The 57671-nt window shown below is 70.9% G+C and carries 41 protein-coding genes, 2 tRNA genes and 3 pseudogenes (2 of these 46 cut by a window edge); 25 read left to right on the top strand and 21 right to left on the bottom strand.

Annotation, left to right across the window (positions count from 1 at the left end):
- Together nirB and ACTWP8_RS02055 are read right to left on the bottom strand one after the other, a co-directional pair.
- Positions 1 to 1706: the 5' portion of a nitrite reductase large subunit NirB gene (gene nirB, locus ACTWP8_RS02060; protein WP_443320391.1), read on the bottom strand. It extends 892 nt beyond the left edge of the window; 1706 of the gene's 2598 nt are visible here — the first part of the coding sequence; the start codon lies at positions 1704 to 1706; the stop codon falls past the left edge of the window.
- Positions 1707 to 1708: 2 nt separating this feature from the next.
- On the bottom strand, positions 1709 to 3061 hold the full coding sequence (locus ACTWP8_RS02055; protein WP_443320390.1) for an NAD(P)/FAD-dependent oxidoreductase: 1353 nt from the start codon (positions 3059 to 3061) through the stop codon (positions 1709 to 1711).
- A 470-nt stretch (positions 3062 to 3531) separates the two neighbouring features.
- Between ACTWP8_RS02055 and ACTWP8_RS02050 the strand changes: the two genes are divergently transcribed.
- Positions 3532 to 4524, top strand: coding sequence for a TauD/TfdA family dioxygenase (locus tag ACTWP8_RS02050; protein WP_443320389.1), 993 nt, complete (start codon positions 3532 to 3534; stop codon positions 4522 to 4524).
- Between the two features lie 70 nt (positions 4525 to 4594).
- Positions 4595 to 5374, top strand: coding sequence for a sulfite exporter TauE/SafE family protein (locus tag ACTWP8_RS02045; protein ID WP_443320388.1), 780 nt, complete (start codon positions 4595 to 4597; stop codon positions 5372 to 5374).
- Positions 5375 to 5505: 131 nt separating this feature from the next.
- Here the strand turns inward: ACTWP8_RS02045 and ACTWP8_RS02040 are convergent, their stop codons facing one another.
- Positions 5506 to 5988 (bottom strand): spore-associated protein A, encoded by a 483-nt coding sequence (locus tag ACTWP8_RS02040; protein WP_443320387.1) that lies wholly within the window; start codon positions 5986 to 5988, stop codon positions 5506 to 5508.
- 293 nt (positions 5989 to 6281) lie between these two features.
- Between ACTWP8_RS02040 and cutA the strand changes: the two genes are divergently transcribed.
- From cutA to ACTWP8_RS02025, 3 genes are all read left to right on the top strand, one after another.
- Positions 6282 to 6596: a divalent-cation tolerance protein CutA gene (gene cutA / locus ACTWP8_RS02035; protein WP_443320453.1), complete on the top strand. Its 315-nt coding sequence runs from the start codon at positions 6282 to 6284 to the stop codon at positions 6594 to 6596.
- A 290-nt stretch (positions 6597 to 6886) separates the two neighbouring features.
- Complete coding sequence (locus tag ACTWP8_RS02030; protein ID WP_443320386.1) at positions 6887 to 8170, top strand: streptophobe family protein; 1284 nt, start codon at positions 6887 to 6889, stop codon at positions 8168 to 8170.
- A 176-nt stretch (positions 8171 to 8346) separates the two neighbouring features.
- On the top strand, positions 8347 to 8769 hold the full coding sequence (locus tag ACTWP8_RS02025; protein ID WP_443320385.1) for a gamma-glutamylcyclotransferase family protein: 423 nt from the start codon (positions 8347 to 8349) through the stop codon (positions 8767 to 8769).
- A 77-nt stretch (positions 8770 to 8846) separates the two neighbouring features.
- Here the strand turns inward: ACTWP8_RS02025 and ACTWP8_RS02020 are convergent, their stop codons facing one another.
- Positions 8847 to 11162, bottom strand: coding sequence for a molybdopterin oxidoreductase family protein (locus ACTWP8_RS02020; protein ID WP_443320384.1), 2316 nt, complete (start codon positions 11160 to 11162; stop codon positions 8847 to 8849).
- A gap of 204 nt (positions 11163 to 11366) precedes the next feature.
- Positions 11367 to 12086 (bottom strand): SanA/YdcF family protein, encoded by a 720-nt coding sequence (locus tag ACTWP8_RS02015; RefSeq protein WP_443320452.1) that lies wholly within the window; start codon positions 12084 to 12086, stop codon positions 11367 to 11369.
- Between the two features lie 343 nt (positions 12087 to 12429).
- Here ACTWP8_RS02015 and ACTWP8_RS02010 point away from each other — a divergent pair, with 343 nt between their 5' ends.
- The 6 genes from ACTWP8_RS02010 (at position 12430) to ACTWP8_RS01985 (ending at position 20997) form a co-directional block, all read left to right on the top strand.
- A complete protein-coding gene (locus ACTWP8_RS02010) occupies positions 12430 to 13401 on the top strand; it encodes a sirohydrochlorin chelatase (RefSeq protein WP_443320383.1) in 972 nt (323 codons plus the stop codon).
- A 254-nt stretch (positions 13402 to 13655) separates the two neighbouring features.
- Positions 13656 to 15020: a deoxyguanosinetriphosphate triphosphohydrolase gene (locus ACTWP8_RS02005; RefSeq protein WP_443320382.1), complete on the top strand. Its 1365-nt coding sequence runs from the start codon at positions 13656 to 13658 to the stop codon at positions 15018 to 15020.
- Between the two features lie 240 nt (positions 15021 to 15260).
- On the top strand, positions 15261 to 16535 hold the full coding sequence (locus ACTWP8_RS02000) for an NAD(P)/FAD-dependent oxidoreductase (RefSeq protein WP_443320381.1): 1275 nt from the start codon (positions 15261 to 15263) through the stop codon (positions 16533 to 16535).
- The gene (locus ACTWP8_RS01995; RefSeq protein WP_443318685.1) at positions 16535 to 17533 is read left to right on the top strand and encodes a threo-3-hydroxy-L-aspartate ammonia-lyase; all 999 of its coding nucleotides are present in this window, start codon (positions 16535 to 16537) and stop codon (positions 17531 to 17533) included. The genes ACTWP8_RS02000 and ACTWP8_RS01995 overlap by 1 nt, the downstream gene beginning before the upstream one ends.
- 77 nt (positions 17534 to 17610) lie before the next feature.
- Positions 17611 to 19551, top strand: coding sequence for a DNA primase (gene dnaG, locus ACTWP8_RS01990; protein ID WP_443320380.1), 1941 nt, complete (start codon positions 17611 to 17613; stop codon positions 19549 to 19551).
- Positions 19552 to 19749: 198 nt separating this feature from the next.
- Positions 19750 to 20997 (top strand): RNA polymerase sigma factor, encoded by a 1248-nt coding sequence (locus ACTWP8_RS01985; RefSeq protein ID WP_443320379.1) that lies wholly within the window; start codon positions 19750 to 19752, stop codon positions 20995 to 20997.
- A 175-nt stretch (positions 20998 to 21172) separates the two neighbouring features.
- Here the strand turns inward: ACTWP8_RS01985 and ACTWP8_RS01980 are convergent, their stop codons facing one another.
- The 4 genes from ACTWP8_RS01980 to ACTWP8_RS01965 all read right to left on the bottom strand — a co-directional run bounded on the left by ACTWP8_RS01980 (position 21173) and on the right by ACTWP8_RS01965 (position 27075).
- Positions 21173 to 23101 carry an ABC transporter ATP-binding protein gene (locus tag ACTWP8_RS01980; RefSeq protein WP_443320378.1) on the bottom strand — a complete coding sequence of 643 codons (1929 nt, stop codon included), beginning with the start codon at positions 23099 to 23101 and terminating at the stop codon, positions 21173 to 21175.
- Entirely contained in the window at positions 23098 to 24831 is a 1734-nt protein-coding gene (locus ACTWP8_RS01975) for an ABC transporter ATP-binding protein (protein ID WP_443320377.1), read from the bottom strand. Before ACTWP8_RS01975 ends, ACTWP8_RS01980 begins: the two co-directional genes overlap by 4 nt.
- Positions 24832 to 25037: 206 nt before the next feature.
- A complete protein-coding gene (locus ACTWP8_RS01970; protein WP_443320376.1) occupies positions 25038 to 26537 on the bottom strand; it encodes an FGGY family carbohydrate kinase in 1500 nt (499 codons plus the stop codon).
- 238 nt (positions 26538 to 26775) lie between these two features.
- Positions 26776 to 27075: a YtxH domain-containing protein gene (locus ACTWP8_RS01965; RefSeq protein WP_443318691.1), complete on the bottom strand. Its 300-nt coding sequence runs from the start codon at positions 27073 to 27075 to the stop codon at positions 26776 to 26778.
- Between the two features lie 159 nt (positions 27076 to 27234).
- On the opposite strand from ACTWP8_RS01965, the gene ACTWP8_RS01960 reads away from it, so the two are divergent.
- Positions 27235 to 27307, top strand: a tRNA-Asn gene (locus ACTWP8_RS01960).
- A gap of 179 nt (positions 27308 to 27486) precedes the next feature.
- Positions 27487 to 27560: transfer RNA gene (locus ACTWP8_RS01955), tRNA-Ile, on the top strand.
- An 89-nt stretch (positions 27561 to 27649) separates the two neighbouring features.
- Here ACTWP8_RS01955 and ACTWP8_RS01950 read toward each other — a convergent pair.
- The 4 genes from ACTWP8_RS01950 to ACTWP8_RS01935 form a co-directional block, all read right to left on the bottom strand.
- A complete protein-coding gene (locus tag ACTWP8_RS01950; protein WP_443320375.1) occupies positions 27650 to 27889 on the bottom strand; it encodes a hypothetical protein in 240 nt (79 codons plus the stop codon).
- Between the two features lie 493 nt (positions 27890 to 28382).
- On the bottom strand, positions 28383 to 29426 hold the full coding sequence (locus ACTWP8_RS01945; RefSeq protein ID WP_443320374.1) for a TolB family protein: 1044 nt from the start codon (positions 29424 to 29426) through the stop codon (positions 28383 to 28385).
- Complete coding sequence (locus tag ACTWP8_RS01940) at positions 29423 to 30703, bottom strand: MFS transporter (protein ID WP_443320373.1); 1281 nt, start codon at positions 30701 to 30703, stop codon at positions 29423 to 29425. Before ACTWP8_RS01940 ends, ACTWP8_RS01945 begins: the two co-directional genes overlap by 4 nt.
- A 94-nt stretch (positions 30704 to 30797) precedes the next feature.
- Entirely contained in the window at positions 30798 to 32123 is a 1326-nt protein-coding gene (locus ACTWP8_RS01935) for a CBM96 family carbohydrate-binding protein (RefSeq protein WP_443320372.1), read from the bottom strand.
- Positions 32124 to 33272: 1149 nt separating this feature from the next.
- Here ACTWP8_RS01935 and ACTWP8_RS01930 point away from each other — a divergent pair.
- From ACTWP8_RS01930 to ACTWP8_RS01905, 6 genes and pseudogenes are all read left to right on the top strand, one after another.
- Positions 33273 to 33554, top strand: a complete 282-nt coding sequence (locus ACTWP8_RS01930) for a hypothetical protein (RefSeq protein WP_443320371.1) — start codon at positions 33273 to 33275, stop codon at positions 33552 to 33554.
- Between the two features lie 185 nt (positions 33555 to 33739).
- Complete coding sequence (locus tag ACTWP8_RS01925) at positions 33740 to 34426, top strand: HupE/UreJ family protein (protein WP_443320370.1); 687 nt, start codon at positions 33740 to 33742, stop codon at positions 34424 to 34426.
- A gap of 732 nt (positions 34427 to 35158) precedes the next feature.
- On the top strand, positions 35159 to 37468 hold the full coding sequence (locus ACTWP8_RS01920; protein WP_443320369.1) for a SulP family inorganic anion transporter: 2310 nt from the start codon (positions 35159 to 35161) through the stop codon (positions 37466 to 37468).
- The gene (locus ACTWP8_RS01915) at positions 37465 to 37935 is read left to right on the top strand and encodes a hypothetical protein (RefSeq protein WP_443320368.1); all 471 of its coding nucleotides are present in this window, start codon (positions 37465 to 37467) and stop codon (positions 37933 to 37935) included. The genes ACTWP8_RS01920 and ACTWP8_RS01915 overlap by 4 nt, the downstream gene beginning before the upstream one ends.
- Positions 37910 to 39367 (top strand): annotated as a pseudogene (locus ACTWP8_RS01910) (sensor histidine kinase); the annotation flags it as partial. The gene ACTWP8_RS01915 and the pseudogene ACTWP8_RS01910, both read left to right, overlap by 26 nt.
- Before the next feature lie 23 nt (positions 39368 to 39390).
- Entirely contained in the window at positions 39391 to 40074 is a 684-nt protein-coding gene (locus tag ACTWP8_RS01905; RefSeq protein WP_443320367.1) for a response regulator transcription factor, read from the top strand.
- 515 nt (positions 40075 to 40589) lie between these two features.
- Here ACTWP8_RS01905 and ACTWP8_RS01900 read toward each other — a convergent pair.
- From ACTWP8_RS01900 to ACTWP8_RS01890, 3 genes are all read right to left on the bottom strand, one after another.
- Positions 40590 to 41900 carry a phytase gene (locus tag ACTWP8_RS01900; protein ID WP_443320366.1) on the bottom strand — a complete coding sequence of 437 codons (1311 nt, stop codon included), beginning with the start codon at positions 41898 to 41900 and terminating at the stop codon, positions 40590 to 40592.
- 758 nt (positions 41901 to 42658) lie between these two features.
- Positions 42659 to 43321 carry an HNH endonuclease family protein gene (locus ACTWP8_RS01895; protein ID WP_443320365.1) on the bottom strand — a complete coding sequence of 221 codons (663 nt, stop codon included), beginning with the start codon at positions 43319 to 43321 and terminating at the stop codon, positions 42659 to 42661.
- Between the two features lie 308 nt (positions 43322 to 43629).
- Entirely contained in the window at positions 43630 to 44757 is a 1128-nt protein-coding gene (locus tag ACTWP8_RS01890; RefSeq protein WP_443320364.1) for an alkaline phosphatase PhoX, read from the bottom strand.
- Positions 44758 to 45802: 1045 nt separating this feature from the next.
- Between ACTWP8_RS01890 and ACTWP8_RS01885 the strand changes: the two genes are divergently transcribed.
- On the top strand, positions 45803 to 46600 hold the full coding sequence (locus tag ACTWP8_RS01885) for a VOC family protein (protein WP_443320363.1): 798 nt from the start codon (positions 45803 to 45805) through the stop codon (positions 46598 to 46600).
- Positions 46601 to 48046: 1446 nt separating this feature from the next.
- On the opposite strand, the pseudogene ACTWP8_RS01880 reads toward ACTWP8_RS01885, so the two are convergent.
- Positions 48047 to 48294: pseudogene (locus ACTWP8_RS01880) on the bottom strand (IS5/IS1182 family transposase); the annotation flags it as partial.
- A 129-nt stretch (positions 48295 to 48423) separates the two neighbouring features.
- Between ACTWP8_RS01880 and ACTWP8_RS01875 the strand changes: the two are divergent.
- The gene (locus tag ACTWP8_RS01875) at positions 48424 to 49890 is read left to right on the top strand and encodes an amino acid permease (RefSeq protein WP_443320362.1); all 1467 of its coding nucleotides are present in this window, start codon (positions 48424 to 48426) and stop codon (positions 49888 to 49890) included.
- A complete protein-coding gene (gene dapE / locus ACTWP8_RS01870; protein WP_443320361.1) occupies positions 49887 to 50948 on the top strand; it encodes a succinyl-diaminopimelate desuccinylase in 1062 nt (353 codons plus the stop codon). The genes ACTWP8_RS01875 and dapE overlap by 4 nt, the downstream gene beginning before the upstream one ends.
- A 99-nt stretch (positions 50949 to 51047) precedes the next feature.
- Here the strand turns inward: dapE and ACTWP8_RS01865 are convergent, their stop codons facing one another.
- On the bottom strand, positions 51048 to 52703 hold the full coding sequence (locus tag ACTWP8_RS01865) for a PucR family transcriptional regulator (protein ID WP_443320360.1): 1656 nt from the start codon (positions 52701 to 52703) through the stop codon (positions 51048 to 51050).
- A 127-nt stretch (positions 52704 to 52830) separates the two neighbouring features.
- Here ACTWP8_RS01865 and ACTWP8_RS01860 point away from each other — a divergent pair, with 127 nt between their 5' ends.
- Together ACTWP8_RS01860 and menC are read left to right on the top strand one after the other, a co-directional pair.
- Positions 52831 to 53871, top strand: a complete 1041-nt coding sequence (locus ACTWP8_RS01860; protein WP_443320359.1) for a chorismate synthase — start codon at positions 52831 to 52833, stop codon at positions 53869 to 53871.
- The gene (gene menC / locus ACTWP8_RS01855) at positions 53868 to 54983 is read left to right on the top strand and encodes an o-succinylbenzoate synthase (RefSeq protein WP_443320358.1); all 1116 of its coding nucleotides are present in this window, start codon (positions 53868 to 53870) and stop codon (positions 54981 to 54983) included. Before ACTWP8_RS01860 ends, menC begins: the two co-directional genes overlap by 4 nt.
- Positions 54984 to 55308: 325 nt before the next feature.
- Here the strand turns inward: menC and ACTWP8_RS01850 are convergent, their stop codons facing one another.
- Positions 55309 to 56262 (bottom strand): IS481 family transposase, encoded by a 954-nt coding sequence (locus ACTWP8_RS01850; protein WP_443320357.1) that lies wholly within the window; start codon positions 56260 to 56262, stop codon positions 55309 to 55311.
- 120 nt (positions 56263 to 56382) lie between these two features.
- A complete protein-coding gene (locus ACTWP8_RS01845) occupies positions 56383 to 56946 on the bottom strand; it encodes a dihydrofolate reductase family protein (protein WP_443316375.1) in 564 nt (187 codons plus the stop codon).
- 147 nt (positions 56947 to 57093) lie between these two features.
- On the opposite strand from ACTWP8_RS01845, the pseudogene ACTWP8_RS01840 reads away from it, so the two are divergent.
- Positions 57094 to 57453, top strand: a pseudogene (locus ACTWP8_RS01840) (HAD-IC family P-type ATPase); the annotation flags it as partial.
- An 89-nt stretch (positions 57454 to 57542) separates the two neighbouring features.
- Here ACTWP8_RS01840 and ACTWP8_RS01835 read toward each other — a convergent pair.
- A protein-coding gene (locus ACTWP8_RS01835; RefSeq protein WP_443320355.1) for a class I SAM-dependent methyltransferase crosses the window boundary here: on the bottom strand, positions 57543 to 57671 show its end. Its footprint extends 516 nt past the window's final position; the window shows 129 of its 645 coding nt (coding positions 517-645); its start codon lies beyond the right edge, outside the window — the gene reads right to left on this strand; it ends in the stop codon at positions 57543 to 57545.

Genomic DNA, 57671 nt, shown 5'->3' with positions numbered 1-57671 from the left:
GCGAGGAAGTGGTCGTTGGTGTCCTGCAGGGAGGCCTGCTCGCCGTCCAGGACATAGCCGCTGGCGCCCAGCGTCGGCGCGAGCGAGGCGATGATCGAGGCGACGGCCGGCTTGCAGATCTCGCAGCCGTCGCCGCCGCGGGCGCTCTCCCGCCCGTGCTCGTCGAGCACGCGCGCGTACGTTGTGAGCTGGCGCACCCGCACGATCTCGTACAGCTCGGCCCGGGTGTGCGCGAAGCAGCCGCACAGGCCCTTGTCGACGCTGACGCCGCTCGCCTCCAGCTCGTCGTTGACGAGAGTGGTGAGGACCTTGACACAACTGCCGCAGCCGGTGCCCGCCTTGGTGCACTTCTTGACCTCGGGAACGGTCGTGCACTGGTGGTCGGTGACGGCGCCGCGGATGGCGCCCTTGGTGACGTTGTGGCAGTTGCAGATCACCGCCTCGTCGGGCAGCGCGGAGGGGCCGAGCGCGGCGGGCGCGCCCACCCCGGCGGGCATCACCAGCTGCTCGGGCTGGATCGGCGGCACCGAGCCGGTGAGCGGGCGCAGCATCCCGTACGCCTCGGCGTCCCCGACCAGCACCCCGCCCAGCAGGGTGCCGTCGGCGCCGACGACCAGCTTCTTGTAGATGCCGGAGCGCGAGTCTGAGTAGACGACGTCGAGGCAGCCGTCGGCCGCGCCGTGCGCGTCGCCGAAGGACGCGACGTCCACGCCCAGCAGCTTCAGCTTGGTGGAGGTGTCGGCGCCGGTGAAGGCGCCGGTCTTGCCCGCGATGGCGTCGGCGGCCGTCTCCGCCATCTCGTAGCCGGGCGCCACCAGGCCGTACACCCGCCCGTCGGCGGCCAGCGCGCACTCGCCGATCGCGTAGACGGCGGGGTCGGAGGTGGTGCACCGCTCGTCGACCTTGATGCCGCCGCGCTCGCCCACCTCCAGGCCGCTGTCGCGGCCGAGCTGGTCGCGGGGCCGCACGCCGGCCGAGAAGACGACGAGGTCGGTCGAGAGCGTCGAACCGTCGGACAGGGCCATGCCCGCGACCGCCCCGCCGTCGTCCGTGGTGATCTCCTTCGAGCCGACGCCCGTGTGCACGGTCAGGCCCATGTCCTCGATGGTGCGGCGCAGCGCGGCGCCGCCGCCCTCGTCCACCTGCACGGGCATCAGCCGCGGCGCGAACTCCACGATGTGCGTCTCGAGGCCGAGCCCCTTGAGCGCGCCCGCCGCCTCCAGGCCCAGCAGCCCGCCGCCGACGACCGCGCCGGTCGTCGCGTTCTTGGCGTACTCCTCGATGGCGAGCAGGTCCTCGATCGTCCGGTAGACGAAGCAGCCGGTCGCGTCCTTGCCGGGGACGGGCGGCACGAAGGGGTACGAGCCGGTGGCCAGGACCAGCGTGTCGTACGCGATGACCAGACCCGCGCGCGAGGTGACCGTGCGCGCCTCGCGGTCGATGGACTCCGCCGGGTCGCCGAGGTGCAGCTCGATGCCGTGCCGCTCCATGAAGTCCGGCTCGACGAGCGAGAGGCCGTCAGGGGTCGTCCCGGAGAAGTACGAGGTCAGCTGCACCCGGTCGTACGCGGGCCGCGGCTCCTCGCACAGCACGACCACGCGCGCACGCTCGGTGACGCCGCGGTCGGCGAGGGCCTCCAGGAAGCGCTGGCCGACCATCCCGTGGCCGACGAGAACGATCGTGGGGGGAACAGACGCGGTCGGCATGGTCAGGAGCCTCCATCGTTGGTGAGCAGGTGGAGCAGTGGAGCGGAGGGCAGCGGCTCGTCGCCCTCCCAGGTACGGGCGAGCGCGCCAACGGTGCCGAGATCGCCGAGCAGAATTCCCCCGACGAGGCGGTCACCGCGGACGACGACCTTGCGGTAGGCACCGCGGGTCGCGTCGGAGAGGTGAACCACGTCGTCTCCGGGGGCGGGCTCGACCTCGCCGAAGGCGGCGAGGTCGAGAGGGCCGGGTGCCGCGGTGAGCGTCAGGCGCGTCAGCGCGCGGGTCCCGGTGTAGCGCGACGCCGCGGCGGTGGCGGAGTCGGCGGAGCCGGAGTCCGCGGCGGCGGATGCGCCACCGTCCTCCGGGCGATGAGCGGCGCCCGCGAGGACGCGGGCCAGTATGTCGGCCTGCTCCTGCGCCGGGCCCGCCAGGCCGTACACGATGCCGTCGTGCTCCGCGCAGTCGCCGATCGCGTGGATGCGCGGATCCGAGGTGCGCAGCTCGTCGTCCACGACGATGCCGCGCGCGACCTCGAGCCCCGCCGCCTGGGCGAGGCCGACCCGGGGGCGCACCCCGCAGGCGATGACGACGAGCTCGGCGTCCAGCCGGAAGCCGTCGGCGAGCTCCACCGCGCTGACGCGCCGGATGTCCTGCCCGGTGGTTGCGAGGCGACGGACCCGGCACTCGGTGTGGACCTCGACGCCCAGCTCCTCGACGTGCCGCCGCAGCAGCCCCGCCGCGCCCGCGTCGAGCTGGCGCTCCATGAGGTGCTCGCCCTGCTGGGCGAGGACGACCTGCGAGCCCCGGCGGGCCAGCGCCCGGGCCGCGGACACGCCCAGCAGCCCGCCGCCGATCACCACCGCCCGCGTCCCCGGGCGTACGGCCCTGGCGAGCGCGAGGCAGTCGTCCATGGTCCGGAAGGCGTGCACGCCCAGCGGGAGGTCGCCGCCGTCCGGCTCGAACAGGCCGCGAAGCGGCGGCAGCACCGGGTTGGAGCCGGTGGCCAGCACCAGCGAGTCGTACGGGACGTACTGCCCGTCGTCGCACTGCACCTGGCGCGCCGCGCGGTCCAGCCGTACGGCCCGCACACCGTGCAGCCAGCGGGCCGCAGACGGGGGCGAGGGCAGCTCGATCACATCGGGCGCGTACTGGCCGGCGAGGACCTCCGCGAGCAGCACCCGGTTGTAGGGCGTGTGCGGCTCCTCGCCGATGACGGTGACCGTGACGTCGGTGTCCGGTGCCCCGCCCTGGGCGGCAGCCAGCTGCTGCACCAGCCGGGCAGCGGCCATCCCGCCGCCGACCACCACGATGCGGTGGCCGGTCCGGCGGGTGGGGGCAGTTTTCGCGGGTGCCATGTCCCGAAGCGTGCGTGGCGCACATTACCTGCCCGCATCACGACTGTTTCCCGCGCGCAACGCTGCCCTCAGCGAAGGGGGCGGGGCGATGTGAGCGTCCGGCCGCGGCGCGCGCGAGCCCTGCCGGGGCTGGGCGAGAGGCCTGCGCGGGGCGCGATTCCCCGCTGCTGCGGCGGTTGCCTTAACCCATGGTGAGTCGGCCCTTAACGGCGGTGTAAAGATCGCCGATCAGCCCCTGACCTGGGTCTTCTCGCTCCTGTGGGCGTCTACGGTGAGCCGCGTCACCACGTGCCGACCCCCTTCCCCCAGGATCTGCCTCCCTATGGCCAGACACCGTAAGCCCAGCAGCGGCGCCCTGACCGCCCCCATCCTCCCCCGGCGCTCAGGCCGCGCCCTGACCATGGGTCAGAAGCTCAAATGTCCCTCAAGTCCGGCGGGATGCGCGCCGCGCGGGGCCTAGGGTCATGATCATGTCTGTCCTTCCCCCCACGTGTCCGGTCCGCCTCCCCGGCGCCGCGCGGGACGCCGCCGCGGCCGCCCTGCGCACGGTGGCGGAAACGGAACTCGGCCAGGCCGACCCCGACACCGGTGTGCGGCCCTATCTGGAGCACGGTGCGAAGCAGTTACGCAACCACCTGCCCGCCGAGTTACTCGAAGCCCTGGCAGGGTGGTACCACTCCGCGACCCCCTGGCTGACTCTCTCGAACCTCCCGGAATCCCCGCATCCCGTACCCACACCGCAGGACGGCTTCAGCGACGAGACCCTGCTGCGCATACCCAATCTGGTGCACTTCGGACTCCTGCGCCTGCTGGGCCTGACCCCGGTCGCCTACGTGTGGGAGAACGCGGGCCGCCTGATCCGGAACGTGGCCCCGCGCGCGGGCGCTTCCCGTACGCACACCTCCTGGGGCTACGCCCGGCACCTCGGCTGGCACACCGACGACTCGGTGCTGGACCACCGGACGGGCGCCGCCCCCTCGATGGCGATCCCGCACGTCCTCTCCTTCTACGGCATGCGCAACACCGAGCGGGTCCCGACCGAACTGCTGCCCGTCGACACCCTCGTCGCCGAGCTTCCCGAGCGGGTCGCGGGGGAGCTGCGCCGGCCCCAGTTCGCGGTCACGGCCCCCGAGTCGTATGCAGGAGGAGCGGACGGTGGCGAGCCGCCGACGCGTACGGACGTCCCGATGCTCTGGACGCTCTCCGACGGAAGGGCCGCCCTGCGCTACGGGCCGGGCCGCATCACCGGTCAGACGCCGTGGGCGCGGGCGGCGCTGCGGTCGTTCGAGGAGTGCCTCGCAGGGCTCGACGGGGTCCCGGTGACGGTGGAGGCGGGTGGGTTCCACGTTTTCGACAACCGCAGGGTGATGCACCGGCGGGCCTCCTTCGAGCCGGCCCCACCGGGCAAATCCCGGTGGCTGCGCCGCTGCTACGCGATGCGGCGCCCCGCCGCCGCGCGCTGACCCCGCCCTCTCCTTCCGCGCCCTCCCTCCTGCCCCTCTGCCTCTCTTTGCGAAAGCGACTGTCCCTGCCGTGCCCGACATACCGCTGACAACGTTATTGCTGCTCTGCCTGGCGGCGGCCGCGGCGGGCTGGGTCGACGCGGTGGTGGGCGGCGGCGGTCTGCTCCAACTCCCCGCGCTGCTGGTCGGCCTGCCGCACCTGCCGCCCGCGTACGTACTGGGCACGAACAAGGCGGTGGCGATCGTCGGCACATCGGCCGCCGCCGTCACGTACACGCGCAAGGCGCCCGTGGACGTACGGACGGCCGTACGGATCGGGCTCGCCGCTGTCGGGGGCTCGCTCGCGGGGGCGTTCTTCGCGGCGGGCATCGACAGCGCGGTGCTCCGGCCGCTCATCATGGTCGTCCTGCTCGGGGTCCTGGCCTTCGTCCTCCTCCGCCCGTCCTTCGGCACGGCCCCCGCGCCGGGACCGGCCACTCGGCAGCGGGTGCTCACCGCGATCCTCGTCGCGGGCATCGGTATCGGCTTCTACGACGGCCTGCTCGGCCCCGGCACGGGCACCTTCCTGGTCATCGCGCTGGCGGCCATCCTCCACATGGACCTGGTCACGGCCTCGGCGACCACGAAGGTCGTCAACGTCTGCACGAACCTCGGCGCCTTGGCGATGTTCACCGTCCAGGGCACAGTCCTGTGGCGGCTGTCCGCGCTGCTCGCGGTCTTCAACCTGGCGGGGGGCATGGCGGGGGCGCGGATGGCGCTCAAGAAGGGGAGCGGATTCGTCCGGGGAGTGCTGGTGGTGGTCGTGGTGAGCCTGGTCTGCAAGCTGGCCTACGACCAGTGGCTGGCGTGAGGGCCGGCCGCCGCGCTGTGAACAGCGGTCAGAGATGAACAGCGGTCAGCCGTGAACAGCGGTCAGGGAGCGGGAGTCCTCATCGCCACGACGAGGGCTCCCGCCTCCCGCTCCCGCTGCTCAGCCGGGGATCAGCGGCTGTCGGAGAACTTCGCAGACTTGCCCGCGTACTGCGCCTTGGCGGCCAGTGAGCCGCAGTTGGAGCCGGTGTTGAAGGTCTCCCAACCGCCGATGACCCCGCCCCACTCGACGCAAAGACCGCGCGCGTACTTGTATACCGGCCCCGCGTACGACCGGTACTCGCCCTCGTCGATCGCGGGCTCGTAGGCGGGATCGTCGAGGACGTTGAGGTAGGCGACCATGTAGGTCGGGCTGCCCGTGGTGTTGCGGATGGTGACAACGCAGTTCTTGCCGGTCGTCGCGTTGTAGGTCAGATAGACCGTGCCAACGCTTCCGACAGGGGCCGAGTTCACGACGTTGTAGCCCGAGCCACAGACTCCGTTGTACGCGGCCGTGGCCGTGGCCGTTGCGGCGGGCGCCGTGGCCAGCAGGCCCGCACCGGCAGTGGCGGCAGCGGTTAACGCCGCCGCCAGAACACGCTTGGAACGCTTCATGTGCATCCTCGATCCGTTGGTCAATCGGCTCTGGATGGTGGTGTTGCTGAATCCACCCCATGAGACTTTCGGGAGGGCTTGGTAGTTGTACGCGAGATGGCGCCAATTGCCCTTTTTTTGGATCAATCTGGTGTCTCGGCCGAGCGGCATGCGGGCGCGCGGCCGCGACCCGCAGGCGCACCTCCGGCGCGTGAACTGGGCGCTGCGGCCCCGGCCCCTACAGTTCTCAGCGACGCAGTCCTGGCGCGAACCGGATCCAAGGAGCAAGCGTGGCGGCCGAATTCCTGACCGTGATGACCACTACCGACAGCGCAGAGAAGGCCGAGGCCCTCGCGCGTGGGGCCGTCCACGCGCGCGTGGCGGCGTGTGCGCAGATCACCGCGCCCATCACGTCCGTGTACCGGTGGGAAGGCGCCATCGAGACCGCGCAGGAGTGGCAGGTGCTGTTCAAGACGAGCGCGGAGCGGTACCGGGAGCTCGAGGCGTTTATCGAGGGCACGCACGCGTACGAAACGCCCGAGATCATCGCGACGCCGATCGTCGCCGGGAGCGCCGACTACCTCACCTGGGTGACCGCGGAAACCGCCCCGGAGGCAAACGGGCATTAGGCCCGCCCGGCGCTCGTAGGGCCGCTGACCCTTGGGCTGTTCGACCTCAATCGCACTGGGTTCGAGTTCTCGGCGTACGGCCCGCCCGGCGGCGGCCCTGCGGGCGGCCTCGTGGCGCCTGCAGCGTGCGATTCCCTTCACGCTTATGGTGTTGTCCGGCTTCGCGCCTCCCGCAAGCGGGACGGAGCCCCCGTGCTTACCGTGGATGAAGGGGCGGATCCCGGCAGAATCAGGCAGGGGAGGCAGGGGATGGGCGGGAAAAGGGCAGCAGGCGGCAGGAGACGGACGGCGTGAGCCGGACGCAGAGGGCCGCCCCCGCAGGCGCGAAACCCGCGCTGCGCCCCGTGTATGCCTGGCGGGACGCCCTCGCCGCCGTGGTCGCCAGTCTGGTCGCCATGTGGGTCGTCGCCGTACTCGGCCTCTGGGCGGCAGGCGCGGGTGACCTGCCCGGTGGCGCGTTCCCCCGCGTCGTCTCGGCCACCGTCGTCATCGCGGTCGGCGGCTCGGTCGAGCTGCACGGCGACGCCGGGTTCATCGCCGAGACGGACGCGGCCCTCGACGCCGTACCCCTCTCCGTGACCCTCGCCGGAGCCCTGGTGATGGCCTTCGCCTTCCTGATGCCGCTGCGCCACCGGGCGGTGGCCGACACCCGTGAGGTGCTCGCCCGGGTCGTCCGGGTCGCCGTCCTCTGGCTCCTGGCCCTCCTGGTCATGGCGCTCGTCGCCCGCCACACCTTCCGGATCTCGCTCGGCGGCGGCATCGCCGAGGACATCGGCGAGGCCCTGGGGGCGACCCCGACCGTCGGCTTCCGCGCCGAGGCGGGCCCGACGATGGGCTTCGGGCTGCTCTGGCTGCTGGCCGTGCTGGCGCTCACCTTCGTCATCTCCCACAAGGCACCGCTGCCCTCCCGGCTGCTGCACTTCCAGGAGTCCGTACGGCCGCCCGCGTACGCCATGCTGCTGCTGTTGCTCTGCTACGTCGTGATCGGGCTGGTCATCGGCCTCATCACCGCCATCACGCACGGGCATCCCGCCGAGACCTTCGCCGTGCTGCTCCTCGCCCTGCCGAACCTGGTCTGGATGGCCCTCGGCATCGGCATCGGCGGCTCCTGGGACGGCCATGTCGCCGAGGGCATCGGGCTGCCGATGCCCCACGTCCTCGACGAGGTGCTGCGCACCCGGGGCGGCGGTGACGCGACCCTCGACCTCGGCTCGCTGGCGGAGCACGACGGGCGGGCCTGGCTGCTGGTCGCCGTGGCCGCCGTCCTGCTGCTCGCGGCCGGATTCACCGCAGCGGTCCGCTCCCCGGCCCGTACGAAGCACTGGCAGCACGCCGTCCACATGGCGCTGGCACTCGGCCTCACCATGCTCGTGATCGGGCTGCTCACCCGGCTCTCCGCGCACTACGGGCTCACGCTCATCGGTGTCGGAGACCTGGGCGGCGGCCTGGGCGGCGACGTGTCGCTGCAGCCGAACTTCCTGCCGGTCATCGGCTTCGGACTGCTCTGGGGGCTGGTCGCGGGCTTCCTCGGCAGCCTCGCCGCGACGCGAGTGCGGCACCGCGGCCGGCAGTGAACCGCGAGCGGGGCCGACGCGGCCCGGCGTTCGCGCCTTCGCGCTGGGGAGGTGCCGCCCCGAAGGCGCGTCTCAGGGACGGGTGTCTTAGGGTGCTGGGGTTTTGACCGCTTTGTGCGACGGGTGAGAACGAGCGCGAGAACGGGTGCGAGAACGGGTGTGAGGGAGGAGTGGGGGTGACGGTGGAGCGGCCGGGGCTGCCCTTCTTCGTCTACGGGACGCTGCGTCCCGGCCAGGTCAACCACGACCGTTTCCTGCGCGGGCGCACCGAGTCCGAGGTGCCCGCCCGGATGCGTGGGGCGGTGCTGTACGAGGGGCCCGGCTATCCGTACGCCGTGGCCGATCCCGGGGGCGAGATCCGCGGCGAGCTCGTCACCCCGGCGGCCGCGCACTACGAGGCGCTGCTCGCCGCACTCGACGAGCTGGAGGACTACGCGCAGGGGGACCCGGCCAACCTGTACGAGCGCGTCGCCCGCGAGGTGCTTCCCGGCGGCGGGCGGGCCGTCCGCGCCTGGGTCTATCTGGCCGCGGAGCCGGTGGCGCGGCGGCTGCGGGCCACCGGCACGCTCGTGCCGGACGGTGACTGGGCGCCCTGGTAAGCGGGGGGTGCCGCTGGCTGGGGGTGCCTGCGGTTTGATCGCCTGTGGTGGCCGCTCGTCGCCGGTGGTTTCGGTGGTTACTTGGTGGCCGCGGCCGGCTCCACGCGGACCGCGCAGACCTTGAACTCCGGCATGCGGGAGGTGGGGTCCAGCGCCGGGTTGGTGAGCGTGTTGGCGCGGCCCTCGCCCGGCCAGTGGAACGGCATGAAGACCGTGTCCGGCCGGATGTCCCGGGTGATCTGCGCGGGCGCTACGGCCCGTCCGCGGCGGGAGACCACGGCCACGGGGTCGCCCTCGGCCACCCCCGTGCGCTCGGCGAGCTGCGGATGCAACTGCACGAACGGGCCGGGCGCCGCCGCGTTGAGCTCGTCGACCCGCCGGGTCTGCGCCCCCGACTGGTACTGCGAGACGACCCGCCCGGTGGTCAGCAGCACCGGATAGTCGGCATCCGGCTCTTCGGCCGCGGGTCGGTGCGTGACGGGTACGAACCGGGCGCGACCGTCGTCGGTCGCGAACCGGTCGAGGAACAGGCGGGGGGTGCCGGGGTGGCCTCCGGCCGGGGCGGAGACGAGCGGCGGCTCGGCGCCGCGGTCGGCAGGCTCGGCCTCGTAGTCGTTCGCCGGGTCGTCCAGCAGCGGGCCGAGCGGCGTCTCGTCGGTCTTGGGGATATTGGGGGTGTCGGGCGCCTTGGGGGCGTTGGAGGCCGCCTCAGGGGTCTCGCGGTCCGACGACTCTTCGGTGCCGGGTACTTCCGGGCAGGGCCAGAAGACCCCGTCCTCCTCGGCGATCCGGCGGTACGTGATGCCGGAGTAGTCGGCGGGGCCGCCCGCGGAGGCGCGGCGCAGCTCGTCGAACACCTCCTCCGGATCCGTCGGAAAGCCCTTCTCCCAGCCCAGGCGGACCGCGAGGCCGTTCAGCACCTCGAGGTCGGTCCGCACCCCCGGCGGGGGCGTGATGGCACGGCGGCGCAGCAGCACCCTGCCCTCGAGGTTCGTCGTGGTGCCGGTCTCCTCGGCCCACTGGGTCACCGGCAGCACGACATCCGCGAGCTGCGCGGTCTCCGACAGCACGACGTCGGCGACCGCGAGGAACTCGAGCGACCGTATGCGCTCCTCGATGTGGGCCGCGCGCGGCGCGGACACCACCGGGTTCGACCCCATCAGCAGCAGCGACTTCACATCGGTGCCGAGCGCGTCCAGCAGCTCGTACGCGCTGCGGCCGGGGCCCGGCAGGTCGTCCGGGTCCACGCCCCACACCTCGGCCACATGGGCGCGCGCCGCCGGGTCGACCAGCTTGCGGTAGCCGGGCAACTGGTCGGCTTTCTGGCCGTGTTCGCGGCCGCCCTGCCCGTTGCCCTGACCGGTGAGGCAGCCGTATCCGGACAGCGGCCGGCCGGCCCTGCCGGTCGCCAGGCAGAGATTGATCCAGGCGCCGACGGTGTCCGTGCCCTTCGACTGCTGCTCGGGCCCCCGGGCGGTGAGCACCATCGACGACGGCGCGTCGCAGAACAGCGCGACCGCCTCGCGCAGCTGCGGCAGCGGCACGCCCGTGATCCGCTCCACCAGCTCGGGCCAGTGCGCCATGGCCGCGGCCCGCGCCTCGGGCCAGCCGCTCGTACGGGCCGCGACGAACTCCTCGTCGACCCGGCCCTCCGCGACCACCAGGTGCAGCATGCCCAGCGCGAGCGCGAGGTCCGTGCCGGGCCGGGGCGCGAGATGGAGATCGGCCTGCTCGGCGGTACGGGTGCGGCGCGGATCGATGACGACCAGCTTGCCTCCGTTCTCCTTCAGCTCGGTGAGATAGCGCAGCGCGGGCGGCATGGTCTCGGCGAGGTTGGAGCCGACGAGGATGACGCAGCCGGTGCGGGGGATGTCGGCCATCGGGAACGGCAGCCCGCGGTCCAGGCCGAAGGCGCGCTGGTGCGCCGCGGCGGCCGAGGACATGCAGAAGCGGCCGTTGTAGTCGATCTGCGAGGTGCCCAGGACGAGCCGGGCGAACTTGCCCAGCGCGTACGCCTTCTCGTTGGTCAGCCCGCCTCCGCCGAAGACGCCCACCGCGTCCGGGCCGTGCTCCGCGCGCGTACCGGCGAAGCCCGCCGCGATCCGGTCCAGGGCCTCCTCCCAGGTGGCCGGCTCGAGCTTGCCTGTGGCAGGGCGTCGGACCAGGGGCTCGACCAGGCGCACCCGGGAGGAGAGCACAGCGGGGGCGGTACGCCCCTTCCCGCACAGCGCCCCGCGGTTGACGGGGAACGCGGTCCGCTCCACGACTTCGACGCCGCCGCCCTCCGCCTCCGCCCGCAGCCCCATCCCGCACTGCAGTGCGCAGTAGGGACAGTGGGTGTCGACGGGGGCGGCCGGTGCGGTACGTGTTTCTGGTGCGGTGGCGCTCTGCATACCGCACAGCATGCGTCAGAGGTGTTACGGGACGAGCCCCGGCGCGTTACGCCCGCTGCACGGCCACCTCAGCATTCCGGCCACTGGCCCGTGAGGTCTGCGCGGACCGCCTCCGAGCTGCGCAAACGGCTCCCGGCAGACGTGCGGCCCCGCAGCTGACGCGCGGCCCCGCAGCTCCGGACGGTCCCGACCCTGTGGCACCCGTCACCCGGCCAGCGCCTGGCTGACCCCCGCCTCGCGCGGACCGAGGAAGTGCGGGTCGGGCCGCACCGCCGCGTCCAGCGCTGCCTTGCCCGACGCCGCGAGCTCCCGCACACCGCCGTACCACCAGGTGACGTCACGCCGCTCGGCCACGCCCACGCCGTACGCGTCGATGCCCGCCGCCTCGCACAGCGCGAGCGCCCGGCGTATGTGGAACCCCTGGCTGATCAGCAGCGCCCGGTCCACCCCGAAGATCCGCTTGGCCCGCACGCACGAATCCCAGGTGTCGAATCCGGCGTAGTCGCTGACGATCCGGTCGCCGGGCACCCCGCGCGCGGTCAGATAGCCGCGCATCGCGTCCGGCTCGTCGTAATCGGAGCGGCTGTTGTCGCCCGTGACCAGGACGACCCGTATCTTCCCCGCCCGGTACAGCTCCGCGGCCGCGTCCAGCCGGTGCGCGAGGTACGGCGTCGGCTGCCCCTGCCACAGCCCCGCCCCGAAGACGACGGCCACCGGCGCCCGCGGCGCGTCGGCCACGGCCCGCACCCGGGCCGACGCCGTCGCATGCATCCACGTCGCCGGCAGCAGGGCCAGCGCGCACCCCAGCATCACGGCCTGCACCGCACGCCGTCTCCCCAGCCGCGTCCGCGGCAGGCGCAGGCGCAAGGGCAAGGGCAAGCGCAGATTCCCGATTCCGAGGCGCGGCAGTCGCAAGCGCGGCATCCCCACCAAGCGCGCCATCCCGAAGCGCCGCAGCCCCAAGCGCGGCAGCCGAAGCCCTCGCATGGCCTCTCCCCCTGATCGTCCTCGTCCCGCTCCCCATCTCCCTCGACGATCGGAAGGGCGAAAGAGTTCTCAGAACGCGTGATCGACCGGGAAGGCCATCCGAACGAGCGACATCTCCGTCGCGGACCCCACCCGGTGAGGCACCCGAAATCAGGTGTCACCGCGGCGCAATAGCCCGGCAATCCCCGCTGGACAGAATCTCTGCATGACGGCGTCGACACCTCCTCCAGGCTCAGCCCCTCCAGGAACCACCGTCCACCTCGACAGCACGGCGCAGCTCATGACCCAGATCACCGCACAGCTCAGCAGCCAGCTCCTGTCCGCCGGGACCCGCAGCCTGCGCTGCCAGGACGAGGACGGCTCGCACGAAGGCCGCAGCCCGCACGAGGCCCACCAGCCGCGGGAGGCCCACCAGCCGCGGGAGGCCCACCAGCCGCGGAGGGGCCGTCGGCCGGCCGCGCCACCGACGCTCGTCGCCGTCGCGCACGGCAGTCGCGACCCGAGAGCACTGCGCACCGTCACCGCGCTCCTCGACCTCGTCCGCGCCCTGCGCCCCGGCCTGCCCGTCCGGCTCGGGCACATCGAGCTCAACGACCCGCTGCTCGCGGACACGCTCGCCGGGCTGCGCGGCGAAGCCGTCCTCGTACCGCTGCTCTTCGGCCGCGGCTACCACGTCAAGCAGGACATTCCGCAGGCCGTCGCCGCGGCGCCGCACCTGTGCGCCCGGATCGCCGCCCCGCTGGGCCCGCACCCGCTCCTCGCCGAAGCCCTGCACTCCCGGCTCTCCGAGGCCGGCTGGCGGACGCCCGACCGCGGTGCGGAAGCCGCCCGCAGCGGCGTGGTCCTGGCGGCCGCCGGGTCCCTCGACCCCCAATCCGCCGCCGACACCACCCGTACGGCCGAGCTGCTGAGCGCCCGGCTCGGCGGCGTGCCCGTGCTGCCCGCCTATGCCTCCGCCGCCGCCCCGACCGTGCCCGAAGCCGTGTCCGCGCTCCGCGCCCGCGGCCGCGACCGCATCGCCGTCGCCTCGTACTTCACCGCACCCGGCCGGTTCGCCGTCCAGAGCGCGGCACAGGCCCCGGGCATCGCCGCCGCCCCGATCGGTGTGCACCCGGCCCTCGCCCGGCTCGTCCTGCACCGCTACGACCAGGCTCTCGCCGCACCACAGGACGCCGCCCAGGGCGCCATCTCCGCCGCCGCGCCCGCTGCCGCCCTCGCCGCAGCGGGAGAGCCGCATCTCGCGACCGCCTGATCCCGCGCCTCCTGAGCCCGCGCCTGCCTGATTCCGTAGCCGCCTGATCCCACGCCTGCCCGACTTCGCGACCGCCCGATCCCACGACCGTCTGATTCCGCGACTGCCGGTCCCGCCCAGCCGCCCGCCCGATCCCGCGCCCAGCAGCTGCCTGCCCGGTCCCGCGCCCAGCAGCCGCCCGCCCGGTCCCCCGCGCCCCGTTATGACCGGGGCCGCCCGTCACGCCTGTCGGCTGCGCCCGTTACCGTCCCTATATGGCAGGTAACGACCGAACGGATGCATCCAGCGCGCACCATGCCCCGTACGCCGGGCACGCGGGACATGCAGGGCAGGCCCGGCCCCCGCACCCGTACAGCGACGCGGACACCGAGCGCTGGGCCGTCGAGCCCGACAAGCGCCCCGGCCGTACGGCCTTCCAGCGCGACCGCGCCCGCGTCCTGCACTCCGCCGCGCTGCGCCGCCTCGCGGGCAAGACCCAGGTCGTCACCCCCGGCGAGCGGACCCTCGGATGGGACGCCAGCCCCCGCACCCGGCTGACCCACTCGCTCGAGTGCGCGCAGGTCGGCCGGGAACTCGGCGCCGCGCTCGGCTGCGACCCCGACCTCGTCGAGGCCGCCTGCCTCGCCCACGACCTCGGCCACCCGCCCTTCGGGCACAACGGCGAGCAGGTCCTCAACGACTTCGCCAAGGACTGCGGAGGTTTCGAGGGCAACGCACAGTCACTCCGCCTCCTCTCCCGCCTCGAGCCCAAGCGGTTCGTGCCCGGCGACGACGGCGGAGAGCCGGTCAGCGTCGGGCTGAACCTCACCCGCGCGGCCCTGGACGCCGCCACCAAATACCCCTGGCCGCGCGGCGGCCACCCCACAGACCCCAACTCCCCGAAGTTCGGTGTCTACGAGGACGACCTGCCCCTGTTCACCTGGCTGCGACAGGGCGCCCCGCCGCAGCGCCAGTGCTTCGAGGCCCAGGTGATGGACTGGTCCGACGACGTGGCCTACTCCGTCCACGACGTCGAGGACGGCCTGCACGCAGGCCACCTCGACCCCAACATGCTGCTCGCCGAGCCCGAGCGCCGGGAGATCTTCGCCTGCGCCGCCCGCCGCTACGCCCCGCCCGGCACGGAGCCTGCCGAGCTCGCCGAGGCCCTCGACCGGCTGGTCGACCAGCAGTGGTGGCCGCACGGCTACGACGGATCCGCCGTCGCCCAGGCCCGCCTGAAGGACGCGACCAGCCAGCTCATCGGCCGTTTCTGTCTCGCCGCGGAGGGCGCGACCCGCCAGGCGTACGGCAACGGCAGGCTCACCCGGTATGCCGCTGAGCTGGTCGTTCCGCGCAACGCCCGCCTGGAATGCGCGGTGCTCAAGGCGGTCGCCGACCTGTACGTCATGCAGCGTGCGGAGCAGGAACGGGTACGTGCCGAGCAGCGGATCATCCTGGCGGAGCTGGCGGAGGCGCTCAGCGCCCGCGCACCCGACGGCCTCGACCCGCAGTACCGCGCGTTGCACGCGGCCGCCGGGGACGACCGGGCGCGGCAGCGGGTCGTCGTCGACCAGATCGCCGCGCTCACCGACGCCTCGGCCCGCGGGCTGCACGCGCGCGTGACGGGCGGGGCGCCGTAGGCGGCGGGCAGGAGCGCACCGTGCAGAAGCGCGAGGTACCGGAGCGCAGCGTGCAGGAGCGCGAGGTGCAGCAGCCGAGTGGACAGGAGGGCATAAGGCGGGAGCACAGGGGGCACGGCGGCGACCGGCGCGGCGCGGTTCCCCTTCCCGCAGCACGCCCCGTGCGGGAGGCTCGCTTGAGGCGAGCAGTGCGGGGGACGATGGACACAGGCTTAATGCCCGGCAGCGAGGAGGCACCAAGTGGTCGACGCACATCAGACGTTCGTCATCGTCGGGGGAGGGCTGGCCGGGGCGAAGGCGGCCGAGACGCTGCGCTCCGAGGGCTTCACCGGCCGGGTCATCCTCATCTGCGACGAGCGCGACCACCCCTACGAGCGCCCGCCCCTGTCCAAGGGCTATCTCATCGGCAACGACGAGCGAGACAGCGTCTTCGTCCACGAGCCCGCCTGGTACGCCCAGGCCGAGATCGAGCTCCACCTCGGCCAGCCCGCCATCCGGCTCGACCGTGACGCCAAGGCCGTGACCCTCGGCGACGGCACCCGCATCCACTACGACAAGCTGCTGCTCGCCACCGGCGCGGAGCCCCGCCGCCTCGACATCCCCGGTACCGACCTCGCCGGAGTCCACCACCTGCGCAGGCTCGCCCATGCCGACCGGCTGCGCGGCGTCCTCGCCACCCTCGGCCGGGACAACGGTCACCTGGTCATCGCGGGCGCCGGCTGGATCGGCCTCGAAGTCGCGGCTGCGGCCCGCGGCTACGGCGCCGAGGTCACCGTCGTCGAGCCCCAGCCCACGCCGCTGCACACCGTCGTCGGCCCCGAGATGGGAGCGCTGCTCACCGATCTGCACAGCGAGCACGGAGTCCGCTTCCGCTTCGGCGTCCGGCTCACCGAGATCACGGGACAGGACGGCATGGTCCTCGCCGCCCGCACCGACGACGGCGAGGAGCAGCCGGCCCACAGCGTCCTCGCGGCGATCGGCGCCGCCCCGCGCACCGGCCTCGCCGAGGCCGCGGGCCTGGCCCTGGTCGACCGGGCCGACGGCGGCGGCATCGCCGTCGACGCCTCCCTGCGCACCTCCGACCCGGACATCTACGCGGCCGGGGACGTGGCCGCCGCCGAGCACCCGCTCTTCGGCGCCCGGATCCGCGTCGAGCACTGGGCCAACGCCCTCAATGGCGGCCCGGCGGCGGCCCGCGCCATGCTCGGCCGGCAGGTGTCGTACGACAGGGTGCCGTACTTCTTCTCCGACCAGTACGACGTCGGGCTCGAGTACTCCGGCTACGCGCCCCCCGGCTCGTACGACCAGGTGCTGCTCCGCGGCGACGTCGCCAAGCGCGAGTTCATCGCCTTCTGGCTCAGCGAGGGCCGCGTCCTGGCGGGCATGAACGTCAACGTCTGGGACGTCACCGAGCCGATCCAGCAGCTCATCCGCTCCGGGCAGCCCGTCGACCAGGACGCCCTGGCCGACCCTGCCGTCCCCTTGGCCTCGCTGATCGCGGGACAAGGCGCCTGATGGGCCACGCGGACACGGCCTCCGGCGCGCGCGCCGACACGCCGCCCGTCACCTTCGACGACATACGGGACGCCGCCGAACGGCTCAAGGGTGTCGCCCACCGCACCCCCGTACTGCGCTCCAGGACCCTCGACCGCCTCGTCGGCGCCGAGACCTTCCTCAAGTGCGAGAACTTCCAGCGGATCGGCGCCTTCAAGTTCCGTGGCGCCTACAACGCGATCTCGCGGCTGTCGCCCGCTCAGCTGAGCCGCGGCGTCGCCGCGTACTCCTCGGGCAACCACGCCCAGGCGGTCGCGCTGGCGGCCCGGGAGGCCGGCAGCACCGCGGTCATCGTCATGCCCGAGGACGCACCCCCGTCCAAGGTCGCGGCGACGGCCGGATACGGGGCCGAGATCGTCACCTACGACCGCTACACCGGCGACCGCGTGGCCATCGGCGAGCAGCTGGCGGCGGAGCGCGGCCTCGCGCTGATCCCTCCGTACGAGCATCCGCACGTCATAGCGGGGCAGGGCACGGTCGGTCTGGAGCTGATGGAGGAGGCCGGTGAGCTCGACGCGCTGCTGACCCCGGTCGGGGGCGGCGGGCTGATGGCGGGCTGCGCCACGGCCGCGACCGCGCTCGCCCCCCGTATCCGCATGATCGGGGTCGAGCCGGAGGCGGGGGACGACACCAAGCGGTCGCTGGAGGCCGGGCACCGGGTGTCCATTCCCGTGCCGCGGACGATCGCCGACGGCCAAGCGCTCCAGACTCCGGGTGAGTTGGCATTCTCGATCAACCAGCGGCTGCTCGAGGACGTGCTGCTGGTCAGCGACGACGAGATCCTCGCAGCGATGCGGCTGGCCTTCGAGCGGCTGAAGATCGTGATCGAGCCCAGCGGCGCAACCGCGCTCGCCGCGCTGCTGGCCGGGAAGCTCGACCCGCTGCCGCCCCGCGTCGGAGTAGTGATCTCCGGCGGGAACATCGGGCTGCCGCGGTTCCTGGAGCTGATGGGCGGCTGAGGGCTAGGCCGGCCGGCGGGGCGTGGTCGCCTGACGCGCGGCGCGGGGCTGTCGGACCCCGGCCGTAGAATTCACGCGTGGCAGGCAGGATCATCGATGACGACGTGAAGGCGGTCAGGGACGCGGTCCCGATCGACGCCGTCGTATCCGAGTACCTCCAGCTGCGCAACGCCGGAGGCGGAAACCTCAAAGGGCTCTGCCCCTTTCATGATGAGAAGTCCCCCTCCTTTCATGTCAGTCCGAGCAAGGGGCTCTACCACTGCTTCGGCTGCCAAGAGGGCGGCGACACCCTCGACTTCATCATGAAGGTCGACCACCTGTCCTTCTCCGAGGCCGTCGAGCGGCTCGCCGCCCAGGCCGGGATCACCCTCCGCTACGAGGAGGGCGGCTACACCCCAGGACGCCAGCAGGGCGAGCGGATCCGGCTCGTCGAAGCCCACAAGATCGCCACGCAGTTCTACATCGAGCAGCTCGAAAGACCCGAGGCCGAGATCGGCCGTACGTTCCTGGCCTCCCGCGGCTTCGACCAGGCCGCCGCCCAGCACTTCGCTGTCGGCTACGCTCCGGCCGGCTGGGACCACCTCGTCCGCTTCCTGCGCGGCCGCGGCTTCAGCGACAAGGAGCTGATCCTCTCCGGCCTCGCCCAGGACGGCCGCCGCGGCCCCATCGACCGCTTCCGCGGCCGCCTGATGTGGCCCATCCGGGACATCACCGGCGAGGTCGTCGGCTTCGGCGCCCGCAAGCTCCGCGAGGACGACAACGGACCCAAGTACCTCAACACCCCCGAGACCCCGCTCTACAAGAAGTCCCACGTTCTGTACGGCATCGACCTCGCCAAGAAGGACATCGCCAAGACCAGCCGAGCCGTCGTCGTCGAGGGCTACACGGACGTCATGGCCTGTCACCTCGCCGGGGTCACCACCGCCATCGCCACCTGCGGCACCGCCTTCGGAGGCGACCATGTGAAGATCCTGCGGCGGCTGCTGATGGACAACGCCGCCGCGGAGGTGGTCTTCACCTTCGACGGCGACGCCGCCGGGCAGAAGGCTGCGCTCCGCGCCTTCGAGGACGACCAGAAGTTCGCCGCCGAGACCTCCATCGCCATCACCCCCGGCGGCATGGACCCCTGCGAACTCCGCCTCGCGGAAGGCGACGACGCGGTCAAGGCCCTGGTCGACTCCCGCACCCCCCTCTTCGCCTTCGCGCTGAAGTCCATCGTCTCCCGCTACAACCTGGACACCGAGGAAGGGCGCATCGCCGCCGTCGACGCCGCGGTGCCCGTCGTCGCGGCGATCAAGAACACCGGGCTGCGCGACCGTTACGCGATCCGGCTCGTCGGCATGGTCGGCATCAACAGCCAGGCCGAGGAGCAGTCCATCATCCGGCGGGTGCGCGCCCTGGCCCGCAGCCGCGACAGCCACGGCCATGACGGACCCCAGGACCGTGGCCGTACGGGCCATCGCGGCGCGCCGGGACAGCGGCAGCCCGGCGCCCAGCCCGCAGGCGCCGGGCCCGGCCCCCAGCCGTCGCGCGGCCCGGCCCTGAACCTCCGCAGCCCGGCCCACCGCGTCGAGCGCGAGCTGCTCAAACTCGCCCTCCAGCGCCCGGACTTGGTCTCCCCGGCCTTCGATGCCTACGGCGCCGACGAGTTCACCGCCCCGCCCTACGCGACCGTCCGGCTGGCCATCGAGGCGGCCGGAGGAGCGTCGGCGGCCGACGGGGACTATCTGGCGCGGGTCCGCGAGGCCGCCCCCGACGACTCGGTGCGCGCCCTGGTCACCGAGCTCGCGGTCGAGCCGCTGCACACCCGCCGCGATCCCGACGAGCTGTACGCGGGCACGCAGCTGGTGGCTGTACGGCTCGCCGCGGTGAACCGCCGGGTGGCCGAACTCCACGCCCAGCTCCGCAGGCTGGAGAGCGGGCAGCAGTCTTCGGCCGTGGTCGCGGTCCAGAACGAGCTCAAGGTGCTTCAGGACTACGGCAGGTCTCTCCAGGACCGCGGCGCCGCAGCGCTCTAGTCCGCCCGCAGTCCGCCTGCCCGGGCCGCCCCGCAGCCCGCCCCCCCGGGGCCGCCCGCCGTCCGGCCGCCGTGGCCCACCGCCCCTGACCCCATGCGAGTTGCTGTAGTCGCCCGGACGCGCCGGGTCACATTCCTCTCAGAAAGTGGACGCAGACCTCTCGTGGCGGGCATGTGTCGTACTCCACACTGGTGAGCGGTGCCTGAGTCATCGGAGCGCGGCGGGCCCGGTCGGTCGGGACCGGAAGCCCCTGCGGATCCGCATCAGACGTACGGGACGGACGGCGGCCCGGCCGCAACCGTTCCGCTGCCGCATGCCCCCGATCCGGCAGCGCTCACCCTGGAGGTCGCCCCCGTGCAGACCCAGACCCAGCCCCTGAACGGCGCGCTCACCACGGTGCCGCCGCAGGCCCTCGTCCCCCGCCGTCCGGAGTCCGGCGGCGCGCCGGCGCCGGCGCCCGAAGTCGCCGGGATAGCCGCCGAAATCCTCGTCGAGGAGATAGCCCCCGTGCTGCCGCCGCGCATCGACACCGGCGGGCCGTCCTCCGACCTGTTCCGCCAGTACCTCCGCGAAATCGGCCGGATCCCGCTGCTCTCCGCGGCCGAAGAGGTCGAACTCGCCTGCCGCGTCGAGGCCGGGCTCTTCGCCGAGGAGAAGCTCAGCAACACCCCCGACCTCGACTCTCAGCTCGCCGTCGACCTCGACAAGCTGGTCGTCCTCGGCCGGATGGCCAAGCGCCGCCTCATCGAGGCCAACCTCCGCCTGGTCGTGTCGGTCGCCAAGCGCTACATCGGCCGCGGCCTGACCATGCTCGACCTCGTCCAGGAGGGCAACCTCGGCCTGATCAGAGCCGTCGAGAAGTTCGACTACGCCCGCGGCTTCAAGTTCTCCACCTATGCCACCTGGTGGATCCGCCAGGCCATGTCCCGAGCCCTCGCCGACCAGGCACGTACGATCCGCGTGCCCGTCCACGTCGTCGAACTGATCAACCGGGTCGTGCGGGTGCAGCGCCGGATGCTCCAGGAGCGCGGCTACGAGCCGAGTCCCGAAGAGGTCGCCGCTCATCTCGACCTCTCCGAGGAGCGGGTCAGCGAGGTGCTGCGGCTCGCCCAGGAACCGGTGTCGCTGCACGCCCCCGTCGGCGAGGAGGAGGACGTCGCCCTCGGCGATCTCATCGAGGACGGCGACGCCACCTCACCCGTCGAGTCCGCCGCATTCCTGCTGCTGCGCGAGCACTTGGAGGCCGTGCTCTCCACGCTCGGCGAGCGCGAGCGCAAGGTCGTGCAGCTGCGGTACGGGCTGGCCGACGGGCGGCCGCGCACACTCGAGGAGATCGGCCGTATCTTCGGCGTGACCCGCGAGCGGATCCGCCAGATCGAGTCCAAGACCCTCAACAAGCTCCGCGACCACGCCTTCGCGGAGCAGCTGCGCGGCTACCTCGACTGAGCCGGGAGCGGCAGGGCCCCGCCGATCATTTCGAGTGGATCGCCTCCCGCATCGAGTCGGCGAACTCCGGTGCGCGCAGCATCGAGCGCCTTCCCCCGGGGGACACCTCCAGGGCAGTTTCTCCCGCTCCGCTCCCCGCCAACGTGCATCCACGCGGGTCATGGGCGGTGCGGGGTCAGTCGACCTCCGCCACCGCCTGCGCGAACTGGGCCGCGTACAGCCTGGCGTAGGCGCCTTCCGCCGCCAGCAGTTCCTCGTGTGTGCCCTGCTCCACGATCGACCCGTTCTCCATCACCAGGATCACGTCGGCGTCGCGGATCGTGGACAGCCGGTGGGCGATGACGAAGCTGGTCCTGCCGTGGCTGAGGTTCGCCATGGCCCGCTGGATCAGCACCTCGGTGCGGGTGTCCACCGAGCTGGTCGCCTCGTCGAGCACCAGGATCACCGGGTCGGAGAGAAAGGCACGGGCGATGGTGATCAGCTGCTTCTCGCCCGCGCTGACGCCCGTACCCTCGTCGTCGATCACCGTGTCGTAGCCGTCGGGCAGGGTGCGGATGAAGCGGTCGGCGTGCGCGGCCCGCGCCGCCTCCTCGATCTGCTCGCGCGTCGCCTTCTCGCTCCCGTACGCGATGTTCTCCGCGATCGTGCCGCCGAACAGCCAGGTGTCCTGGAGCACCATGCCGATCCCGGAGCGCAGTTCCTCCCGCGACATCGCCGCCGCGTCCACCCCGTCGAGGGTGATCCGGCCGCCGCTCACCTCGTAGAACCGCATCAGCAGATTGACGAGCGTGGTCTTGCCGGCACCGGTCGGGCCGACGATGGCGACCGTCTGGCCCGGCTCGACCGTCAGCGACAGGTCCTCGATGAGCGGCTTGTCCGGCTCGTAGCGGAAGGACACCTCCTCCAGCGCGACCTTGCCGCGGGCCTCCAACGGCCGCTGGGGGGACGCCGGTTCGGGCGACTGCTCGTCCGCGTCCAGCAGCTCGAAGACCCGCTCGGCGGACGCCACGCCCGACTGCACGAGGTTCGCCATCGAGGCGACCTGCGTCAGCGGCATGGAGAACTGCCGCGAGTACTGGATGAAGGCCTGCACGTCCCCGATGGACAGCGCACCCGAGGCGACCCGCAGCCCGCCGACGACCGCCACCAGGACGTAGTTGAGGTTGCTGACGAACATCATCAGCGGCTGCATGCTCCCGCTGATGAACTGCGCCTTGAAACCGGCCTTGTAGAGCGCATCGTTCTGCTCGGCGAAGGCCCGAGCCGACTCCTCCTGCCGTCCGAAGACCTTCACCAGGGTGTGCCCGGTGTACATCTCCTCGATGTGCGCGTTCAGCTTGCCGGTGGACCTCCACTGCTGCACGAACTCCGGCTGCGCCCGCTTGCCCGCCCGGGTCGCCACGATCGCCGACAGCGGTACGGTCACCAGCGCGACCAGCGCCAGCAGCGGCGAGATCCAGAACATCATCACCAGCACGCCCACGATGGTCAGCAGGGAGTTGATGAGCTGTCCCATCGTCTGCTGGAGCGTCTGGCCGATGTTGTCGATGTCGTTGGTGGCCCGGCTGAGCACCTCACCCCGCTTCTGCCGGTCGAAGTACGACAGCGGCACCGCCGACAGCTTCGCCTGCACCTGCTCGCGCATCCGGAACACAGTGCGGTTGATGGCCCGGTTGGAAAGCCGGGTGGCGACCAGCATCAGCACCCCGGCGACCAGGAAGATGGCGAGCGCGGACAGCAGGATGCCGCCCACCGCCCCGAAGTCGATGCCCTGCCCCGGCGTGAAGTCCGTCCCCGAGAGCATGTCGGCGACTCCTTCGTCGCCCCGGTCCCGCATGCCCTGGAGCGCCTGCTCCTTGGTGAGCCCCTCCGGCATCCGCTCCCCGACGGTCCCCGCGAAGACCAGATCGGTGGCGTCACCGAGGATCTTCGGCCCGGCCACCGAGAGCGCGACGCTGCCCACCCCGGCCGCCAGCATCGCGTACAGCGTGACCCGCTCCGGCCTGAACTGCCGCAGCAGCCGTTTGCCCGACCCCTTGAAGTCCATCGAGCGCTGAGCGGGACCCCCGCCCATCATGCGCGCCATCGGTCCCCCGCCGCTCATGCCGCTTCTGCCTCCGTCAACTGGGAGAGCACGATCTCCCGGTAGGTCTGGTTGCTTTCCATCAGTTCGTGGTGGTGCCCGGTGCCGACGACCCGGCCCTCGTTGAGGACCACGATCCGGTCGGCGTCGCGGATCGTGGACACCCGCTGGGCCACGATCACCACGGTCGCCTCCGCCGTCTCGCGCGCCAGCGCCGCACGCAGGGCCGCGTCCGTCGCGTAGTCCAGCGCGGAGAAGGAATCGTCGAAGAGATAGATCTCCGGGCGCTGCACCAGAGTCCGCGCGATCGCCAGTCGCTGCCGCTGCCCGCCGGAGACGTTCGTGCCGCCCTGCGCGATGGGCGCGTTCAGCCCGCCCTCCAGCCGGGACACGAAGTCCTTCGCCTGCGCCACCTCGAGCGCGTGCCACAGCTCCTCGTCCGTCGCGTCGGGCCGCCCGTACCGCAGGTTCGTCGCGACCGTCCCGGAGAAGAGATACGGCTTCTGCGGCACAAGCCCCACGGTCCTCGCCAGCAGTACGGGGTCCAGCGTCCGTACGTCCTCGCCGTCGACCAGCACCTGACCGCCCGTTGCGTCGAACAGCCGCGGTACGAGCCCCAGCAGCGTCGACTTGCCGCTGCCCGTCGACCCGATGACCGCCGTGGTCTCGCCGGGCCGCGCGACCAGATCGACGCCGTGCAGCACCGGCGCCTCCGCGCCCGGGTAGCGGAAGTCCGCGCCGCGTACGGCGAGATGGCCGTGGCGCGCGAGGCGGGTCACCGGCTCGGTGGGCGGCACCACGCTCGACTCGGTGTCCAGCACATCCTCGATGCGCTCGGCGCACACCTCGGCCCGCGGCACCATCATGAACATGAAGGTGGCCATCATCACGGCCATCACGATCTGCATCAGATAGGCGAGGAACGCGGTCAGCGCGCCGATCTGCATCCCACCGCCGTCGATCCGGTGCGCACCGAACCAGACCACGGCGATGCTGGAGAGGTTCACCACCGTCATCACGGTCGGGAACATCAGCGCCATCAGCCGCCCGGTGGACAGCGACACATCGGTGAGTTCGGTGTTGGCCCTGCCGAATCGCTCCTGCTCGTACGTGTCGCGCACGAAGGCCCGGATCACGCGGTTGCCGGTGATCTGTTCGCGCAGCACCCGGTTGACCGTGTCGAGGCGCACCTGCATGGTGCGGAACAGCGGCCGCATCTTCCGGATGATCAGGCTCACGGCCACACCCAGCACCGGCACCACCGCCAGCAGCACGGCGGACAGCTGCACATCTTGCCCGAGCGCCATGATGATCCCGCCCACGCACATGATCGGCGCCGAGACCATCAGCGTGAACGCCATGAGCACCAGCATCTGCACCTGCTGGACGTCATTGGTGGTCCGGGTGATCAGCGAGGGCGCCCCGAAGGTCCCCACCTCGCGGGCCGAGAAGCTCTGCACCCGGTCGAAGACGGCCGCCCGCACGTCCCTTCCCAGAGCCGAGGCGGTGCGCGCGCCGAAGTAGACGGCTCCGACGTTGCCGGCCACCTGAAGCAGGCTGACGGCGATCATGATGCCGCCGAACTGCAGGATGTAGCCCGTATCGCCCTGTACCACACCGTTGTCGATGATGTCGGCGTTGAGGGTCGGCAGGTAGAGGGTGGCGGTCGTCTGCACGAGCTGCAGCAGAACGAGCCAGGCTATGGGGCGTCTGTACGGCCCGAGGTGCGTCCGCAGGAGTCGGATCAGCACAAGGAGTCTCCCTTCGGTCGGTGCCTGTGCACTGCGCTCCAGGGGACAACCTTGCTGCCTCAACTTCGGTTGAGGTCAAATGAGTTTCGCTGCAATCCGCGCTCTGCGCCCCCGTCTGTCCTACGTTATCCGCCAGTGGGCGAACGCTCCGGGGCGGGCCTGTGGGACGGGCCCGTGGGGCGCCGTCCGCGTCCGGACCGGGGTCGTTATCCGGACCTGGCGAAGGAGCCCGGGTGGGTCTCCTCGCGCACCGCCGCGAACTGCTGCCGTACGGCCTGGCCCACCGCGAGCCCGTCGCCCGGATCGTCCGTGGGATCCGCCGAACCCGGCTCGAAGACCTGCGCCGACGGCCCTTGCCAGAGCGGCGGCTGCTGCGGTGACAACCTGCCCTCCGCAACGCCGAGGGCCCAGGCCGCCTGCCGGGCCGCGCCCAGCGCCGCGTAGTCGGCGGCCTGCGGGAAGACCACCTGCGCCCCGAAGAGCGCGGGCGCCATGGCCTGCACGGCCGGCAGCTCGGCGGCCGCACCGAGGAGGAACACCCGCTGGACGGCGACCCCGCGGGCGCGCAGCACGTCCAGCGCGTCCGCCAGACCGCACAGCATGCCCTCGAACGCCGCCCGCGCCAGGTGCTCCGGCTTCATGCTCTCCCGCCGCAGGCCCGCGAGGGTCCCGGCGGTGTGCGGCAGGTACGGGGTCCGCTCGCCCTCGAGGTAGGGGAGCAGCACCAGGCCGTGCGAGCCGGGCGTCGACTTGAGCGCGAGCGCGGACAGCCCGTCCAGGTCCGTGCCGAGCAGCTCGGCGGTCCCGCGCAGCACGCGCACCGCGTTCAGCGTGTGCACGACGGGCAGGTGCATGCCGGTCGCGTCGGCGAAGGAGGTGATCGTCCCCGTCGAGTCCGCCAGGGCCTCCTGGTGCACGGCGAAGATCGACCCGGAGGCGCCGAGCGAGACCACCGCGTCGCCGAGACCGACCCCGAGCCCGAAGGACGCGGCCATCGTCTCGCCCGTACCGGCGGAGATCAGCAGCCCCTCGGGCGTCGTGCCCGCGGGCTCGGCGGGACCGAGCACATCCGGCAGGGCCACGGAGCGGCCGAGCGCCAGCTCGACGAGATCCGGGCGGTACGCGCCGGTGGCCGCCGACCAGTAGCCGGTGGCCGAGGCGCCGCCCCGGTCGGTGGTCTGCCGCGCGGGCCGCCCCAGCAGCTGCCACACCAGCCAGTCGTGCGGCTGCAGCACGGCGGCGGTGCGCCGGGCCGAGTCGGGCTCGCTCCGCGCCAGCCAGCGCAGCTTGGCCACGGGCTGCGCGGCCGTCGGCACGGCCCCCACGGCCTCGGCCCACGCCGTACGCCCGCCCAGCGCGTCGATCAGATCGGCGGCCGCGGACTGCGCGCGCTTGTCGTTGCCGAGCAGCGCGGGCCGTACGAGGGAGCCGTCGGCGTCGAGCGGCACAAGGCCGTGCTGCTGGGCGGACACCCCGATGGCCTGCACGCCCTCGAGCACTCCGCCGGTCGCCGCCTCACCGAGCGACATCAGCCACGCCTGCGGATCGATCTCGGTCCGCTTCTTTCCGCCGCCGCTGGTGGCGTCCCCCTCACCGTCGGTGGGGTGCGGGGCGTACCCCTGCCTGAGCACGGCACCGGTGTCGGTGTCGCAGACGACGATGCGTGTGTACTCGGAAGAGCTGTCCAGACCGGCGACTATCCCCATGCGGACAGATGATGCCGTACCGCTCGCACTCTGCGACCGGCAAGGCAGACGGTATGTCGGACCGCCGCTCCGCGTGGCCGGATGCTGCCCTTGTTGTACGGCGTTATACGGCCCCGCGCCCACCCGGCGGGCGCCCCGACGTGACAGTGATCACATGGGCAGGCAGGGCGGACAGGCCCGGTCAGAGGCCTGGAACCGGCCGGCCCGCCGCAGGCGCGGAGCCGGCCGGGCCGTGGCGTTACGTGTTGGTGGTGCCCCAGTCGTCCTCTTCCGGTGCGCGCTGGTCGCGCAGTGAGCGGACGCGGTCCGTGACCGAGCTCGGGAGGCGGTCGCCCACTCTGGCGCTGACCGATTCCACCGCCCTCGACGCGACGCGGCGCCCATTCGTCGCCGCGGCCTCCGCAGCGTTACGGACCGCCGGGTTCTGGGCGACCTGCCGCGCGGACTTGAGCAGCTGCTCGTACCGCTCCCGCCCCGCGTGCGCCCCCAGCACGTAACCGACAGCCAGACCGGTGATGAACGTGAGCCGGTACCGCATGGCTTCCACCCTTCACTCGACGCGTACAGAGCGCATGCCCCGCCGGGCGGGCACCGATGCGAATACGGATTTCGGGGCACCCCCTGGCATGCGCTAATGTATTGCTCGCAGCGAGGGAACGCCCGCGGAGAAACGGCTGGGCGGATCCGAGCGGAGCAGTCCCCTGTAGCTCAATTGGCAGAGCAGCCGGCTGTTAACCGGCAGGTTACTGGTTCGAGTCCAGTCGGGGGAGCACAGGATGAAGGCCCCCGCCCGGGGGGCCTTTTTTCATGGCTTCACGGACCCGGGAACCGCGGGCACCGTGATCGATGTCCTCCAGTCCGGGTGACCGCAGCCCACACGGGCGGCAGATCCTATGAGCAGCTATGCTGCGGCAGACGGCGCGCACAGATGTGCGCGGCGCGCCGATACGGGGCGGTAGCTCAGCCGGTTAGAGCAGCGGACTCATAATCCGTCGGCCGTGGGTTCGAGTCCCACCCGCCCCACCGTACGGGCGTCCGGGAAAAAGGTTCTGACCTGCGGGAACGTGACGGCAGACGTCGCCACGTGTGCTGTGGCGGCGCCTCCGAAGTCCTCAAACCAGATCCAGGGGCCCTACAGGGGCCCGGAGGGCGTCGGTCGGGTCCCCGGAGCCCCTACGCGGCGTTTCCGCGAGGTTCCTGATCTTGTTGGGGCCCCTGGTGTCGCTGCCCGGAGCAGGCGGCTGCGGCCCCCATCCTTCGAGGCCCGTGCCCGCCGCGCGGTCGATGAAGAAGCGGATTAGCGTGAAGTGCGGCCGCTGGTCCTCCGAGTACTCGTTGTTGAGGTTGTCCATCCGCAAGACCTCGAAGCCTGCGCTCGCGCAGTGGTCCCGTATCGACGTCGTCGCAGCGTTGGTTGCGTGCTCCGGGCCGCGGCCGGTCGTCCTGATCTCGCCGAGGAGGTCCCCGTCGTGCCGGGTCTTCGCTTCGATCCTCCAGGGGCCGGCGGGTTCGCGGCGGGCTAGCGGGGGCCAGTGGTACGAGGATGACTCGACCGGTCCCGCTGCCCCTACGGGAGGCCGGACGAGGGGGCCTCGACAATGTTCGCAACGTGGTCAGTCTCGGCTTCTTCAGCCACCGAGTGTGCTGTGGGGATGCGGGGCCTTAGGCGGCGACCTAGGGAAGCGCGCAGCTCTGTCGGAAGCAGGTGCCCAGGTGTGGGCTCGTCCCCCGCCCGCCGGGGGACGAGACCGTCATCGCGCGGCCATTCCGTGTGGAGGGGAAATCACAGCCCCAGCCTGCCGTTGATGTGGAAGGCCTCGATTTCAGGTTTCCCATCGGGTGTGATCAGCCGAGCGCGGTGGGGGAGTGGGCGTCGCGCAGCAGCAGCTTCGGTTTGCCGGAGCCGTCGGCGGGGACGGTCCAGAGGTCTTTGGTGCCGTTGTCGTGTTGCTGGACGTAGGCGAGGGTGGAGTTGTCCAGCCAGGCCGCTTGGTCGTCCACGCTGCGGGTTTCGGCTGTGCTGGTGACGCGGTTGGTGGCGAGGTCGAGCACGGAGAGCCGCCAGCCCCGGGTGGAGTCGCCGTTGATGGGTGCTTTGAACGCGATCCTGGTCCCGTCGGGCGAGAGCGATGGGCATTCGACGTAGTCGCGCAGGGTGCGGACGGTTCGCGCGGCGAAGTCACCTTGGACCAGGTAGCGGTGGCCCTTGGTGTACATGGTTGCGTAGAAGGTGTTGTCGTCGTCGGTGAAAGTCACTCCCCAGTAGTTGACGTCGACCGACTGATACGGCTTGCCGTCTTTGATGACGTCGAAGGTTTCCAGTGTCTTGAACAGGGTTCCCGTCTTGGTGTCGTAGACCCCGGTGCGGGTGGAGAAGTCGAGGGTGGCGTAGCTGTCGCCGCCGACGAAGGCGGTCCAGGAGACCATGCGGCCACTTGTCGAGACACGGACCCGGTTGGGGATGCCGCTGACCGGGATGGCCTTGCGTTCCCGAAGGTCCGCGTCGAGGATGCGCATCTTGACGGTGCCGAGTATCCCGTCGGCGTAGAGGCAGGCCACCGTTCGCGCGGCGGCGTAGATGCGATCGCACTTGGTCTTCGACACCGCGCGGGTGCCGCCCGGGTTGTCCTTGTCGACCGTGGTCACTTGCCCGGTGCTCATCAGGGTGAGCAGCCGCGGGCCCGGCGCCAGCGACACCGTCTGGGCCGTGGCGGGGGCGTCTGCCGCTTCCGGTGACCCCCTGAAGTGGACGTAGCCGATCGCGAGACCTGCGAGTGCGATGGTGGCGGCCACCGTGGTGGTGATGCGAGCGGCTCGCCCGAACCGGGGCGGCGCAGGCGGCGGGCTCTGCTGCGGCGTCTCGGTGTCGGTCGTGGTCTGCTCGGTCATGGGGTCACCTCGGTGTCGGTATTCGTGTTGGTGGATCGGTTGATCAGCAGGAATGCCGTGGCCACGACGGCCAGTACGGCAACGGCGGCGGCTATCCGGCTGGCGGTGGCCGGGCTCCACAGCTGCCAGGCGAGTCCGAACAGGACTGAGGAGGTGAGGTAGGCGAGGGCTTGTCCGGTCTGGATCAGTGCGATGCCGGTGGTGCGCAGATGTTCGGGCAGCACCGGAGCGGCCAGGGCCATCAGTACGCCGTCCGTGGCGGCGTAGAAGAAGCCGTAGAGGACCAGCGCCGCGGCCAGCAGCGGCCAGCCGTGCAGCGGTCCGAACAGCAGCAGGTAGACCGCGCACAGCGCGGCGTAGCCTGCGAGGACTATGGGCAGCCTGCCGATCCGGTCGGCCAGCGCGCCGATGGGGATGGCCAGCAGCAGGTAGGTCAGGCTGGTGCCGACCGCGAGCAGCGGGAACCAGCCGAGGGCGATGTCCTCGCGGCGTTGCAGCAGCAGGTAGACGAAGCCGTCGCCGATGACGGCGAAGCCGAGCAGGCAGGCGGCCAGCAGCAGCCTGCGTACCGGCGCGGCGCGCAGCAGTTCCGCGACGTCCCTGGGGGACACTGTCGTGGTGGCCGGGCGGTCGTCGCGCCGGTCGCGCACGAAGAGCACGAGGATGAGCACGCCTATTGCCGCGACGCAGAAGCTCGTGACCAGGACGGCGTCGAGGGCCTGGCCTGCCGCCGCCAGCACGGCCAGCGCGACCAGCGGGCCGAGGAACGCGCCGACGCTGTCCATGGCCCGGTGCACGCCGAACGCGCGGCCCAGCGCGTGAGGCGGGGCCGACAGGGTGATCAGGGCGTCGCGGGGTGCGGTGCGCAGCCCCTTGCCTGTCCGGTCGACGGCGATGACCAGGCCGATCGCCCCCGCCGAGCGGCCTGCCGCGAGCAGCCCCAGCTTGGCCACCGCCGACATCGCGTACCCGGTGCCTGCCACCCACTTGGGTTTGCGGATGCGGTCGGCGACGTATCCGCCCACCAGCCGCAGCACCGCCGTGGCACCGGTGTAGATCCCGTCGATCATGCCGTAGGCCAACGGGCTCAGCGACAGCCCGAGGACGAGGTAGGCGGGCAGGATCGCGGCGACCATCTCGGTGGAAATGTCGGTGACCAAGCTGACCGTGCCCAGCGCGAACACGTTCCCGCCGACCACGGCGAGCCCGCGTCGGCCAGAGTGCTCAGCGGATGGCGGATCGTCGGCCGTGGGCCGGTCGATCGAGGACAGATACATGCGGGCGACCTTTCGGGGCGAGAACTGATGGAGCACAACCAGCGGGATGGGTGCCCTCCCCTGGCTGGGAAGGGCACCCATCACTCGGTGGCGGTCAGTGACAGGCGGTGGTGCCGCTGTCGGTGAAGGTCTTGCCCGCCTCGGGGACGAACTGCCAGTCGTAGCTGTTGGCGTGCAAGGTCAGCTTCAGCACGCCCCAGGTGCTGCTGTTGCGGATCTCGCTGTTGGGCTGGATGGTGCCGAAGCCGCCCAGGCTGGTGCCGCCCATGCCGGCCACGAACTGCCGGATCCCGCGGGTGGTGTCCAGAGCGCCGTTGGCGTCCATCGGGGCGAACCGCTCGTAGTTGTGGTTGTGCCCGGTCACGATGACCTCCGCGTTGTGGTCATACAGCGCCTGGTAGAGCGGCTTGACCGCGGTGTTCGGGCCGTGGCTGGAGCCGGAGGTGTAGCGCGGGTGGTGCCAGTAGGCCACCGTGCACGGCTTGGTGTTCGTGGCCAGGTCGTTGCGCAGCCACTGCTCCTGGGTCGAGCCGGCCGAGCAGGACACGATCGAGCAGTTGGAGTTGAGCGCGACGACATGCCAGTTGCCCAGGTCGAAGGAGTAGTAGCCCTTGCCGGGTTCGCCCGCCGAAGCGCCGTAGTAGTTGAAGTACCCGGCCGCACCCGTGGTGTGGTACTCGTGGTTGCCGGTGGCCGGCCGGGTGCGGGCCTTATGCCTGCCCCACGACGGGTGGTAGCAGTTGGTGTAGTCGGAGTCCCTGCCGTCCGGGTAGGCGGTGTCGCCGACGGCCATGACGGTGCCGGTAATGCCATCCAGCAGGTTGGCGGTGGCCTCGTCGCCCGCCGTGCCGCAGTTGGCGATGTCGCCGGCGCCGACCAGCACCGGGTCACCCGACGGCGGCGGCGAGGACGTCGTGGGCGTGGGGCTTGGCGACGGGTCGCTGCCGGTGGTGATCACCAGCTGCGGCGCATTCGCGCCGGTTTCCCGCGAGTTGTAGTAGGCACCGTTCGAACTGGTGGAGGTGCCGCCGAAGCTGAACGTGCCGTTGCCGGTCACCGCCGAGGTCACGTCGATCTCGTACCAGGTGCTGTTCGCTACCGAGCCGAGCGTGCCCAGCGTCGCGCCGTCGATGGCCGGCTTGTTGTCCCAGGTGACGCCGGTCTCCGACCAGGTGGTGTCGGTCATCGACTTCCAGGTGCCGCCGTTGCTGCTGTTGCCGCTGGACGTGACGTGGATCCGCAGCTTGGCGCTGGTCACCGACTCGGTGAGGTTGCTGACGGTGAACTTCAGGAACGACTGGCGCACCGGAGAGTTGTCGACGGTGAACTGGGTCGAGGCGCCGTAGTTGGTGGAGGGGGTGGAGTCCTGCACGTAGGTGTCGGCGACCGGGGTGAAGGTCGTGCTGGCTGCCGAAGCCATCGGGGTGGACAGTGAGAAGGCTGCGAGGATCATGGTGCTGACAGCTGCGATTGCCGCCCCAGCTCTGGCCGATCTGTTTCTGAACATGCGAAAGCCCTCCGCTCTCTGACGTCGTGGGGGGCTTCACGGAAGGTAGGGACACCGGCAGACGGCCCGGTGGTGAGATATGGGTCACAGGATGACCGACGGTTGAACAATCGACGGAGGTCTATCTCGCCCCCCCGCGACGGTCACGACCGGAACGATGATGTATCAGGCTCCCGTGGTCATCGAGCGCCCGAACCGGCGGCGCACGCAGGTCAGCGGCGAGCAGCAGGCTGAGCCCGCCAATGGCGAGGACCTCGCCCCGTACCGAGCAGAGGGTGCAGGGCCGGCATGGCGTGGGCGTCAGTACGTTCACGGCAGCCGCGGCGGTGACCGCCGCCACGGCTCCGGGTGGGGGCACCTCCCAGACGGAGTCTGGGGGAGGATCCAGCCCGGGCAGCACGGCTGCCACGGCGACCGTGGGCGCGGATGAGGAAGAAGACGGTGAAGGGTACCCGCAGCGGCGAGGCCAGGTCGACGAGCGTGAGCACGGCGCCGACTCCGCCCACGCCGACGCCCGCGCCGGCGAGCAGAGGGAAGGCGGCGTCCCCGGTTGTGAATCCGCTGTCACTGATGGTCTGCGTGGGCGGCTTTGTCCCCCGAAGCTCCGGATGCCGGGCTTGGATCCGTGCTTTGCTGATCATTCCGCGGTTGCCGACCACCAGATCCGTGAGCTTGAACTCGTCTGCAACGACGGTGACGATTTCGTCGAAGATCAATTCCTTCGACCCAGGAGCTGGTCAGGTCGAACACGCCATCCGCGACGGATTCGCCTCAGGTGACAGGTGTTTACGCGCCAGCCCCGCCTCGATCGCGTCTTGCTGGCCGGCCGCCAGTCCATCGCCGCATAAGCGTCCTTGCCGACTCGCTGAGGCCTTCATCGCCGAGGTGAGCGGCCACCAGGCCATCTGACCTGGGGCCGGTCCCGGCGCGGACCGCTAAGAATTCAACTGGACGTCGTGGCCGGGAAACGAGCACGATGCGCGCTTCCCTCCCCGGGGTGCTCTGCTCCTCGGCGTGACGATCTGGGCTCCGCCGCCAGGCCTTCGAGGTACCCCCGGCCGAATGTTCAGCGTGCTTCGGGTCGCGCTGGGCGTCATGGTTCTCGCGGGGCTCCTGGTGTCGCTGACGGGTTCGGTGGCCTCGGCGCATGTCCCGACGACGGACGGCACGTCCACCATCCGCCAGGACGGGGCACTGGTGCGCTACCAGCTGGAGCTGGACTACGACACGCTCACCAAGGCCGCCGGCCTCGGCACGCTCGCGCGCGGAGCAAAGGACGCCGAGCGCGAGGCATTCTCGCGTCTCACCGCGCACAGCTTGCGTCCTACCTGGCCGACCGCCTGACCGTCGCCCTCGACGGCGTCCCCTGTGCCGCCAAACTCGAAGACACGGGGGTCACGAAACGACAGAAGTTCCTCTATGCCCGCCTGCTCCTGATCCATCGTTGTTCAGGTTCGGCGAGCGGCGAGTTCACCGTGCGCTACGGGGTGTTCTCCGAGACGGACGCCATCGGCGCCGACCACACCAACATGGTCGACTACGAACTCGGCGGTTCCGGCGGGAGCGACGTCTTCGACGCCGGCCATCGTGAACTGCGGGTCGGCCAGAGCGACACCGGCCAAGGCGCATCGCGGGCTGGCGAGACGGGCTTCTTGTCGTCGATGGGCCGGTTCGTGTCCATGGGGCTGGAACACATCCTGCTCGGCATCGACCACGTGCTCTTCTTGGTGCTCCTGCTGCTCGGCGCGCAGGGATGGCGCAGCGTTGTCCGGCTCGCGACCAGCTTCACCGTGGCGCACAGCGTTACGCTCGCCCTGGCCGTGCTGGGGTGGGTCGAGGTTCCGGCCGAGATCGTCGAACCGCTGATCGCACTGTCCATTGTGTACATCGCGGTGGAGAACATCGCACGTGGAGAGTCGCGGCACCGCGCCCTCGTCGTGTTCGGATTCGGCCTGCTACACGGGCTGGGCTTCGCCGGGGCGCTGAGCTTCACCGAGGACATCGGTGGCCGGTTGCTCGTCTCGCTGTTGAGCTTCAACCTCGGTACCGAGCTGGGACAGCTCGCGATTGTTCTGCTGGTGTTCCCGCTGCTCCTGCTGACGCGCCGCCGGTACTCCTGGTCGACCGTCGCCCACACCGGCGCGACCGTCGTTGTCGGCGTCATCGGCCTGGTCTGGCTCGTCGAGCGCCTGCTGGCGCCGGGCGGCGCCGCGTAGCCCTCTCGCCTCCGCCGCGCCAGCCCATGGTGTATTCGGGCCTGCTCTTATAGCTGCGCGGCCGGAGCCGCCCGTGCCCGCTTGCCGCGCGTCGCGTGAACGATTCGCCGGTTCACTGTCGGATCGACTTGCTCCAGCAGCGCAGGCAGGCGGTCGCCGCCGTTGTTGCTTCGATGACCATATTTGGTGAGGTTGGCCAGCGACCTTTTCAGGTGCATGGCATGCGATAGAGATCCGACGCCTGGATGACGCCCCAAACGGGGCCGCCGAGCCGCTGGTGGGCGGCATCCAGCAGGCAGGGCGGCTGACGGTCTACCGTTCCGGCGCTGACGTGCCTCTTCGGCGCGGCGAAGGCGGTCAGCATAGGACACCGTCTTAGCTGGTAGGGCAGGGCCTTGGGATCGGCGGAGCCGTGCCGTTCGGTGACCCCAGCCCGCGAGACCGTAGCCAGTCCACCGCAGCGATACGGTGCGCCATCACGAGCCGGTTGGTCCCAGTCGCGGCGGCCCGGCCGATGACTGTGCCCACCCTGCCCAGAGCAGGGTGACGTTCACCCGGGGTGACGGGCGCCGTTGAACCGCGCGTCCATGAGAGTCTCCTCATGGGAACTTCATGAACTGATCAACAGATGGCAAATGCGCGGCCCGTCCTTCGGCCGGGATGGTTCAACGCGCCTCGGTTGCCTGGGTGTTGTCTGTCCGCATCCCGCATACCTGAGTGGAGGACGCACCCATGCCGTCACACACCTCACGTGCCACTGCCTCTGAGAACCATCCAGACGACCGGAGTCTGAACAGGCTCCGATATCCCCGATCACCGAAGTGGGGCGGTCTTCGCAGTCTCCGTCACGACCTGCCCGCCTCCGTCGTCGTCTTCCTGGTCGCGATCCCGCTGTCGCTCGGGATCGCCCTGGCTTCCGGCGCCCCGATCACCGCGGGCCTGGTCGCCGCCGCGGTCGGCGGCATCGTCGCCGGGGCCACCGGTGGCTCCGCGCTCCAGGCCAGCGGGCCCGCGGCCGGGCTGACCGTGGTCGTCGCAGGCTTGGTGAACGAGTACGGATGGGCGGCGACCTGCGCCATCACCGTGGCCGCCGGCCTCGTCCAGATCGCCCTCGGCTGCCTCGGCGTGGCCCGCGCGGCACTGGCCATCTCGCCCGCCATCGTGCACGGCATGCTGGCCGGTATCGGCATCACCATCGCCCTGGCTCAGATCCATGTCGTGCTCGGCGGAAAGTCGAGCAGTTCCGCCACCGAGAACCTGGTCGCCCTTCCCGACCAGGTACTGCACGCGAACCCGGCGGCCGCCGTGGCCGGCGTCATCGTGATCGCCGTCCTACTGGTGTGGCCAAAGCTGCCGAAGGTCCGCGCGGTGCCTGCCGCTCTGGTGGGGATCGTGCTGGCCACCGCGGCGGCGGCCGCGCTGGGCCTGGACGCCGTACGGGTGGACCTGCCCTCGAACGTCCTGGACCTGGGCCTGGCCCCCGCGATGCCCAGCGGCAGTTGGAGCGCCATCGCCCTGGCCGCCCTGACCCTGGCGGTGATCGCGAGCATCGAGTCCCTGCTGTCCGCAGTCGCGGTGGATCGGATGCACGACGGCCCGCGCGCCGATCTCAATCGCGAGTTGGTGGGCCAGGGCCTGGCGAACTCGGCATCCGGCCTCCTGGGTGGTCTGCCCGTCACCGGTGTGATCGTGCGCAGTTCCACCAACGTCGCGGCTGGTGCACGCTCCCGTGCCTCCACCATCCTCCACGGCGTATGGGTCATCGTCTTCGTCGTACTGGCCGGCGGGCTGGTCGAGCAGATTCCGCTCGCCGCGCTGGCCGCGCTGCTGGTCGTGCTGGGCGTACGGATGGTCAAACCCGGGGAGATACGAGAGCTCCGGCGCCACCGGGAACTGGCGATCTACGTCGTTACCGCGTTCGGCGTGGTGGAGCTGAACTTGCTGGAGGGCGTGGCGCTGGGCATCGGCGTCGCCATGCTGCAGGCGCTCTACCGGCTGACTCACACCAAGATCCGTACCGAGCACATGGGCAGCTTCTGGCACGTGGTGGTCGAGGGTTCTCTGACCTTCACCGCCGTCCCCCGGCTGAACCGGACTCTGGCGCAGGTGCCGACGGGCGCGCGGGTCGACGTCGACCTGAAGGTGGACTACTTGGACCACGCCGCGTTCGAGGCGCTGCACAACTGGCGCGTCACGCATGAGCGGCTCGGCGGCCGGGTGGACATCGACGAGGTGCACGAGAGCTGGTACGAGAATGCGGTATCCGGCACCCCGGCCGGACGCAAGTCCCCCACGACACAGGCCTCCTGGATCTTCCCCTGGACGCATCGGCGGCCCGAGGTGGCGCCGAAGGCCCATCTGCTGCACGGGGTCAGCGAGTTCCAGCGCGTCACGGCCCCTTTGGTGCAGCCCGTCCTCGCTGAGCTCGCGGAGCAGGGTCAGTCGCCTTCCCAACTGTTCATCACCTGTTCCGACTCCCGCCTGGTACCGCATCTGATGACGGCGAGTGGTCCCGGTGATCTTTTCACCGTGCGCAATGTGGGAAATCTCGTTCCGCGTCCCGGGGAGGGCGGCGCGTTCGGGAACGCCGACGTGTCCGTGGCTGCCGCCATCGAGTACGCCACCGAAGTCCTCGGCGTGAGCACGATCACCGTATGCGGCCACTCGGGCTGCGGCGCCATGGGGGCGCTGCTCGACGGCGCGGGGGAAGCCGCCCGCCCGCTGGACGCCTGGCTGACGCACGGCGCCCACACGAGGGCCCGGTACCGCGTCGACTCCGAGACGCAAGAGGCGGCCGGCTCGGAGCAGGACCAGCTGGGGAGGCTCAACGTCATCCAGCAGCTGGACAACCTGCTCGCTCACCCCGGGGTCAGCGAGCGCGTCGAAGCAGGGACGCTGCACCTGACCGGAATGTTCTTCGACATCGCTGCGGCGGAAATGCACCTGCTGGACCCGGCCACCGGCACCTTCGCCCCCGTCGGAGCCAGGGAAGTCTCTGCCGGGGCAGACAGTGACCGCTCCCGGGAGGACGTGCCTGCATGAGCCCCAGCCGCCTTCGTACGGCCGCCGCCGCGCTCGCCCTGGCACTGCTCACCGCGGTGCCGGTGGCCAGCGCCCACCGGGCGCCGCCCCCGCAACTCGGTGACCCTGTGCTGGTCGAGCGCACGCCCCGAGCGCCGACCGCAGGACCGTCGGCGCGGCCGTACGAGGACGGCTCCTGGCGGGAGACGTCCTCCCCGCCGCCCGGCCGGCCCCGCCAGGCTGAGCCGCCGACCGCCACCGGACCCTCGGGGGATGTCTCACGCGTGCCCGAGCCGCCCCCGACCCGGCTGCCGGCCACGCCGCAGAGCCGTTCCTCGCTCGAGGCGGAACCGGTGCCGCCGCCCGCGCCTCTCCCGGCCACCAGCAGTCATACGGCAACCCCGGCACCGACCGGCAGCCCCAGCTACGGCAGTGCACGCGGCGACGACGGGAGGGACGGAGATGACGACGGCGGTGACGACGGCTGATGATCCGCAACCGCAGCACGTACTGGCGGGGGCGGGCGCGCGCCCTTTCCGGCGCCGTAGATTCCGCTCGATCCGGCTGCGCCTGCTGTGGCGGATGCTGCTGCTGGTCGGCCTGACCCTCAGCCTCATCACTCTCGCCGAGAGCTTCATCCTCTCAGCACGCCTGAACGAGCGTGTCGATGCGGAACTCGCCCATGAGATCCGCGAGTTCCGGGCCTTCGTGAACGGCCACCGCCCAAGGGTGGACCATCCGCGGTCCGGAGTCCGCGAGCTGTTCGTATCCGCCCTGCGGAACCAGGTTCCCGATCAGCACCAGACCCTGCTGACCCTCGTCGACGGGGCCCCCTTCCGGCGTACGGCCATCGAGCCACCGGCCCGGCTGGACACCGACCCCGCCCTGGTGGCCACGTTAGCGGCCGCCGATCGGCCGACCTATGGCGATGCCACCACTCCGGCCGGGCACGTCCGGTACGTGACCGTACCCGTCACGGTCGAAGGGGAACGGGCTCAAGGCGTCATCGTCGTCGCCACGTTCACCGACCGCGAGCGCGCCGACATCAGCGACACCATCCGCATGGAGGTGCTCCTCGGCCTCAGCGCGCTGTTCCTGGCTGCCGGAGTGGGCTGGGTCTTCGCCGGCGGCCTGATCGCCCCGCTCCTGCTGCTCCGGGACACCGCTCGCTCGATCAGCGAATCCGACCTCACCGCACGCATCCCCGTCCACGACCACGACGAGATATCCCAGATGGCGACGACCTTCAACGCCATGCTGGACCGGCTCGAGGAGTCGTTCGCCACGCAGCGGCAGTTCATCGACGACACCGGTCACGAGCTGCGCACCCCCATCACGATCGTCCTCGGCCATCTGGAGCTCCTTGACGACGACCCGGTCGCCCGCGAAAGAGCTGTCGACGTGGCCGTCGACGAGCTGCACAGGATGAACCGCATCGTGGAGGAGCTGCTGATGCTCGCCCAGGCGCGTCGCCCTGACTCCCTGCACGCCGGGGACATCGTCCTGCCGGAGCTGATCGAGGAGGTGTACGTCAAGGCGTCGGCGCTGGCCCCGCGCCGATGGATGCTCGAACTCGCCGACGACACGCCCCCGTGGGTGCTCCGCGGCGACCGCCAGCTGCTGACTCAGGCGCTGATCCAGCTCGCGCAGAACGCGGCCCAGCATACGGAGAAGCACGCGCGCATCTGGATCGGCGGCCGAGTACGCGACGGTGTCGCCGAACTGTGGGTCCGGGACAGCGGCCCCGGCGTGCCCCCGGCCGAGCAGAACCGTATCTTCGACCGATTCGCGCGCGGCGGCCGGGCGCATGGATCCGGTGGCGCGGGCCTCGGTCTGGCGATCGTCAAAGCCATCGCCGAGGCACACCACGGCCACGTCAGGTTGGACAACCCTCCCGGTCACGGGGCCACCTTCACCCTCGAGATCCCTCATCACCAGGTGCCATGCGACCAGCAGACATCCCCTCGGCCCACGTCCTCATCGCCGAAGACGAAGCCCATATCGCGTCCTTTGTGGAAAAGGGGCTCCGCTCCCATGGCTTCCTCACCACCGTCGTCACCACCGGGGCAGGCGCCCGACGGGGGGCGATGTCCGGGAAATTCGACCTCCTCATCCTCGATCTCGGCCTGCCGGACGAGGACGGGTTCACGGTGCTCTCCCGGCTCCGCGCGGTGTCCTGCCCACTGCCGGTGATCATCCTCACCGCTCGCAATGGTGTGGTCGACACGGTCAAGGGCCTCGAAGGGGGCGCGAACGACTACATGGCGAAACCGTTCAGGTTCGAGGAATTGCTCGCGCGAGTCCGCCTGCGACTGCAGGACGGCGACGGCTCGGCGCTGTGCCGCGCCGGTGTGGTCCTCGACAGCCGCACCCGCCAAGCTCGCGTGGACGGTCGGATCGTCGACCTCAGTCCGCGGGAGTTCGCGCTCCTGGAAGTCATGATGCGGGGCGCCGGACGCGTGCTGCCCCGTGAACAGTTGCTCTCCACGGTGTGGGGATACGACGCCGACGAGGCCTCCAACGTTGTCGACGTGTACGTGCGCTACCTCCGCCGCAAACTCGGCACCGCCCGCATCACCACCGTCCGCGGCCGCGGCTACCGGCTGGAGATGCCGGACGCGACCTGAACCGGGCACGTTGGGCAGGCAACGGCTGTGCACGACCGCATGGAGCGTTGGATGACGACCCCCTACTCTTCGCCCGGCCCGCATGACTGGCCTGCTGAAGGTTCTCCAGTTGCTCCGGAAACCGCCGGTACCGATAGCTCCATGACCGTCGCGCTCGCCCAGATCGGTCAGCACCCACCAAAACAAGCTTCCACCCCACAACATCAAGTGAGATGAGAAAAGGCTCACCGACTGGACACCAGGGACGTTCGACAGGGGGAGGTCGGAAACCGCTCACTGACTGGTCACCGAACCCAGGCCTGCCGCCGTCAAGCGCCGACGGGAGCTGGGACACCCCAGGGGTGGCTCGCCCAGGTCTTCCCACGGCGGGGTGTCGCAGGCGAGCCCACCCGCGGCAGTCAGTCCGGCAGTTCTCCGCAGGCGCGCGCCCGCCTCCGCCGTGGTGGCGGAGGCGGGCGCGGTGGTCAATGGGTGCTCCGGCCGGGCGTGGGCCGTCTCGGTACCGGAGTAGTGGGTCAGCCGTCCCCGTCCATTGCGTTGGTGAGCTTGACCAGATCGACGAACTTGAAGTTCGTGTTGTCCCGGGGCTCCCCGTCCGCGCCTGTCTCGTCCGGGGTGTTGTGCCCGTCCTGGACCACCAGCAGACCGTTCGGGTAGCGGGAGCCCAGCGGGGCGTTCAGCACGGCCGCGCCGTCGCACTCCTCGGAGCCGTCGACTGTGCCGGCGGTGATCCGGAAGCCGCTCTCGTAGGCGTTGCCCTCGTCCACCTCGCGGTCGTACGCCGCGAAGGTGTTGTCGCCCTGGCTGGAGGCGAGCAGGTAGCCGGAGCCGGAGCCCTGGTCAAGGATGGTCAGGCCTTCGACGTCGGCGGACAGGTGCGTACCCCCGTAGCCGGGGTCCGTGCCCGGGGTGCACTCCTCGGTCGCTTCGTCGTACGTCGCGGGGACGCCGTACTCCCGCGCCTTGTCGATCAGCTTGGGCCTGCTGCCGAGGGTGGCGGGCATCCGCCAGATGCCGACGTCCTCCTGGCCGGCGTAGAGGACGTTGTTCGCCGGGTCCACGACCATGCCCTCGACCTGCGGGAGGTCACCGGGGTCGAGGCAGGGGGTCCAGGACCGGCCGTTGGGAAGGGTGAAGGAGGACGGCAGGTCGTAGGTGCGTACCTGCTGGTAGGTGACCGTGCCGGTGGAGGTGGCTTTCAGTTCCAGCAGGGCCAGGCGGGTGCGGCTGCGCTGGCTGGCCACGGCGTAGGAGCGGCCGGTGGCCTTGTCCGTCCAGGTGGCCAGGCCGTAGGGGGTGGTCTGCTGGTTGACCTCCTCCTGGGTCTTGGAGAAGACCAGCGGGGCATCCGGGGCGGTGATGTCTTTCAGCGGCTGGGCAGCGCTGGGGTCGATGCGGTAGATGCGCAGGTGGTCCCGGCCGCGGTCGGTGGCGACGGCGACGTCGGCGCGGCCGGTCGGCAGGGGAAATCCGGAGACCAGGTCCACGTTGTTGAAGCGGCCCGGTTTGTCATCGGGGGTAGGGGCGGGCGGCGCCGGTATCGACTGCACCTCGCTCCCGGCCAGGTCGTACACCCGCAGGCCGCCTTCCTTGGCGGTGCCGATCACCAAGCTGGCGCCCGGGTTGGCGGCGTTGCGCCAGATCGCCGGGTCGTCGGCGTCGGCGTTGCCGCCGGCGTCGTCGCCGTACAGGGCCGGGGTCTCCGTGGTGGCCGCCACCCCCGGGAGCCCCTCGTCGTCGTCGGCCTGGGCCGACGTGGGCAGGACTGCCACGGCAGCCAGGGTCGCGATGATCGCGGCCATCTGTGTCCCGTGCAATGTACGCATAAGCGTCTCCAAGGAGGTGGGAGAGAGCGTATGGACGAGGCCCGGTGGTTCGCCTTTTAGTCTCTGCGTCGGGCCGCCGATGATTCTCAGCACCGAAGGTGAAGGTCTTGCCGCTGTCCGGTGACGGGTAATGCCTCAATGATGATGAACTGGAGCACACCTGATGAGGATTCATTTCATGAAGTCCCAACTCATCGACGGGAAATTGGTCCGGCGCCTGCAATTCGCAGCTATTGGCGGTTGATTCAGGGTGCTGAAGTTCCACCCGGCTATGGCTTCGGACATGATCCGCCGAACAGAATCCAGCCGTGGCATGAGGAGAGGGTTGCTGTCATGGCTCCGGTACACCCGGGCGGGACCGGCGGGCACGCCGCATGCCCGGTCGGCGCGCCGCAGGCGCACCCTTGAGTAAGAGTGAGGAGCAGTAGGGGACTTGAGCCTCCGTGTGATGGCGTGGGCATCCCGGCACACGTCGCCCCGAGCGTGCATGAACGACTGGGCCTCCTGGAGGTCCCGGTGCAGGTCCTGGCCCCTGGCCCGTGCGGGCACTGCCAAGATCAGGAGGAGCTCACGTCACAGGAAACGGAGACGGAAACGGAAACGGAGACGAAGGAGAAGGCAGCCCAGGAGGAGGGACGAGGCTTGGCATGAACTCCCTGCTCTCTCAAGGGATATAGGCCAGGAGTGCTCCACGTACCGGCCCGGCTGGTCACGAGGGGTGACCAGCCGGGCACGGTGTCAGGCGGACGTGAACGCGGTCATGACGAGCAGGTGTTGAGCATGCTCTGCAGTGCCGATTTCTCGCTGGACTGGAGTTTCAGACCCCAGTGGTACTTGGACCGTATCCACATCTTGGAGTACGTGCAGTGGTAGGAGGAAACGGGCGGCTTCCAGGTGGAGGGGTCCTGGTCGCCCTTGGACTGGTTGACGTTGTCGGTGACCGCGATCAGCTGCGGGTAGGCCATGTCGTTGGCGAAGTCCTGGCGCTTGCTGGTCGTCCATGAGCTGGCTCCGGAGCGCCAGGCTTCGGCGAGGGGGACCACGTGGTCGATGTCGATGTCGGATGCGGCGTGCTCGGTAATGCCGTCATACGGGCTGTACCAGCTGCCCGAGTCCGGGTAGCAGTCGCTGCCGACGACCACGTTCGTCCCGTCGCGCTTGAGCACCTGTTCCCGGGTGTTGCAGGTGCCGGAGATGGTGATCCAGTGCGGGAACAAGTCCCGGGAGTAGCCGGTCATGCTGCCCTCGGCCGCGACGGTCAGGGCGTTGAGCTCGGACTGTGCGGTGGCCTTGCTGGGGATGTTGGGCGGGGTCGCGTACGCCGGGGCCGTCAGCGTCGTCGTCGACAGCGCGACGGCAGCCAGTGTCGCACCGGTCAGGCCGAACCAGCGGCGCCGCGACAGGGCATGGGAACGGGACACAGATCCTCCTCGGGACAGGGATGGGTGGATCCTGTGGTGGCCCCGGCGCAGGGGGGCCGGGCCACCACAGGGGGCCTGTTCGCCTCAGGTGCTCGGAGGCGGGCATCAGGAGCCTTGATGGCGTCGACAGGAAGGATCCCGGGGGAACCGGTGGGGGTCCGGCTGGGTGAAATACGGCGTCGGCGTGGGGTTGCGTCGCCTTGTGACCGGGCTGGGGGTGGGGGGGGGGAAAAGGGGGGGGGGGGGGGGTGGAGTGAGGCGTGGCCCGCGCCACCCCGGTCACAGGGAGCCGGGTGGTTTCCGATGGGTCACAGGGAGGTGCGGAAGGGGCCGGTGACCTCGTAGGTGCCGAAGTCCTGCGAGGAGAAGTACAGCCGGTTGCCGGCGGGGTTGAACGCCGGTCCGGTGATCTCCGAGGAGGACTGGTTGAGGACCCGCAGGAACGGAGCGATGATGTCGTCCGGGGTGATGATGCAGATCTCCATGTTGCCGCCGTCCTCGGCCACGTAGAGGTCGCCGACGGCGGCGGATGCGGTGATGTTGTCCACGCCGGTCAGCGGGGCGCCTGGAACGTTGTCGTCGTAGACGATCGCGATGGTGTTGTTGGCGGCGTGGTAGGCCCAGACGCGGTTGTCGCCCTTGGTGGTGAAGTAGCAGATGTCGTTGCGGTACCAGCAGCCCTCGCCGCCGTTGAAGATCTTGGCTCCCGAGACCTGGTCGCGGGTGGGGGTGGGGCTGCCGTCCGGGTCGGGCACGTTGGCCCAGGACAGTACGCCGGAGACCTCCTTGAGCACCTGCAGGGTGCCGGAGGACAGGTTGCCCCAGGTGGTGGGCACGAACCGGTAGAAGCAGCCGTCGGAGGCGTCCTCGGTCAGGTAGATGACCTTGCGGACCGGGTCGGAGGCGGCGGCCTCGTGGTTGAACCGGCCCATGGCGGGCCGCCGGACAGCGGGGTTCACGCCCCACGGGTCGGTCTCGTAGACGTAGCCGGTGGGGACCTCTTCGCAGGACAGCCAGGTGTTCCACGGGGTGGAGCCGCCGGCGCAGTTGCGGTTGGTGCCGGACAGGATGCTGTACGCGCCGGTGATCTGAGCGCTGCTGTTGAACTTAATGGCGCCGGCACCGCCGGCGCCGCTGCTGAGCTCGGCGTTGGAGACGTAGATCCAGCCCGAGCCGTCGGCGAAGCACTCGCCCCCGTCGGGGGCGCCGTGCCAGGTGTAGTTGGTGCCGGCCACTTTCTGCCCGGAGCGGGCGATCAGGCGGCTGGTGAAGCCTGACGGGAGCATGATCCCGTTGGCGTCTGCCGCCTGCAGAGCCCCATACGGGCTGGGGCCAGGGAGAGCGGGGTAAGCGGCCGCCTGCCGCCACAGGGAACCGGAGAAGGCTGCCGCGCCGGCGCCGATGACGGCGGCACGAAGAAGACTACGGCGTTCCACATCTACTCCTTCATCAAAGAAGGGCGAATGATGACTAGTTGAGCGCCGCCGACTGGTCACTGGAACCATAGAGCCGCTTATGAGGGCACGGTAAGGCTCCCTTGAACGAACTCCTTCCGGCTAACCGGTGAGTAGATACCGCGCAGAAACGGTCATGCGCGCCACCAAATGAACGAGCAGAGAATCCCGGGACATCTGATGGACACCCGTCGTTCGGGAAGGCAAGCCGAGCAGCCCTCGACCGACGGTCGTTGACGATTTCCGCTCACCGACACGGCAGCCTGAACTCGGACTGCTTCTGCGCCGCCATCGAGGGGTTTTCGTCATCCCGCACGGCCGCATTTGAGGGTCGGGGATGGTGCGATGTTTTCGGGGCAGTCGGACAGGTGTCGGAAGTACCTAGGCGCCGGACGAAGCGGTGGGGTGTTTACCGGGGGAAGACTCTGAGCCCCTGTATGGGGCTGGCCCGCAGATGGCCGAGGGGGCGCGGGAGGTCACGCGCGGGTTCTTGTCGGCGGTTGCGCCTGGTGGTGAGGCGAAGGTTCGCCGGCTGTGCGAATTGACGGCCTAACCTGACGTTTCATTGTGTAGGGCCCGCGGTCGTCGCAATCAGGCACGTGATCCATGGGACGCTCTCACGATCTTGCGGCCCTCGCAGGGCATGTCGACTTGCTTCGACCCCGGACGGCAACAAACCACAAGGTGCAGGCCCCCCCGTGTCCTGCAGCTTCGTCTGTGTGGGGACCCACCGATGAGTTTCGGCGGCCGCGCCGGTCTAAGTGACGTCGGCCAGCGACCCCTGGCAGCGAGGAGAGCAGCCTCATGCAGAAGATCACGACGTTCCTGTGGTTCGACAAACAGGCCGAAGAGGCGGCCGAGCACCACACCTCCACATCCAGCGCCTGGTCGACGCCTACGAGAAGTGACCGCCGACGCTGCCTCGCCCGTCCCTTCCGCTGCCCGGCCCAGCCGTGGAGCGGCCGACGGGCGAGTGTCAGTGGCCGGTGTCACGCTGAGTACACACAGGATCTGCGAAAGGGAAACGATGATCACCACTGAGTTCGTCCCCGGCTCCCCCTGTTGGCTCGACCTCGGCGCGCCCGACGTCCGGGCCGCTGCGGCCTTCTACGGCGCGGTGTTGGGGTGGGAGTACGAGTCCATGGGGGAGGGAGAGGACATGGAAGGCGGGATGTTCCGGAAGGACGGCAAAATCGTCGCCGGACTCGGCAAGCTCACCGAGGAGGGGGCCCGCCCGGCCTGGATGATCTACTACTGCACCGCCGACGCGGACGCCACGACCCAGGCCGTGGAGCGCGCGGGCGGCACGGTGCGGGTGCCGCCGATGGACCTCGACGACTGGGGCCGGATGGCACAGTACAGCGACCCGCTAGGCGGCCAGTTCGCCGTCTGGCAGCCGGGCAAGAACAAGGGCGTCGACATGGTGGACGAGCCGGGCTCGCTGTCCTGGACCGAGCTCTACACGAGCGACGCGGCCGCCGCGAGGGAGTTCTACGGCGGCCTCTTCGGCTGGCAGTTCCAGGACACGGAGCTGCCGGGCGGCGGTGGCACCTACACCCTCATCACCCCATCGGGCCTCCCCGAGGAGCGCATGCACGGCGGCCTCATGGAGCTGCCCAAGGAGGACCTCGCCCTGGCGGGCGGTCGGCCGTACTGGCACCCGGTCTTCGCCGTCGCCGACTGCGACGCCGCGGTCGCGAAGGTAACCGAGAACGGCGGCAGCGTGCAGATGGGGCCGGAGGACGCGGAGGGCGTGGGGCGGCTGGCCGTCTGCCTCGACCCGTCGAACGCGGACTTCGTCGTGCTCACCCCGACCCAGAGCTGATCCCCGGAGGCCCCGAGACCTGGGGCCGGCGCCGATCTGACGGCCCGGCCCCAGCGGGCCCGCACCACCGGTCCAGTTTCGGCCGTGCTCCCCCTCCCCACCCCGCGGTACCCGGCGGTCATGTCTGCGCCCGCAATCCGGACCGTGCCACGCCAGCTCCCACCACACTGCGCGGCATCGCGGCCACGTTCAGGATCGAGACCCCGGAGCTCGTTGAGCAGTTCGTGAGTTTCACCGAGATACTCCGATAACACCAGCGCGAGAAGATGCACGCCTCCGGCAGCTGCTCACGCTAAGCTGCCAGTGCGCGACTGACCTGCGAAAAGGGCCGCGTGGCTCCACCCTCGGGCGAAGAGGGCGGGCCCCTTTCATCGGCAAGGCACTCCGCTGCTCACCTGTTCAATCCCTCGACGCCCCGCGCCACAGCCTGCACCGATGTCCTTGGGGAGATCCCCATGAGACCCGGGAAGGGCACGCGTGGACGCGTAGTGGACACGCAGTGGACGGAAGAATCAGGAAGGACCGGGAAGCCCTCGGCAAGGGGCGATAGCGTGTAGCCTTCTGACCTGCAAAAACAGTAAGCATCAGGCCGGATGATCAAGATCACGGACGATTCTCAAAGGACTCATGATCCGTCGGCCGTGGGTTCGAGTCCACCCGCCCCACTGTGCATGCCTCTGACCTGCAGAAACGTCTCATCTCGAGTGCGGATTCAGGACTTTGACCCGACGGACTGAATCCGCTGCTCGCGAGGTGGGTGGCGGTTCTACGGGCGGCAGTTGTCACTTCGCTGACCTGCGAGGATGCATCGCTTCACCGTCGGAGCGAGCTCCAGCAGGGGGCTGCGCGAGGGGCAGGACGGCGAATTCGGGACGCTGGCAGGACGCAATGTAGGAGAAGGAGCCGCAGAGGGCCCGTCACTCCAACCCTGCTGCGGCTGTGGCGCGCGTGGTCGACAAGGTCGCGGTGGCGGACGGCCCGGGACCGTCGAGGGAGGCTGGGACGGTCGGCGTGCCTCCATGGCCGGTTCGAAGCGCGCCGGAAAACCCCGTACTGAAACAGCCTGAGACGAGGGCGGCGCCAATGGCGCCGACTCCATGAATCCCGGACGGAACTACATGATCGCTGGAACATGATCATGCCAGTTTCGAGGGACGACCGTCGTCCCTGAGGTGAGCCGGTACCCCTCCATCCCCACTCTGGTGCGCGGATTCCGCCCCGGATCGCGCGGGTGGCGCGGGCGAGCAATCCCGGTGGCACGACGGCAACATGGGTACGGGACCGGCTGGACGGGCCGTGGAGTGACGAGGACTTCGCCGGCTGGTCGCAGGCGAAGGTGCGGACGGCGACGGCGGCTTCAGCCTCGTACTCGCCGCCGGCGCTGCGAGCAATGTTTCCGGCAGGGTGAGCGGAGATGCCTTCACCGCCGCGGTTGCGCTCGGCGCCGTCGTTGCGGTTACCGGGCACCGGCCGGCCGCGACGACGAGCCGCGTGTCGGCCTCGATGACGGCCTGCTGGTTGGCGGGGTGCCGGTAGTTCCTGGACTGTGCGGTGACCGTACGGTCGCGGGTGGGATCGAGTGTGCCGTCCACGATCAACACGGTGTCCTGGCGGAACCGCTCGCGCGGACGCAGAGCCGACGGTCCGAGATGGTTGATGGAGCGGACGGCCGCAGCCTTCGGGATGCCGAATACATCCACCTCCGGCATTGGCCAGAAGGCCAAAGCACCCCTCACCATCTTGGCCAACACGCACACCCCTCCCCACCCCGCCATTCCGCATCATCAAGGGCCGGAACGGGAGCTGTGAGAGGAGTGGACGCGATGGACACTGTGCGGACGAGCCCGCCGAGACCCGCGGGTGAGGTCGGGGCCGCGAGCAGGTTGACGCGGCGGCGGGACGTCGCCGATCTGGTTGCCGAGGCCCGTGGTGGTGAGCTGCGCCGGACGATGGGGCTCACACAGCTCACGCTGCTCAGCGTGGGCGCCACCCTCGGCACCGGGATCTTCGTCGTCCTCGGCCAGGCGGTGCCCGAGGCGGGCCCCGCCGTCGTGGTCTCCTTCGTGCTCGCCGGGATCACCGCACTGTTCTCCGCCCTGTCCTACGCCGAGCTGGCGGGCATGATCCCGGGCGCCGGATCCTCGTACAGTTATGCCTACGCCACGCTCGGCGAGCTGGTCGCGTGGGTCTGCGGCTGGTGTCTGGTGCTGGAATACGGCGTCTCGGTCGCCGCTGTCGCGGTCGGCTGGGGCCAGTACGTGAACGAGCTGCTGGAGCTCACCGTCGGCTGGACGCTGCCCGAGTCGCTGGCCGCCCCGCCCGGCGCGGGCGGCGTGCTGAACGTTCCGGCCGCCGCGATCGTCGTCCTCGCCACGGTGGTGCTGCTGCGCGGGGCCCGCGAGAGCGCCGTCGTCAACACGATCATGGTGGCGGTGAAGGTGGCCGCCCTGGTGATGTTCTGCGCCGTCGCTTTCACCGCGTTCCGCGCCGGGAACTTCCAGCCGCTGTTCCCGCTCGGCATGGCGGGTGTGAGCGCGGGCGCTGCCTCGCTGTTCTTCTCGTACATCGGCTTCGACGCCGCGTCGACGGCCGGTGAGGAGGCGAAGAACCCGCAGCGTGACCTGCCGCGCGCCATCCTCCTCTCCCTCGGGCTGATCACCGCGCTGTACTGCGCGGTGGCGATCGCGGCAGTCGGCGCGATGCCGTGGCAGACGTTCGCGGGTACCGAGGCCACCCTCAGCGAGGTGCTGGTCCGCTCGGTCGGCGGCGGCAATCTGTGGCCGATCCTGCTGTCCGTCGGCGCGGTCGTCGCCACCACGAGCGTCGTCCTCGCCGTGCAGTACGGGCAGACCCGCATCCTGTTCTCGATGGCGCGCGACGGGCTCGTGCCGCCACTGTTCGCCAAGATCCACCCGAAGACCGGGGTGCCCCGCGCCAACACGGTCATCGTGTCCGCGTTCATCATGGTGCTCGCCGCACTCGTGCCGCTGGGCGCGCTCGCCGACGCCACCAGCATCGGCACACTGTTCGCCTTCGCGCTGGTCAACTGTGCCGTCCTGATCCTGCGCCGGCGCAGCCCCGAGGCACCGCGCAGCTTCCGGGTACCGCTCGCACCGGTGACCTGCGCGCTGGGCACGCTGTGCTGCGGCTATGTGATGTGGGGGCTCGGCGCCGACACCTGGCTCGCGTTCGGCCTGTGGATGGCGGTCGGGTTCGCGATCTACGCGCTCTACGGCATCAGGCACTCCCGGCTGGGCCGGCCCGCCCCGCAGGAGGAGACCGTCGCATGACTTCGCTGGACCCGACCGCCGACCTGGTGGACCTCACCCGGGCCCTGGTGGACACCCCGTCCGAGAGCGGCGACGAGGCCCACCTTGCCGATGCCGTGGAGTCCGCCCTGCGCGCGTGCGCGCATCTGACGGTCGAACGCATTGGCAACTCCGTCGTGGCCGGCACGGACTCGGGCCGCGCCGAGCGGGTGGTCATCGGCGGCCACCTGGACACCGTCCCGGCCGCCGGGAACCTGCCTTCCCGGCTGGACGGAGAGCTGCTTCACGGCCTTGGGGCGTGCGACATGAAGGGCGGCGTCGCCGTCGCCCTGCGCCTCGCGGCCACCCTCACCGCACCGGTACGCGACGTCAGTTACGTCTTCTACGAGTGCGAGGAGGTCTCCGGCGACCGCAACGGCCTGAACCGTATCGCCGCCGAACGCCCCGACATGCTCAAGGCGGACCTCGCGATCCTCATGGAGCCGTCCGACGCGGGCGTCGAGGCGGGCTGCCAGGGTGTCCTGAACGCGGACATCACGGTGCGCGGCGAGCGCGCGCACACCGCTCGCTCCTGGATGGGCGTCAACGCCGCGCACCGAGCGGCCGCCGTGCTCCAGCGCCTCGACGACCACACCGCCGGGCGGATCGTCATCGACGGCCTGGAGTATCGCGAAGGGCTGAACGCGGTCGCCGTCCGCGCGGGTATCGCCGAGAACGTCGTCCCCGACAGCTGCGTGATCACGGTCAACCTGCGCTTCGCGCCGAGCCGTTCGGCCGGGCAGGCCGAGGCGTATCTGCGCGGGCTCTTCCCCGAGTACGAGGTGGAGGTCACCGAGGTCGTGCCGGGCGCCCTGCCGGGGCTCGGACAGGGCCCGGTCGCCTCGCTCGTCGAGGTCCTGGGTGCGACTCCCCGCCCCAAGCTGGGCTGGACCGACGTCGCCCGCTTCGCCGCGCTCGGCATGCCCGCGCTCAACTACGGCCCCGGTGACCCGACCCTCGCGCACACCGCCGGGGAGTACGTGCCCGTCGGGCAGCTGCGGGAGTGCGAGGCTCGGCTCGCGGCCTGGCTGAGCGGCTGAACCCCACGGGGACGCGCGCGCCGGGCCGGTGGACCGCATGGTGCCGACCGTCGGATCCCACGACGCCGCGGGTGAACCCCACCCGCGGCCTGCCGCGGGTCAGGCCCGGTCGGCGCCCCGCAGTCCCCCGAGCGTCCGCAGCTGCAGCCACAGCACCAACCGCTCGTCCGGGTCGTCCAGATCGATGCCGAGGTGCTGCTGCGCCTGCCTGAGGCGGTACCGGCAGGTGTTGGGGTGCACGGCGAGCAGCTTCGCCGCCCGCCCCATGTCGCATCCGGCGTCCAGCCAGCACACCAGAGTCCTGGCGTAGTCGGTGCCGTGCTCGCTGTCGTACGCCAGGACCTCCCGCCACGCACCCGCCGTCAACCCCTGCTCCCCGCCGATGAGTTCACGCAGACGGAGCAGGGTGACACGCGCGCGTACCTCGGTCACAGCAGCGACGTCCTCGTCCGGGCCGAGTACCCGCAGGACGAGGTCGGCGTCGTCCCGTGAGCCGCGCACGGCCGCCAGGTCCGGGACCACGTCACCCAGCCCGGCCCGCACCGGCACCCGCAGCGCCTGACCCGCGCGCCGCACGATGTCCTCGGCGAGCCGCTTGTGCCGCTCCCCACCGCTCCCCCGAGCTCTCGGCTCCGCTCGAGCAGGGGGTACCCCCACACCGGCCACCGGCAGCAGCGCGTACACACTCCCGTCCACCAGCACGCACGCGTGCCGCCCGTACCGCGCCTCGCACTGGAGTCGTACGAGGTCGAGCAGCCGCAGCGCCGTCTGTTCTACGTCGGGCGCGGACACCGCGCCGTCGAGGGCGAAGGCCGCGACACGGACCGGGGTGCCGGCGGCGAGGCCGAGGCGGTGCGCGGCGCCGGCGGGATCGGCGGTGCCGTCGAGGAGACGGCGCAGCAGGTCGCCCGTCAGATGCCGGGACAGTTCCTCGCTCGCCCGTGCCCGCAGCAGGAGCAGGGCGGCCGTGGACGCCCCCTGGGTGAGCGCGTCCTCGGCATCGGGGCCGACGTGCCCGTCGTCGACGACCCACATCGACCCCAGCGTCTCGCCGCCCGCGCGGATCGCGACGGCGAGCCGCGGCAGCTCGTCGCCGTCGAGTGCGGTGAGGCGTACGGGTCCGGGGGCGGCGAACAGGACGCGGTACTGCTCGGTGTTCTCCGGGCTGCTCGGCACCTGGCGGCCCAGGATGCCTTGCCGCCGGGCCTCGTCGACGACCTGCCCGGGGATGGTGGAGTAGGCCAGGATCCGCTGGCGGGCGTCCTCGATGACGGTCGCGCCGCCCACGGCTGCGGCCACCGCGTTGGTGAGCGCGAACAGGTCGCCGAAGGCGGCCCCGCTGTCCGCCGGGCCGGGGCGGGAGCCGATCGCGGAGGCCAGCAGCAGATGGACGTGATGCCAGGCGGCGTCCTCGTCGACGGCGAGCAGCGCGAGGCCGTGGGCCTTCGCCGCCGCCACCGTGTCGGGCTGCCCGTCCCTGTCCCGTACGACGAGGCCGGCCATCCCGGCCGCCGCAGCATCGCGTGCCAGCGGTCCCACCTCACCCGCTCGCGCCCCGACCGTCAGCAGCAGGGCGCCGGGCGCGCTGCGCGGAAACGGGGCCCCGGCGTCGTACAGCAGGACCTCGGAGACGGGTGCGGTGAGGCCGGCGGGGGCGGTGAGCACGCGGAGCATGGGCTCGCCGAGGGTGTCGAGAAGTTCCTCGAGGGTGCAGGCGTCCATGGCGGGTCGGGCTCTCCGGTGGAGGACGGTCACATGGGGACGATGGGCGTTTCTATCGGACGGTGTCAGCTCAGGGCCTTGGCCGATCGCAATAGGGGAACCGGGTTTCATTGTGCCCGACCACAATGGCCGGCGGGCTGTGGCCCTGGAGACTCGAGGCATGACACCTGTGACGATCTCCGCCGCCGGGTCCGGGGCGGCGGCCGGTACGCCGGGCGCGGGCGCCCTCACCCAGGACGCAGCCCGTAGCGCCGCGGATGCAGCCCGCATCGGCGTGGAAGCAGCCCGCACGGCCGGGGAAGCTGCCCGCATCGCTTGGGAAGGCGTCGCCGACGCCGCGGCGCGTACCGCCGGGGTCACGGTCCGTACCGTGCACGACGTGGCCGGTATCCGTGCCGTTGCCGACTTCTTCGCCGATGTGTGGCAGACGCCGCGCGCCACCCCGCCCTATCCCTCGGAGGTGCTGCACAGCCTGGTGCACGCCGGTGGCGCGGTGCACGCGGCGTACTGCGCCGGGCCGTCGGGCGAGCGGCTCGCCGGGGCGGCTGTGGCAGTGTTCGGGCCACCCGCCGAGCGGGACGTGTACTCGTTCGTGGCGGCGGCGACCGCGTCCGGCCGGGGCGTCGGCTTCGCGGTCAAGCAGGCGCAGCGGCTGTGGGCGCTGGAGCGGGGCGCCACCACCATGCGCTGGACCTTCGACCCGCTGGTCAGCCGCAACGCCCGCTTCAACCTGGTCAAGCTGGGCGCCGTCGGCAGCGAGTACCTGGTCGACTTCTACGGGCCGATGAGCGACGGCGTGAACAACGGCGACGAGAGCGACCGGCTGACCGTCGCGTGGGACCTGGTGACGGGGACCACGCGGACGGACGACCCCGTTGAGGGCCGCTCCGCCGCCCACGTCGTTCGCCGGGCACCGGACGGCGGCCCGCTCGCCCTGAGCGACGCGGACAGACTGTGGTGCCGCGTGCCCGAGGACATCGTGGCGCTGCGCGCCGCCGACCCGGCGCTCGCGCTCGACTGGCGGCACGCCGTGCGCGAGGTCTTCACCGAGGCGTACGCCGAGGGCCTGCGCGCGGCGGCCATGTCCCGCGACGGCTGGTACCTGCTGACCCGCCCGTCCCCCGACCTCCCGACGGGGGAGACCAGCGCCCGGGCCACCGTCGGGACCTCTTCCGAGGCCACTTGCGAGGAGCAGGAATGAAGCTCGAACGCGTCGAACTGCTCCACGTCGCCATCCCGCTCGTCATCCCGTTCCGTACCTCGTTCGGGACGATGACCAGCAAGGACACCTTCCTGCTGCACGTGGTGACCGACGAGGCCGAGGGCTGGTCCGAGTTCGCTGCCGACCCGCAGCCGCTGTACTGCTCGGAGTTCGTCGCCGGCGCCGAGATCGTCATCCGGGACTTCCTGCTGCCGCGCGTCGCCGCCCTGCCCGAGCCGACGACCGCGGCCGTCGCCCCCGCCCTGGCCTCCGTCAAGGGCCACGAAATCTCCAAGGCAGTCCTTGAAACCGCCCTCCTGGACGCCGAACTGCGCGCCTACGGGATGTCACTCGCGACCTTTCTCGGCTCGGTCCACGAACGGGTGCCCGCCGGAGTCTCGGTCGGCATCAAGAACTCCGTGCCCGAACTGCTCGACGACGTCGAGCGATACCTCGCCGAGGGCTACATCCGCATCAAGCTGAAGATCGAGCCGGGCTGGGACGTCGAGCCGGTGCGCGCCGTACGCGAGCGCTTCGGCGACGAACTCCCGCTCCAGGTCGACGCCAACACCGCCTACACGCTCGCCGACGCCGAGCAGCTGCGGAAGCTCGACGACTTCGGGCTGCTGCTGATCGAGGAGCCGCTGGAGGAGAACAACCTCCACGCCCATGCCCAGATCCAGAAGCGTCTGGCCACCCCGGTCTGCCTGGACGAGTCGATCCACTCCGCGCGCGATGCGGCGTCCGCGATCGCGATGGACGCCTGCCGGGTCGTCAACGTCAAACCGGCCCGCGTCGGCGGTTATCCGGAGGCCCGTCGCGTCCATGACGTGGCCGCCGCCCACGGCGTGCCGGTGTGGTGTGGCGGAATGCTGGAGACGGGCATCGGCCGAGCCCCCAACCTGGCGCTCGCCGCCCTCCCGGGCTTCACCCTCCCTGGCGACACCTCCGCCTCCAGCCGGTACTTCGCCGAGGACATCACCGAACCGTTCGTCCTCCAGGACGGCCACCTGCCCGTACCCACCGCCCCGGGCATCGGCGTCGACCCCCTACCGGACGCGCTTGGCCGGTTCACGATGGGCACTCGGGAGTTGTACGCGGGACGGAAGTGATCAGGCGACGGTGGTGACCTTTGGCCATGACAGTGGCCGCAGAGGCCCCGCCCCCAGTTCTCTGGGGCGGGCCTTTGCGCAGTGGAAGGGGAATCCGCTGCGGGCGAGTTCAAAATGCTGCCCCGATCTGGCGGGATCGGTCTCAGTGGCCGTCCTCGACACGGGCGAGGGCTACGAAGTAGTCCGCCGTGACACCCGTAGCCGCGAGCACGATGTCACCACGGGCGACGACATCAGCGACATCGCGCACGAGCTCGTCTCGTGGCTCAAGGGCCGGAGCCGGCCCAGGCCAACAAGCTGAGGCGGCAGCGTTCCAAGACACGGCCTAGCTGTGTTGTCCCGACAGGTTGGTGACGCGGTCGGCTGGGGTGCTGCCTCCGATGCCTGTGTGGGGTCGGTGGTAGTTGTACCAGTGGAGCCAGTTGGGAAACGCGGCCTGTCGTTCGCTGTCTGAGGTGTAGGGCCGGTGGTAGGCCCATTCCTCGGTCAGGGTGCGGTGGAAGCGTTCGACCTTGCCGTTGGTCTGGGGCCGCCAGGGGCGGGTCCATCGGGGCTGGATGCGCAGGTCGTGGCAGGTCTGTCGCCAGGTGTTCTTGGTGTAGGCCCAGGCGTTGTCGGTCAGGACTCGTTCGATGGTGATCCCTTGGGTGGCGAACCACGCGGTTGCTCGGGCCAGGAAGCCGGCGCAGGTGGCTGCTTTCTCGTCGGGCAGGTCTTCGGTGTAGGCCAGGCGGGAGTGGTCGTCCAGGGCGGTGTGCAGGTAGGCGTAACCGGTGCTGGTGCGGTTCTTGCGGCCGGCGGCTCGGCCGAGGGCTTTGTGGCCGCCGCCGTGGGGGATGCGGCCGAGCTTCTTGACGTCGATGTGGACCAGCTCGCCCGGGCGTCGGCGTTCGTAGCGGCGCACGGGCTCGCCGGTGGCCCGGTCCAGCGTGGCCAGGGCGGGCAGGCTATGGCGTTGCAGGATGCGGTGGGCGGTGGAGGCGGCGACGCCGGCGCGGGCGGCCAGCCGGAGCGGGCCGATGCGGTGCTCGCGCCGCAACCGCACCACCCGTTCCTCGATCGCGGCAGAGGTCCGGTGGGGGCTGTGGTGGGGGCGGCTGGAGCGGTCGTGCAGGCCTGCGGCGCCGTGCCGCCGGTAGCGCCCTGCCCAGCGGGCGGCGGTGGTGTGGCTGACCTGGAAGCGTTCGGCGGCCCGCCGTAGCGGCCAGCCGTCGTCGATGACACACCGGGCCAGACGCAGCCTGCCGGTCGGAGTCAGCGGGGCATTACGGTGGGACAACGAGGGCCTCCTGGGGATCGGTGGAGATGTCGCAATCCACACCGAAACCAGAAGGCCCTCAACTCATTCAAGGACCGCTCAAGGCGTGTTGCCTGTCACCAACGTCCCGGGACAACACACCTAGCGCGCCACGCGGTAGCGGAGGTAGACGACTCTCGAGCTGAAGGTGCGGGTCTCGACGAGTTCGAGATCCACCCGGCGCTCGCGCTGGGGAAAGAACGGAATGCCACCGCCAACCAGCACCGGGTAGACCATGGCCCGGTACTCGTCGATCAGACCCAACGCGGCCGCCTCGGCGGCGAGAGTCGCGCCGCCGATCGCGATGTCGCCCTCCCCCGGCTCGGCTCGCAGCCGCTCGATCTCCTCCGCCAGGCCGCCGGAGGCCAGGCGGGCATGGCCCTGCACCGCCGACAGCGTGGTGGAGAACACCACCTTTGGCAGCGGCTTCCAGAGCGCGGCCCACTCGAGCATGGAGTCGTCGAGCGATGGATCCTGGTCGACGGTCTCCCAGTACAGCATCGTCTCGTACAGCCGCCGTCCCAACAGGTGGACGCCGACCTCTCGAATCTCGTCGATCCAGAAGCGAAAGACCTCCTCGTCGGGCGCCGTCCAGTCGAAGCCGCCGTCCGGCCCGACGATGTAGCCGTCAAGTGAGACGCTCATCGAATAGGTCACGCTGCGCATCAGAAGTCCTCCTCGGTAACGGGTTCGACAGTACGACCGCCGGACGCCGCAGGACTCATCGCGGCTCGCGGGATCCCCTGGGCTGAGGCGGTTCCTTCTGGGCCTGGCCGTCCCGGCGTGCCCCGGCGGCGTGCTGGTGAGTCCGACCAGCAGCAGGGCCGGGTGGTGGCCATGGTCGGCGACGGCGTCAACGACGCGGCCGCCCTCGCCCAGGCCGACCTGGGCCTGGCCATGGGCACGGGCACCGACGCGGCGATCGCCGCATCCGATCTGACCCTGGTACGAGGGGACCTGCGGGCGGCGGCGGACGCGATCCGGCTGGCCCGGCGCACCCTTCGTACGATCAAGGCCAACCTGTTCTGGGCCTTCGCCTACAACGTCGCCGCCCTGCCGCTGGCCGCGCTCGGCATGCTCAATCCGATGATCGCCGGCGGCGCGATGGCGTTCTCCTCGGTCTTCGTGGTCTCCAACAGCCTGCGGCTCCGCCGCTTCCAGCCCCTCCGCTGAACGAAATGGAAGGCGGCGCCGGAGCCGGGCGGCTCCGGCGCCCCCCTTCGGCGTACTCAGACAGCAAGCACCGCCTCCGGTAGCGAGCTTCACCCGTCGGCGGACTGAAGGGTGGGTTTGCGGGCGGCAAGGCGCTCGACGATGCCGAGCTTCAACCGGTCACGCTGCTCAACCTCCAGACCCGCGGCCTGGACGTGCCGAAGCGGTCGGCGCAGGAA

It is taken from the genome of Streptomyces sp. 7N604 (genome assembly GCF_052245475.1).
In the GTDB taxonomy this organism is placed as follows: Bacteria; Actinomycetota; Actinomycetes; order Streptomycetales; family Streptomycetaceae; genus Streptomyces.
The sequence above is the reverse complement of the archived record's forward strand: the minus strand, read 5'-3'. Positions and strand labels throughout refer to the sequence as shown.

What these genes read in the sequence shown, in the direction of transcription:
- cutA (WP_443320453.1), top strand. Translation starts at nt 6,282, where the DNA reads ATGACCACTACCGACAGCGCAGAGAAGGCCGAGGCCCTCGCGCGTGGG.
- ACTWP8_RS01930 (WP_443320371.1), top strand. Translation starts at nt 33,273, where the DNA reads ATGTTCAGCGTGCTTCGGGTCGCGCTGGGCGTCATGGTTCTCGCGGGG.
- ACTWP8_RS02010 (WP_443320383.1), top strand. Translation starts at nt 12,430, where the DNA reads ATGACCCAGATCACCGCACAGCTCAGCAGCCAGCTCCTGTCCGCCGGG.
- ACTWP8_RS02055 (WP_443320390.1), bottom strand. Translation starts at nt 3,061, where the DNA reads ATGGCACCCGCGAAAACTGCCCCCACCCGCCGGACCGGCCACCGCATC.
- ACTWP8_RS01860 (WP_443320359.1), top strand. Translation starts at nt 52,831, where the DNA reads ATGACACCTGTGACGATCTCCGCCGCCGGGTCCGGGGCGGCGGCCGGT.
- ACTWP8_RS01885 (WP_443320363.1), top strand. Translation starts at nt 45,803, where the DNA reads ATGATCACCACTGAGTTCGTCCCCGGCTCCCCCTGTTGGCTCGACCTC.
- ACTWP8_RS01905 (WP_443320367.1), top strand. Translation starts at nt 39,391, where the DNA reads ATGCGACCAGCAGACATCCCCTCGGCCCACGTCCTCATCGCCGAAGAC.
- ACTWP8_RS01970 (WP_443320376.1), bottom strand. Translation starts at nt 26,537, where the DNA reads ATGGGGATAGTCGCCGGTCTGGACAGCTCTTCCGAGTACACACGCATC.
- ACTWP8_RS01935 (WP_443320372.1), bottom strand. Translation starts at nt 32,123, where the DNA reads ATGGCTTCGGCAGCCAGCACGACCTTCACCCCGGTCGCCGACACCTAC.
- ACTWP8_RS01950 (WP_443320375.1), bottom strand. Translation starts at nt 27,889, where the DNA reads ATGGACAACCTCAACAACGAGTACTCGGAGGACCAGCGGCCGCACTTC.
- ACTWP8_RS01925 (WP_443320370.1), top strand. Translation starts at nt 33,740, where the DNA reads ATGGTCGACTACGAACTCGGCGGTTCCGGCGGGAGCGACGTCTTCGAC.
- ACTWP8_RS01875 (WP_443320362.1), top strand. Translation starts at nt 48,424, where the DNA reads ATGGACACTGTGCGGACGAGCCCGCCGAGACCCGCGGGTGAGGTCGGG.
- dapE (WP_443320361.1), top strand. Translation starts at nt 49,887, where the DNA reads ATGACTTCGCTGGACCCGACCGCCGACCTGGTGGACCTCACCCGGGCC.
- ACTWP8_RS01965 (WP_443318691.1), bottom strand. Translation starts at nt 27,075, where the DNA reads ATGCGGTACCGGCTCACGTTCATCACCGGTCTGGCTGTCGGTTACGTG.
- ACTWP8_RS02015 (WP_443320452.1), bottom strand. Translation starts at nt 12,086, where the DNA reads ATGCCGCGCTTGCGACTGCCGCGCCTCGGAATCGGGAATCTGCGCTTG.
- ACTWP8_RS01980 (WP_443320378.1), bottom strand. Translation starts at nt 23,101, where the DNA reads ATGAGCGGCGGGGGACCGATGGCGCGCATGATGGGCGGGGGTCCCGCT.
- ACTWP8_RS02050 (WP_443320389.1), top strand. Translation starts at nt 3,532, where the DNA reads ATGTCTGTCCTTCCCCCCACGTGTCCGGTCCGCCTCCCCGGCGCCGCG.
- ACTWP8_RS02040 (WP_443320387.1), bottom strand. Translation starts at nt 5,988, where the DNA reads ATGAAGCGTTCCAAGCGTGTTCTGGCGGCGGCGTTAACCGCTGCCGCC.
- ACTWP8_RS02020 (WP_443320384.1), bottom strand. Translation starts at nt 11,162, where the DNA reads ATGCAGAGCGCCACCGCACCAGAAACACGTACCGCACCGGCCGCCCCC.
- menC (WP_443320358.1), top strand. Translation starts at nt 53,868, where the DNA reads ATGAAGCTCGAACGCGTCGAACTGCTCCACGTCGCCATCCCGCTCGTC.
- ACTWP8_RS01900 (WP_443320366.1), bottom strand. Translation starts at nt 41,900, where the DNA reads ATGCGTACATTGCACGGGACACAGATGGCCGCGATCATCGCGACCCTG.
- ACTWP8_RS01945 (WP_443320374.1), bottom strand. Translation starts at nt 29,426, where the DNA reads ATGACCGAGCAGACCACGACCGACACCGAGACGCCGCAGCAGAGCCCG.
- ACTWP8_RS01995 (WP_443318685.1), top strand. Translation starts at nt 16,535, where the DNA reads ATGGGCCACGCGGACACGGCCTCCGGCGCGCGCGCCGACACGCCGCCC.
- ACTWP8_RS01845 (WP_443316375.1), bottom strand. Translation starts at nt 56,946, where the DNA reads ATGCGCAGCGTGACCTATTCGATGAGCGTCTCACTTGACGGCTACATC.
- ACTWP8_RS01915 (WP_443320368.1), top strand. Translation starts at nt 37,465, where the DNA reads ATGAGCCCCAGCCGCCTTCGTACGGCCGCCGCCGCGCTCGCCCTGGCA.
- ACTWP8_RS01920 (WP_443320369.1), top strand. Translation starts at nt 35,159, where the DNA reads ATGCCGTCACACACCTCACGTGCCACTGCCTCTGAGAACCATCCAGAC.
- ACTWP8_RS02005 (WP_443320382.1), top strand. Translation starts at nt 13,656, where the DNA reads ATGGCAGGTAACGACCGAACGGATGCATCCAGCGCGCACCATGCCCCG.
- ACTWP8_RS01940 (WP_443320373.1), bottom strand. Translation starts at nt 30,703, where the DNA reads ATGTATCTGTCCTCGATCGACCGGCCCACGGCCGACGATCCGCCATCC.